47 protein-coding genes and 2 pseudogenes (1 of these 49 running past the window's edge) are annotated in these 57671 nt (G+C 70.0%); 27 read left to right on the forward strand and 22 right to left on the reverse strand.

Annotated features, from left to right (window positions below):
- The first annotated feature begins 385 nt into the window (after positions 1-385).
- Together ACZ4Z5_RS30645 and ACZ4Z5_RS30650 are read left to right on the forward strand one after the other, a co-directional pair.
- Positions 386-724 (forward strand): hypothetical protein, encoded by a 339-nt coding sequence (locus tag ACZ4Z5_RS30645; protein ID WP_468269004.1) that lies wholly within the window; start codon positions 386-388, stop codon positions 722-724.
- 188 nt (positions 725-912) lie between these two features.
- Entirely contained in the window at positions 913-1101 is a 189-nt protein-coding gene (locus ACZ4Z5_RS30650) for a DUF6233 domain-containing protein (RefSeq protein ID WP_468269007.1), read from the forward strand.
- Between the two features lie 55 nt (positions 1102-1156).
- On the opposite strand, the gene ACZ4Z5_RS30655 is transcribed toward ACZ4Z5_RS30650, so the two are convergent.
- From ACZ4Z5_RS30655 to ACZ4Z5_RS30685, 7 genes are all read right to left on the reverse strand, one after another.
- Positions 1157-1462, reverse strand: a complete 306-nt coding sequence (locus ACZ4Z5_RS30655) for a DUF1877 family protein (RefSeq protein WP_468269010.1) — start codon at positions 1460-1462, stop codon at positions 1157-1159.
- Positions 1434-1643, reverse strand: a complete 210-nt coding sequence (locus ACZ4Z5_RS30660; RefSeq protein ID WP_468269013.1) for a DUF1877 family protein — start codon at positions 1641-1643, stop codon at positions 1434-1436. Before ACZ4Z5_RS30660 ends, ACZ4Z5_RS30655 begins: the two co-directional genes overlap by 29 nt.
- Before the next feature lie 86 nt (positions 1644-1729).
- Complete coding sequence (locus tag ACZ4Z5_RS30665; protein ID WP_468269016.1) at positions 1730-17713, reverse strand: DEAD/DEAH box helicase family protein; 15984 nt, start codon at positions 17711-17713, stop codon at positions 1730-1732.
- A 113-nt stretch (positions 17714-17826) separates the two neighbouring features.
- On the reverse strand, positions 17827-17979 hold the full coding sequence (locus tag ACZ4Z5_RS30670) for a hypothetical protein (protein ID WP_468269019.1): 153 nt from the start codon (positions 17977-17979) through the stop codon (positions 17827-17829).
- On the reverse strand, positions 17976-18734 hold the full coding sequence (locus ACZ4Z5_RS30675) for an RNA polymerase sigma factor (RefSeq protein ID WP_468269022.1): 759 nt from the start codon (positions 18732-18734) through the stop codon (positions 17976-17978). Before ACZ4Z5_RS30675 ends, ACZ4Z5_RS30670 begins: the two co-directional genes overlap by 4 nt.
- A gap of 528 nt (positions 18735-19262) precedes the next feature.
- Positions 19263-20165, reverse strand: a complete 903-nt coding sequence (locus ACZ4Z5_RS30680; protein WP_468269025.1) for a hypothetical protein — start codon at positions 20163-20165, stop codon at positions 19263-19265.
- Positions 20162-20974: a ParA family protein gene (locus ACZ4Z5_RS30685; protein ID WP_468269028.1), complete on the reverse strand. Its 813-nt coding sequence runs from the start codon at positions 20972-20974 to the stop codon at positions 20162-20164. The genes ACZ4Z5_RS30680 and ACZ4Z5_RS30685 overlap by 4 nt, the downstream gene beginning before the upstream one ends.
- Positions 20975-21333: 359 nt before the next feature.
- Between ACZ4Z5_RS30685 and ACZ4Z5_RS30690 the strand changes: the two genes are divergently transcribed.
- Positions 21334-21558, forward strand: a complete 225-nt coding sequence (locus ACZ4Z5_RS30690; RefSeq protein WP_468269031.1) for a hypothetical protein — start codon at positions 21334-21336, stop codon at positions 21556-21558.
- A 179-nt stretch (positions 21559-21737) separates the two neighbouring features.
- Positions 21738-23003 carry a tyrosine-type recombinase/integrase gene (locus ACZ4Z5_RS30695; RefSeq protein ID WP_468269034.1) on the forward strand — a complete coding sequence of 422 codons (1266 nt, stop codon included), beginning with the start codon at positions 21738-21740 and terminating at the stop codon, positions 23001-23003.
- A gap of 90 nt (positions 23004-23093) precedes the next feature.
- Here ACZ4Z5_RS30695 and ACZ4Z5_RS30700 read toward each other — a convergent pair whose 3' ends face one another.
- Both ACZ4Z5_RS30700 and ACZ4Z5_RS30705 read right to left on the reverse strand, forming a co-directional pair.
- Complete coding sequence (locus ACZ4Z5_RS30700) at positions 23094-23423, reverse strand: PCC domain-containing protein (RefSeq protein ID WP_468269037.1); 330 nt, start codon at positions 23421-23423, stop codon at positions 23094-23096.
- Positions 23420-24181, reverse strand: a complete 762-nt coding sequence (locus ACZ4Z5_RS30705) for a helix-turn-helix domain-containing protein (protein ID WP_468269040.1) — start codon at positions 24179-24181, stop codon at positions 23420-23422. The genes ACZ4Z5_RS30700 and ACZ4Z5_RS30705 overlap by 4 nt, the downstream gene beginning before the upstream one ends.
- Before the next feature lie 86 nt (positions 24182-24267).
- On the opposite strand from ACZ4Z5_RS30705, the gene ACZ4Z5_RS30710 reads away from it, so the two are divergent.
- From ACZ4Z5_RS30710 to ACZ4Z5_RS30740, 7 genes are all read left to right on the forward strand, one after another.
- The gene (locus ACZ4Z5_RS30710) at positions 24268-24477 is read left to right on the forward strand and encodes a hypothetical protein (protein ID WP_468269043.1); all 210 of its coding nucleotides are present in this window, start codon (positions 24268-24270) and stop codon (positions 24475-24477) included.
- Between the two features lie 353 nt (positions 24478-24830).
- On the forward strand, positions 24831-26090 hold the full coding sequence (locus tag ACZ4Z5_RS30715; protein WP_468269046.1) for a TfuA-like protein: 1260 nt from the start codon (positions 24831-24833) through the stop codon (positions 26088-26090).
- Positions 26077-27225 (forward strand): YcaO-like family protein, encoded by a 1149-nt coding sequence (locus ACZ4Z5_RS30720; RefSeq protein ID WP_468269049.1) that lies wholly within the window; start codon positions 26077-26079, stop codon positions 27223-27225. The genes ACZ4Z5_RS30715 and ACZ4Z5_RS30720 overlap by 14 nt, the downstream gene beginning before the upstream one ends.
- A complete protein-coding gene (locus ACZ4Z5_RS30725; RefSeq protein ID WP_468269052.1) occupies positions 27222-28097 on the forward strand; it encodes a class I SAM-dependent methyltransferase in 876 nt (291 codons plus the stop codon). Before ACZ4Z5_RS30720 ends, ACZ4Z5_RS30725 begins: the two co-directional genes overlap by 4 nt.
- Positions 28094-29104 carry an NAD(P)H-dependent glycerol-3-phosphate dehydrogenase gene (locus tag ACZ4Z5_RS30730; protein WP_468269055.1) on the forward strand — a complete coding sequence of 337 codons (1011 nt, stop codon included), beginning with the start codon at positions 28094-28096 and terminating at the stop codon, positions 29102-29104. Before ACZ4Z5_RS30725 ends, ACZ4Z5_RS30730 begins: the two co-directional genes overlap by 4 nt.
- A gap of 63 nt (positions 29105-29167) precedes the next feature.
- Positions 29168-29524 (forward strand): hypothetical protein, encoded by a 357-nt coding sequence (locus ACZ4Z5_RS30735; RefSeq protein WP_468269057.1) that lies wholly within the window; start codon positions 29168-29170, stop codon positions 29522-29524.
- The gene (locus ACZ4Z5_RS30740) at positions 29511-30371 is read left to right on the forward strand and encodes a hypothetical protein (RefSeq protein ID WP_468269060.1); all 861 of its coding nucleotides are present in this window, start codon (positions 29511-29513) and stop codon (positions 30369-30371) included. The genes ACZ4Z5_RS30735 and ACZ4Z5_RS30740 overlap by 14 nt, the downstream gene beginning before the upstream one ends.
- Positions 30372-30473: 102 nt before the next feature.
- Here the strand turns inward: ACZ4Z5_RS30740 and ACZ4Z5_RS30745 are convergent, their stop codons facing one another.
- The gene (locus ACZ4Z5_RS30745) at positions 30474-31139 is read right to left on the reverse strand and encodes a hypothetical protein (RefSeq protein WP_468269062.1); all 666 of its coding nucleotides are present in this window, start codon (positions 31137-31139) and stop codon (positions 30474-30476) included.
- 462 nt (positions 31140-31601) lie between these two features.
- Here ACZ4Z5_RS30745 and ACZ4Z5_RS30750 point away from each other — a divergent pair, with 462 nt between their 5' ends.
- The 4 genes from ACZ4Z5_RS30750 (at position 31602) to ACZ4Z5_RS30765 (ending at position 34213) form a co-directional block, all read left to right on the forward strand.
- Positions 31602-31910, forward strand: a complete 309-nt coding sequence (locus ACZ4Z5_RS30750; protein WP_468269065.1) for a hypothetical protein — start codon at positions 31602-31604, stop codon at positions 31908-31910.
- A 251-nt stretch (positions 31911-32161) separates the two neighbouring features.
- Positions 32162-33100, forward strand: coding sequence for a DUF6192 family protein (locus ACZ4Z5_RS30755; RefSeq protein ID WP_468269068.1), 939 nt, complete (start codon positions 32162-32164; stop codon positions 33098-33100).
- 2 nt (positions 33101-33102) lie between these two features.
- Positions 33103-33639, forward strand: a complete 537-nt coding sequence (locus tag ACZ4Z5_RS30760) for a hypothetical protein (protein WP_468269071.1) — start codon at positions 33103-33105, stop codon at positions 33637-33639.
- Between the two features lie 40 nt (positions 33640-33679).
- Complete coding sequence (locus ACZ4Z5_RS30765; RefSeq protein WP_468269074.1) at positions 33680-34213, forward strand: hypothetical protein; 534 nt, start codon at positions 33680-33682, stop codon at positions 34211-34213.
- 89 nt (positions 34214-34302) lie between these two features.
- Here the strand turns inward: ACZ4Z5_RS30765 and ACZ4Z5_RS30770 are convergent, their stop codons facing one another.
- Positions 34303-34431, reverse strand: a complete 129-nt coding sequence (locus ACZ4Z5_RS30770) for a hypothetical protein (RefSeq protein ID WP_468269077.1) — start codon at positions 34429-34431, stop codon at positions 34303-34305.
- A gap of 221 nt (positions 34432-34652) precedes the next feature.
- Positions 34653-36212 carry a hypothetical protein gene (locus ACZ4Z5_RS30775; RefSeq protein WP_468269080.1) on the reverse strand — a complete coding sequence of 520 codons (1560 nt, stop codon included), beginning with the start codon at positions 36210-36212 and terminating at the stop codon, positions 34653-34655.
- 444 nt (positions 36213-36656) lie between these two features.
- On the opposite strand from ACZ4Z5_RS30775, the gene ACZ4Z5_RS30780 reads away from it, so the two are divergent.
- From ACZ4Z5_RS30780 to ACZ4Z5_RS30795, 4 genes are all read left to right on the forward strand, one after another.
- Positions 36657-36995, forward strand: a complete 339-nt coding sequence (locus ACZ4Z5_RS30780) for a hypothetical protein (RefSeq protein WP_468269083.1) — start codon at positions 36657-36659, stop codon at positions 36993-36995.
- Positions 36996-37461: 466 nt separating this feature from the next.
- On the forward strand, positions 37462-37686 hold the full coding sequence (locus tag ACZ4Z5_RS30785) for a hypothetical protein (protein ID WP_468269086.1): 225 nt from the start codon (positions 37462-37464) through the stop codon (positions 37684-37686).
- 234 nt (positions 37687-37920) lie between these two features.
- Positions 37921-38688, forward strand: a complete 768-nt coding sequence (locus ACZ4Z5_RS30790) for a hypothetical protein (protein ID WP_468269089.1) — start codon at positions 37921-37923, stop codon at positions 38686-38688.
- A gap of 393 nt (positions 38689-39081) precedes the next feature.
- Entirely contained in the window at positions 39082-39825 is a 744-nt protein-coding gene (locus tag ACZ4Z5_RS30795; protein WP_468269091.1) for a hypothetical protein, read from the forward strand.
- Between the two features lie 8 nt (positions 39826-39833).
- Here the strand turns inward: ACZ4Z5_RS30795 and ACZ4Z5_RS30800 are convergent, their stop codons facing one another.
- Positions 39834-40895 carry a site-specific integrase gene (locus ACZ4Z5_RS30800; protein WP_468269093.1) on the reverse strand — a complete coding sequence of 354 codons (1062 nt, stop codon included), beginning with the start codon at positions 40893-40895 and terminating at the stop codon, positions 39834-39836.
- A gap of 510 nt (positions 40896-41405) precedes the next feature.
- On the opposite strand from ACZ4Z5_RS30800, the pseudogene ACZ4Z5_RS30805 reads away from it, so the two are divergent.
- The 4 genes and pseudogenes from ACZ4Z5_RS30805 to ACZ4Z5_RS30820 all read left to right on the forward strand — a co-directional run.
- Positions 41406-41618 (forward strand): annotated as a pseudogene (locus ACZ4Z5_RS30805) (transposase family protein); the annotation flags it as partial.
- Between the two features lie 289 nt (positions 41619-41907).
- A complete protein-coding gene (locus ACZ4Z5_RS30810; RefSeq protein ID WP_468269095.1) occupies positions 41908-42162 on the forward strand; it encodes a hypothetical protein in 255 nt (84 codons plus the stop codon).
- A 712-nt stretch (positions 42163-42874) separates the two neighbouring features.
- Entirely contained in the window at positions 42875-43333 is a 459-nt protein-coding gene (locus ACZ4Z5_RS30815; RefSeq protein WP_468269097.1) for a hypothetical protein, read from the forward strand.
- A 365-nt stretch (positions 43334-43698) separates the two neighbouring features.
- The gene (locus ACZ4Z5_RS30820) at positions 43699-44253 is read left to right on the forward strand and encodes a hypothetical protein (protein ID WP_468269099.1); all 555 of its coding nucleotides are present in this window, start codon (positions 43699-43701) and stop codon (positions 44251-44253) included.
- A gap of 86 nt (positions 44254-44339) precedes the next feature.
- On the opposite strand, the gene ACZ4Z5_RS30825 is transcribed toward ACZ4Z5_RS30820, so the two are convergent.
- Complete coding sequence (locus ACZ4Z5_RS30825; RefSeq protein WP_468269101.1) at positions 44340-45254, reverse strand: hypothetical protein; 915 nt, start codon at positions 45252-45254, stop codon at positions 44340-44342.
- 735 nt (positions 45255-45989) lie between these two features.
- Between ACZ4Z5_RS30825 and ACZ4Z5_RS30830 the strand changes: the two genes are divergently transcribed.
- Positions 45990-46409 (forward strand): hypothetical protein, encoded by a 420-nt coding sequence (locus tag ACZ4Z5_RS30830; protein ID WP_468269103.1) that lies wholly within the window; start codon positions 45990-45992, stop codon positions 46407-46409.
- Between the two features lie 61 nt (positions 46410-46470).
- Here the strand turns inward: ACZ4Z5_RS30830 and ACZ4Z5_RS30835 are convergent, their stop codons facing one another.
- From ACZ4Z5_RS30835 to ACZ4Z5_RS30855, 5 genes and pseudogenes are all read right to left on the reverse strand, one after another.
- Positions 46471-47676, reverse strand: a complete 1206-nt coding sequence (locus ACZ4Z5_RS30835) for a hypothetical protein (RefSeq protein WP_468269172.1) — start codon at positions 47674-47676, stop codon at positions 46471-46473.
- Positions 47673-47810 carry a hypothetical protein gene (locus tag ACZ4Z5_RS30840; protein ID WP_468269174.1) on the reverse strand — a complete coding sequence of 46 codons (138 nt, stop codon included), beginning with the start codon at positions 47808-47810 and terminating at the stop codon, positions 47673-47675. The genes ACZ4Z5_RS30835 and ACZ4Z5_RS30840 overlap by 4 nt, the downstream gene beginning before the upstream one ends.
- A gap of 133 nt (positions 47811-47943) precedes the next feature.
- Positions 47944-48315: pseudogene (locus ACZ4Z5_RS30845) on the reverse strand (hypothetical protein); the annotation flags it as partial.
- 157 nt (positions 48316-48472) lie between these two features.
- A complete protein-coding gene (locus ACZ4Z5_RS30850; RefSeq protein WP_468269105.1) occupies positions 48473-48883 on the reverse strand; it encodes an Imm10 family immunity protein in 411 nt (136 codons plus the stop codon).
- Positions 48884-49269: 386 nt separating this feature from the next.
- Positions 49270-49833, reverse strand: coding sequence for a Uma2 family endonuclease (locus ACZ4Z5_RS30855; protein ID WP_468269107.1), 564 nt, complete (start codon positions 49831-49833; stop codon positions 49270-49272).
- A gap of 2492 nt (positions 49834-52325) precedes the next feature.
- Between ACZ4Z5_RS30855 and ACZ4Z5_RS30860 the strand changes: the two genes are divergently transcribed.
- A complete protein-coding gene (locus ACZ4Z5_RS30860) occupies positions 52326-52868 on the forward strand; it encodes a helix-turn-helix domain-containing protein (protein ID WP_468269109.1) in 543 nt (180 codons plus the stop codon).
- Complete coding sequence (locus ACZ4Z5_RS30865; protein ID WP_468269111.1) at positions 52868-53245, forward strand: MarR family transcriptional regulator; 378 nt, start codon at positions 52868-52870, stop codon at positions 53243-53245. Before ACZ4Z5_RS30860 ends, ACZ4Z5_RS30865 begins: the two co-directional genes overlap by 1 nt.
- A gap of 133 nt (positions 53246-53378) precedes the next feature.
- Here ACZ4Z5_RS30865 and ACZ4Z5_RS30870 read toward each other — a convergent pair whose 3' ends face one another.
- The 3 genes from ACZ4Z5_RS30870 to ACZ4Z5_RS30880 form a co-directional block, all read right to left on the reverse strand.
- Complete coding sequence (locus ACZ4Z5_RS30870) at positions 53379-54758, reverse strand: helix-turn-helix domain-containing protein (protein ID WP_468269113.1); 1380 nt, start codon at positions 54756-54758, stop codon at positions 53379-53381.
- An 867-nt stretch (positions 54759-55625) separates the two neighbouring features.
- Positions 55626-56297, reverse strand: a complete 672-nt coding sequence (locus ACZ4Z5_RS30875; protein WP_468269115.1) for a P-loop nucleotide/nucleoside kinase family protein — start codon at positions 56295-56297, stop codon at positions 55626-55628.
- Positions 56294-57028 carry a GntR family transcriptional regulator gene (locus ACZ4Z5_RS30880; RefSeq protein ID WP_468269117.1) on the reverse strand — a complete coding sequence of 245 codons (735 nt, stop codon included), beginning with the start codon at positions 57026-57028 and terminating at the stop codon, positions 56294-56296. The genes ACZ4Z5_RS30875 and ACZ4Z5_RS30880 overlap by 4 nt, the downstream gene beginning before the upstream one ends.
- A gap of 532 nt (positions 57029-57560) precedes the next feature.
- Between ACZ4Z5_RS30880 and ACZ4Z5_RS30885 the strand changes: the two genes are divergently transcribed.
- Positions 57561-57671, forward strand: partial view of a hypothetical protein gene (locus ACZ4Z5_RS30885; RefSeq protein ID WP_468269119.1) — the 5' portion only. Its footprint extends 189 nt past the window's final position; 111 of the gene's 300 nt are visible here — the first part of the coding sequence; its start codon is at positions 57561-57563; the stop codon falls past the right edge of the window.

The raw sequence follows: 57671 nt of genomic DNA on the forward strand, positions 1-57671 counted from the left end.
GGACCGGCCAACGTGTTTCTCATCCGCTGCGCGAGGCCGTGCACCGCCACGGTGTGCAACGTCACCGTTCGAATCCTCGATGTGCGGGGTGCCTCGAAGCGGTGAACATCTGCTGCTGCCCGTTCTGGTGGACAAAGCCATACGCTCACGTTGCTGTCCACGGACGTGCTGCCGGGCGATCCGCCGCGGAGCTGGCCCCGTCTGGTGCTTCCGGTGATGCAGGGTGCCGGGCTCGTCGCGGGACTCGGGCTGCGCGCGGGTGGCGGATGGCCGACTGGACCAGGCCCGCCCGGCCTCCCGCACCACGCGGGGGCTGGCCGGGTGGCCCCCGGTTGCTCGCTGTGCCCGACCCCCTCAGCTATTCGAACAGGTTTACGATACGCGGGTGAGTGAGTACGACTGCCCCGATGATCTGCGCCGCGCCCAAGAAGAGCTCCACGACACCCGCCGCCGTTTCCAGGCTTTGTGCCGTGAGCTGCCGTGGTCGGCTGTGCCGCTCGACGGCTACGAGGACACTGATGGGTGGCGGCGGCAGTCCCGGCCGGCGTCGCCCGGCTACACCCGGGAGCAGGCTGCCGAGGAGAAGCGGCTGCGCGAGCGGCTCACCGAGCTGTCGATCGCTGTGGCGCAGCATCCGTACTGGTCGACGCTCACAGGTGAGGACCGGGTAGCGGCACGGATGGCGCTGAAGCAGGACACCGGCCTGGACGCCGGGGAGGCGTAGCTGTGCGGCGGGCATCCCGGCCTGGGCCTGGCGAGCACAGCGACGGGCCGGAGGCCGATGACCTCCCTCCGGACCTCGAACGGCTGCGGACCCTGGAGACCTGGTTGGTCCTGTACTTGGACAGGGTCCGGCGGCGGATATCAGCAGAGGAGAGGCGTCAGGCGCGGCGCCCGGCGGAGCCGCAGCACGTGCCGGACTGGATCATCGAGTACGGGCTCGGGCGGCCGTCGGCGGTGCACACCGGGAGTTGCGAGTGGCTCGGCAAGCACGCGCGCGCGGCATCCCAGGAGCAGGCGAGGCGGGCCCTCGTGGAGGGCGTACCAGGGTGCAGTTTCTGCCGGCCGGACTCCGCGCTGGGCCTGCTCTACGTGGGATGAGCAGCCCCAGGTTGCTCAGCTTGGCGTTCAACGTCCGGGCAGGTGGGACGGGTCCTCAGTCGAGCCAGATCACAATGGCGTGGCCATCAGAGGCTGCGGCTTGGAAGAACTCCGTCAGAGGGATGAACAGGTCTCGGGCCCACTCCAGCGACGTCGGCGAGTCCCAGATCTGTGCGTAGATCTCGGCTGCGGCGAGTTCGGAGTGGTCGACGCCTTGGATCAGCTGGTCATAGGTCATCTGTGTCAGTGTGTCGGCGGCCAGCCGTACACGGTCGGCAGTCACGTATCGCGGTGGCCCGCAGCCCCAGTCATCGGCCTCGGCGAAGCGTTCTTCACCATGCACGATGTCCACCAGGAACACCGAGCAGGAAATCCAGCAGGTTCCAGGTCTGGTGCGTGGAGAAGTGACGAGCCTCGGCCGGTGTCGTCTCGTTGTCTTCCTGGGCGTCCTGGATCTCATCAGCGAGGTCCAGAGCCCACCCGGGATCCTTCAGGGCCCGGGTCAGTTCGTCGGGTGTGACGCGCAGGTACTCGCTGCTCATGCTCAAGGGAGGCAGCTTACGGAGCGGCTCCCGGCAGCACGAGGGCCCGGACCGCCGACTCGGCAGTCCGGGCCCTCGTTCGTGTCCTACCGCTGGGACGGCTTGGGGTTCTGCTGCTGCGGGTCGGCACCGCCACGGCGCAGGTGCCCCGCCTGCTCCGCAGAGCTGCCCGTCTTCTTCTTCCCGGAGCCGCCCGGCTTCTTCGCCGTGCCGCGCGTGGTCGACTTGCCCCGCGCGGCCGCCGTGGAGACGCGCGTGCCGCGCCCGTCCCTGGCGCCAGGGAGAGGCCGGGACAACGCCTCCCCGAGCTTCCGCATCTCCGGGATGTCCACCGTGGTGGACGCGGCGCCCCGCGACGCCGGCGGCGGACCGCTGCGGCCGCCGCCGGGGGAGCTGTAGGCGGAGGCGGCACCGGCGACGTCCCGCAGCGCATCGACGGCCGGAGCTTTCTCCTCGCCCCGGCGCCGGAGCCGGTCGGCTCCCGCCTGCGCCCACCCGGCGATCCTCTCGCAGGCGTTGATCGAGACCTTGCGGAAGAACTCGCCGACGCGGTTGTCCCCCATCAGGCGCTCGAAGTGCTCCCCGGCCCGCTCCCGCATGACGCGGAACAGGTGACCGACCGCACCGCGCACCGTCTGAATCTTCTGCCACTCCGGGAGATCCTGGAGTGCGGCGACGTGCGTATCGGCCTGCTGGAGGGCGGAGTTGACGGCGTCGGCCTGCTGCGGGACGGGCGCGGTCGCCGCCCCTTCCGTGGTGCTGTCCGCCGGGATCGCGGCGGTGGACGGTTCCGCCGGCGCGGCCGAGGTGACCGCCTCAGCGAACGCCCGCTGCAACGTGGCGAGGTCGGCGTCGAGGTCGGCGACCAGGTCCTGAGCTGTGCCGTTCACCGAAGGCACGTGTTCGTCCCAGGCGTCCAGTACCGGCTGGAACTCGGCGCGGACGTCCATTGGCCCGGCCGGAGGCTCCGTCGCCGTGGTGTCCGCAGGCGAGGCCTCCGGGCCGGTCCACAGCGGCAGCTCACCGGGCTCCGGCGCGGCAGGCTCCGGTTGATCGGCGGCCCGCAGAGCATCTTCCAGCGCCTGGCGGACGGCGTCGACGGCGGCGTCGGGAGCCGGACCGCCGTCCTCGGGAGCTGCGGCACCCTCGGCATCCTCCGGGGCCGGTGCGTCCGCAGTCCCTGCTGGGGCCGCTGGGGCTTCCTCGCGGGCGGTGTCCGTGCTCTGTGAGTCCGGGACTTCGGGACTCTGGGACTCTGTGCCTTCCTGCCGGGGCCCGGTGTCCGTCGCCGCGGCGGTCCCCTCGTCGGCGTCGGCCGACCGGTGCTCGTCCTCCTGGCCCCGCGCGTCGAGGGCCGCTTGCCGGTCCTCCGCGTCCAGCTGCTGCCACTCGCGGTAGGCCGCGGCGGCCGCCTCGTCGCGGGGCGGGCGCCCGGCCCGGTAGTCGGCGAGATAGCTCTCGTTGAGCGCGACGGCGGCCGCGGCCTCTTCGGCCCTGGCGGCCTCCCGTTCTGCCTGCATCGCGGCGAGCGTGGCCTGCACCTGGTCCTGCATGCGCCGGGCGTCGTACAGCAGATGGGCCAGCGGGAAGGCCAGCTGACGGCGCTCCGGGTGCCCGGGGTCGTTCGGCAGTGTGCCGCCCCAGGCGTTGACGGCCCCCTGGACATCGTCGAGGTACTGCGTCATCTGCTGCGATCCGTGGGCGTCGGAGACTGCGGCCGCCAGGCCGTCGAGGTGGCCGACCAGCGCCTGGAAGTGCTCGTTCTGCCCGAGGTCGGGGTAGGCCCGGGCGGTCGCGTCAGCCACCGCGTGGCGATGCTGTACGGCCGCGTCGCGCAGGTCGGCCCGCAGCACGTCCACCCGCTGCCGGGTCTCGTCGCCGACGGCCGCCCCGGGCGCCGGACCGTACGGGGCGCCGGTGAACGCGGAGTGCATGACCGCCGCTTGGGCCGCTGCGTCCTGCGGTGCGTCGACCAGGTACGTGACGTCATTGGGCAGCCGTTCGGCGGCCAGTCGCGCGAACCACCCGCCCTCGGGGCCCGGGTGGAGGGTGGCGATGACGAGGTCACCCCGAAGTACGTCTCCGGAGTCGACCGGCTGACCGTCCAGCCCGGACAGGCGCAGCCGATAGCCCTGGTCCCCGGCGAGCGTGATGGTGTCGACGTAGCGCTGGGGTGCGGGCGGCTCCTCGGTGATCTGCTCGTCCGGCGCCGGCGCGTCGGTCTGCGGGGTCGGCGGGGTGGTCATGGTCGGTTCCTCCGAAGCGTCTCGCGCCGTCTCGTCACCGGGGGCGGCCTCGCTGGCCGGGGTCGGGTCCGGGGCCGGGTCCGGCGGTGCGGCCGCCGTGCCGGGCTCCGGCGTCTGCTGATCGCCATCCGTCGGCCGGGGGCGGTCCTGCTCGAGGAACGACGCTTCGCGCCGTGCCTCGTGCATCCCCTCATCCGGGACCGCGACTGCGGGTTCCTGGGGGTCCGGCGCGCGATCCGGCTCCGGGTCGCTGTCCGCCGCGGTGTTCTCCGGGGCGTCGGCGGCGGCCGGCGGCTCCGGGGGTTCCTGGGGGTCCGGCGCCGGATCGTCGTCCGTGACGCCGTCTGTCTCGGGGGCAGCCGTGGTCTGCGCGGCCGCAGGCGGCTCCGCAGGACCGGTGTCGGCGGCCACGGGGGCCTGTTCGGCAGGCGCCGTATCGGCGGCCGTCTCCTCTGCGGGGTTCGTGGAGAGGGCGGCCAGCTCCGCCTCGAAGGCCTCAACCGTCGCTTGCGAACGGGAGGCCAAGAGGGTGGCGGCCTCCCGCACCTCCCCCAGCGGACCGCGCAGGTCCTCGTCGACCACGGGCTCCAGGGCGCCGCTCCAGGCCGCCACCGTGTGGACCTGACGCACCAGGTCGTCCGGCGAGCCCGCCGGGCCGTCGCGAAGGGACTGTTCGGCGTCCCGGTACGCCGCCGCCAGCTGCGCGACGGGGTTGGTCGGGTTCCCGGTGCCGTCGGGGCGCTGCTGCCGGTCGGCTTCGTAGTAGCGCTGGACCGTGGGCAGGGCGTCCCACCGCGCGAACGCCTCGCCCAGTCGGCCGATGTCCGCCTGCGCCTCCTCGTCGGTGTCGTACGGCTCGGCGGGGTCGAGCGGCGGCACGTCCAGGTCCAGGAGCACCACGTCCAGCTCCGGCAGTTCAGCGGCGGCCGGTGCCTCAGCCGCTGGCGACGTCTCCTGGCGGTGCGCCAGAGCCGTTGCCTCACCGGCGGGGACGCGGTCGGCGTACTTGGCGACATCGGCGCGCTCGGTCCAGCTGCACACACACCACGCCTCGACCCAGTCCCGGCCCGGGCCGCCGAGGGTGACGGCCGTCGCGTGCGGCACCCCGTCAGCAACCGCCGTGGCGTGGAGGCGGAGTCGGTCGAGCATCGGCGTCCATGCGGACATGTAGCTGTCGACGGCGGTGCAGGATGCGATCAAGGTCCCCGCCTGGTCCTCGATCAGGAGCGGCGCCAGGTCACCGGAGGCGGTGCGGCCTCGCCACTCCCGGCGGACCGTGTACGGGACGCCGGTCTCGGCGGTGATCGTCCACGAGCCGTCAGGGTGGTACTGGATCGCCTCCGACTCCCCGACCTCCGGCAGCATCCACAGCCCGGCGTCATAGTGCATGCGGCGGGCGACGGTGAACCCGTCGGCCAAGTCCCCGTCAGCCTTGGCCGCATGCTCAGCGACGGCCGCCAGGGCCGCGCTCTCGCCCTCGCCGGAACCAATGCTGATCACGTCCCACCGGCCCGACGGCTCTACACCGTGCCAGGTCGCCCGCCACATGATCCCCCGCGCACCCTTGCCCTGGGCATCGTGGGAGATCTCGTACTCGCCGACGGCCAGCCCGGGGCCGGTGACGGTGAACTCATACGAGGACGGCTCGCCATTGCGTTCCCGCGGGCTGACGGTCAGCGTATTGACGTTGACGATCTCGGGCGCCGCCTCCTCAGCAGGCTCCGGCATCGCGTCGATACCCTCCACCCCCCAGCCGACGAGTCCGAGGATCGCGACGGCCACGCGGTCGGCCTCGTTCGCCGCATCCATGTGGGTCGCGCCACGCCGGGCGACCAGCGCGGCCCGGTCCTGGCGGGCTGCGAACGCCTCATCAGCCGCCCGCTTCTGTGCCTTCGCGTCCCCGCCCGCAGTCTTCACCTCCGCCCGTGCTTCGCGCATGGCGCGGTCGTCACCGGCTTCGCACGCCTCGGTGAGGATCTGACTCGTCAGAGCCTGGGCAGGCCACGGGGCGGTCTCTCCGGTATCCAGCGCGGACGACAGCATCTGTCCGGCAAGCTCAGCGATTCGGTCGGGCCACTGCTTCCAGTGCAGGTCGACCACCTTCGGATCACCCTTGGCCAGGGCCCCCACAAGGCTCTGAACGTCGCGGTGACCGAAGTGCCTGTCCTCGTCGTTCAGGAGGCGGTGAGACAGGCACCGCGCGCACACGGTGTAGCAGCCAAGTTCGCTGCCCTGGTCGGTGTCGACGGCGACCGTGTACCGGGCACCCGAGCGCTTCGCGCTGCACTTACCGACGTACGGCGCCGACGCATCGCAGTACGCGTCCGGCGTGTCGGCCATGTCGTCCGTGAGCTGGGCCACGACGCGTAGCCGCGCGTTCGGAATGGCGTCCTGGGCTGAGTTCCAGATCTTCCACTCAGCGACGTACTGCCGGTTATCCGGGCCCTTCCGGGACCAGTCCTCACCGGTGCGGCCCTGCGCGCCGTCCGGGTCGGTCAGGTGCTCCCAGCCCCACCGGCACGACGCGATAAGACCGATGCGGCCGAACCGGCGGACCAGGTACACGCCCTCTTCGAGCTGGACGCGGTCCGTGGTCGTCTCGAACCGGGGGGCCTGCGCCGTCAGGTGCCCGTACCGGGCCCACAGGAAAGCGAACCGGGTACGGGTCGCCGAGTCCTCACGGATCCGCGCCAGCACGGCGGCAAGGGGCCGGTCCTCCACGTTCGCGGCCCACCAGTACGAGCCGTCAGCGTCGTGACCGGCCTCCCACTGGTCCTCATCCGGACGGGAGTACGTCACAGGGCGTAGCCGGAACGTGTGCCCGCCCGCCGTTGTCAGAATCCAGCCCGCCGCCGGTTCGCGCCGGTCGGTGAACGACACGGGGGCGATCGTCTCGCCCTCGATGAGCGCCGCCTGAAGCTGCGCCCCTCGCCCGTCCTCGGTCATCACCGACTGGGCAAGCAGTTCATCAGCAGGAACGGCCCCGCTGCCCGTGGCCGTCTCCGGCTCCGCCGGGGCCTCTGCCGGGTCCTGTGCCGGATCGCCGAACAACCCGAGCTGTTCCATCTCGCCCGTGCCCTGGGAGGCCACGTTTTCTCCTTCCGGGGTGCGTTCGACTGGCTGGTCCTGTGCGCTCTGTTCCTCGGGGGCGGGCGGGGTGGGCTCGTCGGCGGTGCTCGGGTTCGCCGCCGGCGCGGCGGCCGCGCGCTCTTCGAGGTGTGCGGCGGACGCGTGCAGCCGATGGGCCTGGACGTCCAGGTGCTGACGCAGCTGGTGCAGCGGGCGGCCGACGTAGCGGTTGAGCATGTCGTCGTCGGTGGCGGCGAACAGTGCTGCGGCGGCGGCCGCCGCGGTCTCCATCGCCGCGGCGTTGGCCCGGTAGGCGTCCGCGTCCCTCGCGGTGGAGTCGATCGCCCCGATCGCTCCGCTCAGTGCCTGGACCTCGTTCTGGGGGCCGCTGCCGTCCGGCCAGACGCGTGAGGTGACCTCCGTGACGGCGGCGTGCAGGTCGTAGGTCCGCTGGGTCTCGGACGCGACCTGGTCGTGGCTGCCGTGGCGGCCGAACACCGCGGCGACGTCCTGCGGGGCCCGCCGCTCGCGGGGAACGATCCGAACCTCATCCGTGAGGTTCAGGGCGAAGCCGTTGCCGCTGCCCGTGGCTACGTCGCGGGTGGAGAACGCCATGACGCTGCCCCGGCGATTGCCGTCCGCGAACCGCAGTTCGGTGACGGTCTCGCCGCGCGTGCCGCCCTCTGCGATGAGGTCACCCAGGCGGACCTGTGCCACGGCGCGGGTCTCCGGCCGCAGGTCCTCGCGGTGTTCGGCCGGGATGAGCCGCGCCTGCGCAGGCAGGTGCCGGAGGAAGACGCTGTTTGCGGCGGTCACCTCCTGCCCGGTCTGGTCGTGGATCACGGCGTCGAGCAGCGTGGTGTTCTGGTGGTAGTCCCGGTACCCGGGATAGACGGTGCCGGTGACGGTGGCCGTCTCCGGCACGGGCAGCCCCCAGGCCTCCCCGTCCCATTCGATGCTCCTGCCGTTCACGACGACCGTGATCCGGTCGCCGCCCTGCAGCGCCTCGCGGGTGACCTCGTGCGGGTCCTGCGACGCCGCGGCGGCCGCCGTCTCCGGCTCGGCGAGCTGCTCGGCGTCGGCCGGCGACACCGCGTCGGTGGTTCCGGGCTCGGGGGCCGTGCGGACCGCCCAGATACGACGGGCCCGCGCCAGCACGGCGACGTCGGCCTCAGCCGCCCTGAAACGGAGAAAGAGGTGGGCGATGCAGTCAGGATCACCACCGTCTACCCGGTACAGCTCCTTCACGTCGTTGTCGTCGAGATGGAGACTGCACCGGCCGCAGACTCCCTCGCCCGCCAGGGTGAGGTCGTAGTTGCGGTTCTGCGCGTACAGCGGCTTGTCGGCCTTCTCCCGCGCCTCGCGGGCCACGCCCACGCAGAAGTCCACCGCCTCCGCCCGGGTGTCCAGGGGGCCGAACTCGGCGATGACCTTGCCGTCGGACTCGACGCGCGGCACGAAGGTCGAGGTCAGTGTCTCGTCGTTCTGGCTCAGCCTGACCACGAAGGGGATGCCGTCGGCGACGACGTCGAAGGCCACTTCCCCCCGGTCGAAGCGGGGACCCATCTCCCCGACCGTCACCGGGATCGGCTCGCGCACCGAGGCCAGCCCGTTCGTCGGCAGCCAGTCGGCGTACGACGTGACCGGCCGGGCGGGCACCGCATCCACTTCCGGGAGTGCCTCCAGCGGCAGTTGCTGCCCGGGCCCGTCGGCGGGCCGGAGATCCGTGGCCGCGCCGTTGAGGGAGTAGGTGTAGCCGGTGGCCTTCTTCCCGCTGCGGGACAGTACGTGGTACTCGCCGGTGTGGCCGGTCCGGTCCGTGCTGACGAACCAGGTGTCACCGGCCGGTCCCGGCCCCATCACCTGACCGGTCACCTGCTCGCCGCTCTGCCCGTCCTGCCAGGTCAGCCACGAGCCGATGCCGTACTCCGCAGGGGTCAGGCCGGGGGCGTCCGCCCGCGGGGTCAACCGCAGGGAGGGCAGCGGCCGGAACGGCTCCAGGCGGTTGTCCCCCTTGTACGTGCGGCGCCACCGGGTCAGCTGTTCGGCCTGCTCGGCGGGGGTCTGCGTCGCCTGCTCGTTCTTGGTCTCGACGACCGCCGTGAATTCGCTGAGCCGCCGCTGGTACCCCTCCACCGCCTCCTGGTGGAAACCCGCGTCCGCGGGGACTTCGAGCAGGGTGAACGTCAGCCGTCCGTCCGCGCTGGTGAGACGGACCCGCCCGTCGTCCCGTGCAGCGGCGGCGTCCTGCCCGTCCGGTGCGGCTCCGGGCTGCACCTCCTCCACGGTCATCTGCCCGTCCGAGACGCCGGCGGGCTCCTCCGCCTCCGGCTCCGCCTCGGGTTCGGACTCGGGAACCGGCACGCGTTCGGGCTGCGCGAGGCCGAACGTCTCGTACAGGTCGGCCGTCCCGTACCCGTCACCGTCCGGCGCCGGAGCGTCGGCCTCCTCGTCGTCCAGGACCTCGTCGACGGGCGGTACGGGTGCCGTCTCCGGCGGCGCGGCCGCTGTCTCCGCGGGCTCCTCCGGCTGCTCCGCTGGCTGTTCGGTCGGCTGCTCGTTGCTCTCGCCGGGAGGTTCGGGCGCCGGTCGCTGACCGCCGATGTGCCCGACCATCACCCGGTCACCGAAGCCGTCGATCAGCTCCTGCAGAGTGCCTCCGGAACCGGCGGACCCGGTCTCCGTGCTCTCCGCGGTCTCCGTGCTCTCCACCTCCCCCTCGGCGGGAGGCTCGGGTGCCGGTCGCTGGCCGTCGGCGCCCTCGTTCGCCGCAGGGTTTACGAACCCGTCCATCCACTGGTTCAGGGACTCCGCGACCAGGGCCATCCCGAGTTCTTCGAGGCGGGCGGCCGCCGTACCGTCGGGATCGCCGTGGACGGCGATGTGGGCGCGCAGGATCGCCGCCTCGCTCTCCACCTGCTGAGGGGAGAGCAGGACCGGGTCCCGCGGCCGCAGTTCGTCCAGGTCGAGCAGGGCCTCGCCCGCCTCCGGCGAGGCCTCCGCCGGGGGAGTGGCGTCGAAACGCTCCAGCTGCCGCTGGAGCGCGTCACGCCGCTCGATGGCCTGCTTGCGCTTCTCCGTCTCCGCGGCCGACTCGTCCTTGCTGGGCTCGCCCGCCTTGTTCACCGCGATCTGCGCGGCGACCAGGCCGTCGACCAGGCTCAGGCGCTCACGGGCCCGGCCCAGGCCGGGCACCTGTCCGCGCAGCTGCTCGGAGTACACCAGCAGCTCGTCACGGGTGGCCCGCTTGGCCGTCAGGTTGCCCTCATCCTCGGTCTGCCGCTCGGGTGCCTCCGCGATGGTCTTCGTCAGCCGCCGCAGCAGCGTCTCGCCCTTGAGGATGCTCAACTCGACCGTGTCGAAGCGCTGGAGGGAACCCGGCAGGCCGTCCAGGTGGACGCGGACGAAGGGCACCTCCTGGCCGTCCTCACGGAAGGCCACAGCGACGAGGTCGCGGCCCCCGAGCTGCCCGAGGACGGTGTCCGGGTTGAAGGCGCGCTTCTCCGGCAGGGCCGCAAGGACGCCGGCGAGCGCGTCGGTGAGAGGTACGGCGGCGTCCTTGTGCTTGGTGTAGGTGGCGCCGCCCAAGGTGATCTCGAAGTCGTCGCCCATGACCGGGCGAAGAGACGGCAGGACGGCGCCGCGCCGGTTGATGTCCCGGGTCAGGGCGTCGATGTCCTTGTTGAGCTGCTGGACCTTCTTGTGGACGATGGCGCGCTGGGTGGCCCGGTTGTTCTGGTCCAGGGTGAGGGTGCGCAGCTGCTTGCGCAGTTCCTCCTGGGCGATCAGGTACGGGTTGCCGGAGATGATCGCCATCGCTTCCTCGTAAGGAACGATCGCCTCGTCGACTTCCTGGATCTCGTCCGACCCGGCGTCCAGCCGGGCCTTGTAGAGCTGGTCGAAGCCCTTGGCCTTCGTGGCGAGGATGCCGTACATCCGCGAGTCGAAGGTGTTCTCCGTGGCCGCCCAGACGATCTCGACGACCTTGTTCTGGTTACCCTGCCGCAGGGCCCGGCCGTCCTTCTGCTTCATGTCGGCGGGCCGGAAGTCCGGGTCGACGTGGTACAGGGCGACGGCGCGGTTCTGCGCGTTCAGGCCCTTGCCCATGCGCTGGGTGGAGCCGATCAGGACGTTGCTGCCGCCGTGGTTGGCGCGTGTGGTCAGCTTGCGCCGCTGGTCGGCGCGGGACGCGTCATGGATGAAATCGATCTTGTCGGCGGGTACGTCACGCGCTACCAGGAGGTCCTTCAACTCCTGGTAGGCGTTGAAGTTGCCGCGGTTCTTGCCGCCCGGGGTGCCCTGGTTGAGGAAGACCATCTGGAGGGCCCCGGGCACGGGGTGGGGCCGGAGGTCCTTGGTGCTGTAGGTGTAGCGGTTGTCCTTCGTCTCGTGGTACTTCGCGGCGATGCGGTCGGCGAGCATCCGGAGCTTGTTGCCGGGCTCCGCCTGCGAGTCGATCAGCCGTGGGTCGAGGGCGATGACCCGGGCGTCGGTGTTGATCGAGAGCGGGTTGTCCTCGCTCTTGTCGACCTCGCCCAGGTGGTAGGCCTCGTACCGTTCGCCCAGCTCCTGCATGAGCGCCTGCTGCTCGGCGGTGGCCGGCACGAGCATCAGCTCGGGCTCACCGCCCTTGATGCTCGGCAGTGGCAGCCCGAGGTCTTCTTCGTCCTTGTAGTCGACCACCGGCAGCCACAGCTGCCGCAGCAGCGAGTTGACGCTGTGGAAGGACGCGAACCGTTCGACGGACTTGAAGCCCTTGCCGTCGACGGTCATCTCCAGCCGCTCCACCATCTTCCCGTACATGGTGGCGAAGGCGTCGAACTCCTCGATGCCGAGGTTGCGCAGCAGGTCCGGGTTGGCCATCAGCAGCAGGGTGTGCAGTTCGCCGATGGCGTTCGACAGCGGGGTGCCGGTGGCCAGGCACCCAATCGGGCCGGTGGGCTTGTTGCGGCGGGCCCACTCCAGGACCGCGTGCAGGTGCTGTGCCTTGGCGGACCCGGCGACGCGGGCACCAGGGATTTTCGAGCGGACGGCGAGGTTCTTGTACTCGTGGAACTCGTCGACCGCGAAGAAGCCGAAGCCGAGGTCGTCGATGTAGACCTGCCCCGGGGTGCGGACGGCGGCCGCCTTCTCCTTGAGGCTTTGCTCGTGCTGCTGGCGCCGCTCCTGGAGCTGCTTGAGGCTGATCGACTTTCCCTCACGCCGCCGCTCGTGAAGGATCTGCGCGTCCAGCTTGCGCAGTTCTTCGTCGTTGTAGAACTCGTAGAACTCCGGGCTCAGCGGGATCGAGTCGAACAGCGAGTGCGACATGATGATCAGGTCGAAGCTGTTCGCGCGGACGTACTGGAGCATCCGGTCGCGTTTGCCGTCGGCGAGGTCGGCGCTGGTCAGCGTCAGGATGCGGGCCGTCGGGAAGAGGCGGCGGACTTCCCCCTCCCACTGCTCGACCAGGTAGTTCGGGACCACCACCAGCGGCTTTTCGATCTGGCCGGTGTTCTTCATGGCCATCATGCCGATGGCCAAGGTCGCCGTCTTGCCGGCGCCGACCACGTGGGAGAGCACGAGGCAGCGTTCGTGCGCCATCCGGGCGGCGGCCGCCAGCTGGTGGTCGTACGGCGTGAAGTCGGGGTCGAGTCCGGTCAGGGAGGGGCGGGTGCCGGTGAAGTCCCGGACCACCCGGTTGTTCATCTGCCGGTTGTAGACGTCCGCGGCCCGGGCGGCCCGTACGGAGTCGTCGAGCACCCACGCCTCGAAGGCGTCGCGCCACTCCTCAGCCTTGACCCGTACGGCGCGGGCGGCTTCCTCGTCGTCGGAAGGCCGCCCGGTCATCGAGCCGCCGTTGAGGACCCGGTTCAGCAGGGCGAGCGGGTGCAGGCCGCCCGCGCTGTGCTTGACCTCGTCCTCTTCGCTCAGGCCGCGGCCCTTGAGGATGTGCCAGTTGCCGTTGCCGGAGTGCTGGATGGTCAGGTGCGCGTCGCCCAGGTACTCCCGGAAGAACTGCTGCACCAGGTCGTCGGGGAGCCAGGCGGCGCCCAGGCGGATGGCGAACTGGCCGGGCAGCATCTCGCGCGGCTGGACGCGTTCGAGTTCGGCGACGTTGACCTTGAAGGCCGCATCGCGCTGGGCGGCCTGCCGGGCGATCTCCAGCTTGGTGCGGACGTCTCCGGAGAGGTAGTCGGCGCTGTAGAGCAGATCCCCGGTGAGCGGGTCGGTGAACACCGAGCGGGCCAGCCGCCGGCGGGCCTCGTCCTCGTCGACCTGGAGCATCCAGGCGATGTGGGCGAGGTCGACGTGGCCGCGCTCGGCGACCACCGCGTCCAGCGCCTGCTGCGGGTCGTCGGTGTGCTGCCCGAGGACGCTGCGGCGGGCGGCCGGGGCGTGGTCGAGGATCTCCGAGACGTGCACCGTCTCGGTGTCCGCCTCCCACATCTCCAGCGCCAGGACCTCGTAGGCCTGCGGGTCGTTGAGGAAGTAGCCCCAGGCGGTCAGCCCGGTGACGCTCTCGCCGTCGTCCGTCTGCGTCGTGACGTTCTGCTGCTGCCGAGGCCGGGACAGCGGCCCGTGCGCGGCGACGTACCGCTCGTAGGTCTCCCTGGTCAGGCGGCGGTGGGCGTCGGCCAGGGCGAGGTCGGAGCCGGAGCGGTCCAGCTCGTTCAGCCCGCGCACCAGGTCCTTGAGTTCGATCAGCGCGGCGAGCTGGGCGTGCTGCTTGGCGGGCAGCTCGACGGCCACCAGCTCGCCGTCGCCGGAGGTCTGCCACAGCTTGCCCTCCACGTCGGCGGACAGGCGGCCGGTGAAGTCCTGCAGATCGGCCGCGGGCTTGAGCCGCAAGGGCGGCCGGTACGGCCCCTCGGGGTGCGGCGCGTACCAGCGCCGCGCGAGGACCGCGCTGTCGGTGACCTGCCGCAGAGCGGTGCGCAGCGCCTCCCCGACGTCCGGGTCGCCGTCGACGGCGACCTCCGGCCCGTGCGCGCCCATGCGGCTGGTCAGGGTGCCCAGCACGTGCTCGGGGTGGGCGGCGAAGTAGTCGTTGACCGGCAGTTGGTGTTCGCCGACCGCCCGCTTGCTGGAGGTCAGCCAGGACTGGTCAAGGGGTTCCTCGCCGTCCATGCGGCGGCGCAGGACGACGATGTCGGTGACCACGTCGGTGCCGGCGGAGCGGGCGAAGGCCTTGTTCGGCAGGCGTACGGCGCCCAGCAGGTCGGCCATCTCGCACAGCTCGTTGCGGGCCGCGGCGCTCTCGGCGTCCAGGGTGTGCCGGGAGGTGATCAGGGCGACCACGCCGCCCGGCCGGGTCAGCGCCACCGACTTGATCAGGAAGTGATTGTGCAGGCGGTGGCGGCCGCGGTTGTGCTTCGGGTCGTACAGCGAGACCCGGGCGAAGGGCACGTTGCCCACCACGCCGTCGAACGAGCCGTCCGGCGCCACGGTGTCGGCGAACGACTCGTTCAGGACCGTCACGCCGGGCGCCAGCAGCCGGGAGATGGCCGCGGACGTCGGGTCGATCTCGACACCGGTCAGCCGGGCCGACTCCGGCGCGGTGCCGAAGGTGACGCCCGCGCCGCTGCCGGGCTCCAGCACCTCACCGCCGTCGAACCCGAGGTCGGCCAGCGCCTGCCACAGGGCGGAGGTGATCTCCGGCGGGGTGTAGTGGGCGCTGAGGGTCGAGGCGGCCGCCGCCCGCCACTCGTCATCGTCCAGCAGCACACGCAGCGGGTCACGGACGTCCGTGAAGGACTCCCAGCGGGCCGCAGCGGCCGCGTAGCCGCCCTCCCGCTCACCGCCCGGCCCGAAGACCGGATCGTCCTCACGGGGGCGGGCGGCGAAGATCTCGGGGACCGAGCCCCAGCCCGACCAGCGGGCCAACACCTGCTGCTCGGCGGCGGTGGCCGCCCGCTTCTCCTCCTGCACCCGCTTGAGGATGCGGACCGCCTCCAGGTTGGCGGCGGCCTTGGCCCGCTCGCCCGCCGGGGCCAGGTCCTCCTGGGAGGCGGGCCGGAAGACTAGCGGGGCAGCTCCGCGTCCCGGCTGTCCTCCTCCGGCTCCAGGAACACGATCTCCCTCAGCGCCTGCTCCCGGGCCATCTGCTGGGCCGCCTTCAGCTTGCCCGCCCGCCGCTGGTGGTCCGTCTCCCGCATCGCTTCGCCCATCTTCTCCCCGGTCAGCTCCGCGATCCGTTCCTGCACGTCCATCGCCAGCCCCTGGAAGAACGCCTCCGGGTCCTCCATCTGCGACAGCTCCCGCGGCCGGAACGTCTCCCAGTGCCGGCGGGCCGTCTTCGCGTACTCGCTCACTGTCTGCCTCTCCGTCCTGCGGTGCCCCTGCACTCGCATTATCCGGCCCCAGCGGCTCCAGGCCGCGGTCCTCCATCAGCGCCACGAGGTCGTCCAGGGCGCGCAGCACGTTCGGGCGGGCCCGCTTGGCCCGCTCCCGGGTCTTCCTGTCGTCGGAGTCCAGATCGTCGTCGAGCCGGTCGACCAGGCGCCGCCCCATCCGCTCCAGCACCGGCAGCGCCCGCTCCGGCACGTCGAGGGCGTGCACCATGATCTTCTTGCCGGTCTCGTCCCACGACTGGGTCCGCGAGGAGTCGGCGACCTGCGTGATCAGGTACTTCTCCGCCTCACCCGACAGCGTCAGGTCGCTGAAGCGGGTGGTGAGGTGGTCGACGAACGCCGGGGGCAGCTCGACCGGCACGTAGGCGCCCCAGGTGCGGGTGTCGCGGGTCTCGGGGTCCTTCTCGTACTCCCCGATCAGCCAGCGCAGCGCATCGGTGCGCCACGCTTCCTCGCGGGTGATGTCCCGGCCACGCCACAGCCGCGCCCGCCAGCTTGAGTAGTTGTCGGTGAGTTCGCCGTAGTAGCGGTTGTCGATCCGGATCTTGATGCTGCTGCTGTGGCTGTAGGTCTCCAGGCGAATCCGGCCGTCCGTCTCCAGCAGCGTCCTGAACGCCTTCTCGTCACGCTGCTTGACCTCCTCCTGCAGAACGTGACGGCGGGCCGTGAACACCTTCTCCACGCGGTCCTTGGCCTGGATCGAGCCCGCGAACTCGGTGTCGGACAGACGCAGCCCGCGCAGCGCCTCCAAGGCCTCCGTCAGCTCGACGTCGTCGAGGCCTTCCGCCGGCGGCTGCTCCCCCCAGGCCAGCAGCCTGCGGTCGGCGATCTCCGCCCCGACCGCCGCCACCCGGTCACCGAAGGCGTCCGCGGCCTCCGGCGGCCGCTGGTGACGGTCCTTGACCAGCTGGGCGCCCTCCGCCTGGAGATCCTCGTCCGACAGCTGCACGACCGGCGGGCGGGCCTCCAGCTCCGCCGCCGTACGCCGGGCCTGTTCGACGCGCAGCAGTTCGTCCCGCTCCCGGCGGGCCACCGCCAGGGGCGTGCGGTTCTCGTAGCCGAAGACGGGACGCCCCAGGGCGGCCGCCAGGGCCTCCCGCTCGGCGGCGATCTCGCCGTCCTCCATCCCGGCCGGATCGGGCCGGTTCTCCACCTGCGCCACCTGGCGCTGCTCGTTCTCCTGCTTCAGCGGGGCGATCTGCTCGTCGAGCTGCTTGCGCCGCGCGCTGCCGTACGCGGCGCCACGCCGTTCCTCCTCCAGCCGCTGGATTTCGGCGGCGAGCTGTTCGTCCGTCAGGTCCTGCGGAGTCAGCACCGGCACGGCCGCCGGTGCCGGGGCGGCCGGAGCCTCCGGCGCGGCGGCCGCAGGCGAGGCCTCTGCCGCGGCGGCCGGGACCAGGACGGCGGCGCGGGCCGCGGCCGGGGCCGGGGCGGCGGGCGCGAGGACACCGCGCAGCCGGTCCTCGTCCGCCCGGATCTCCACCATGCGCCCCTGCGCGTACAGGGCCCGGGCCAGCCGGTCGACGCTCTGCGCCCGGGCGATGGCCCGGGTGGTGCCCGCAGTGACGTAGGCCTTCGCGAAGCCGCTCCAGGTGAACCCCGCCGACCGCAGCAGGGTCTTCATGTCGGGCCAGTCGTCGGCGTACCTGTCGGTGCCGTGCACGATCGGCCGGTGGTCCAGATAGTAGATCCACAGCCCGTCCCGGGCGCCGGGCTCCAACCGGGCGATGCGGTGCTGCCACACCGCGTTCTGGACGAAGTGGTTCGAGCGCTGCCCCGAGATGCGCCGCCCGTCGCGCATCTCGCCGAGGAACGCACTCTTCCGCGTCTTCGGGTCGAGCTTGCGCTCCCCCCGCGCGATCAGCAGCCCGTCAGGGTCGTAGACCGTGACCTTGTCCAGGGAGCTGTCGTAGGCGTACTCCTGCCCGTCGTCGGTCTGCCAGGCCATCACGTCCGCCGGCGCCGTGCCCGCCCAGCGGGCCTCCGGGTCCCGGCCGCGGGCCTGGTCGAGCATGCCGTACCCGTACGGCGAGCGGAGCCGGTCGATCAGGCCCTGGCTGGTCCAGTCGAAAGGCTCCCCGGTCGCCGCGTCCCGCCACTGGTCGAGTGCCTCCGCCAGGGCCCGGGCGCGCGCTCCGTCGTCTTCGGGCTTGCGGTCCTCGTACTCCAGCATCAGCACCGGCTGTGCGGTGCCCGCGTGGAAGACGCCCCACCGGTACCGGCCCGAGTCGTTGTAGTTCATCCGGGCGATGACCAGGTGCTCGCCGACCAGTTCGACTTCGCTCGCGCGTTCCTCGCGGCGCCAGACGGTGGCCCGGCGGTTGGCCGCCTCGTCCTTCGTCTCGGAGATCCGGCAGGGGTCGCCTTCTTCAAGACGCCAGTGGCGCCGCACGTCTTCCGCTGTTGCGAACCGTTCCCCCATGCGACTTCTCCCCGTGCCGTACTCCCGTGGCACGTCAGCAAGCACATGCCACGTCATCCCCTCTGGACCCTACCGACCAAGGTCAAAATCCTCGAAGGAGATACACCGGGGCACTACTTGAGCAGCAGGTGTAGAAGGGTCATCACGCCGATGCCGACCAGGAGGGCGACGCCGACGGCCGGGTGCAGGAACGCGATGTAGGTTCCGAATCCGCCGGCGAACAGCAGCATCGCCGTACGCAGGTCGAGCCCGTTTCGGTTGTTCACAGGACACCCGCCTCCGGCGTGGAGATCCGGCCGTAGAGCGCTTCGATCTCGCCCTTGGCGACCAGGAGTTTGGCGCGGGCACGCAGCCGACGCATGTGTCCTTCGACGGCCCGGGAGGCCATCCCCAGCTCGTCGCCGATCTCCTTCTGGGACATCTTGGTCTCCCAGATGCACCCGCAGATCGCACGCACCTCCGGTCCGGCGTTCTCCATGATCCGTTGGATGGCCTCCTGGAACACCGTGGTGTCCTCGTACGAGCCGTAAGGGGAGTACAGGTCGGCGTGGACCAGGGGGTCGGCTGCGGCGAAGAGGTTCCGGCGGTAGCTGTAGGACCAGTTCTTGAACGCATCCCGGAAGCAGTACATGCAGGTCCCGAGGAAGTAGGTGCGCATCGTGGCGCCCTTGTCCGGGTCCCAGCGGCCGCCCGGGAGGTACTCCTCGGTGAAGGTCCTCACCGCGCGCTCGACAGAGTCGTGGGCCACCTCGTCGCGGAGGTCGCCGCGCCGGGTCAGCGTCTCGGTTTCGAACCAGCGGGCGGGGACGGTGATGCCGCGCTCACCGCACTTCTCGATGATCGTGCCGTCCTTCATCCAGGCGTTCAGGCACTTCCAGCCGTAGAGCCACAGGTCCTCGCGCAGCAGGTCCATCTCCCAGCCGGTGAAGTCACACCGCTGGAGCCGTTCGTACAGGGCGCGGTCCGCCTCCAGCTTCTCGGGGTTGCCCTGCTTGCGGCGCTTGGTGGCGGTCTGCTGCACGGCGGGGACCTCCCGGGACCCGTCCGACTCACAAATTTGATCTTGCATATTGACGCATACCTCATCTCGTACATGAAGTTCTACTGGCAGCGCCTTATGGAAAGTTCAGGATTCTTCCCACGAACTTTTTGATAATCACGCGATGTGAATCTGTTCTCGCTGGTCAGAGCGTTTCGCGGGAGTCTGGTCCGCTGAGGCCCCACCGTGCCGGCACGGGCATGCGAACGGCGGTGACCCCGGCGTACTCGCCGGGGGTCACCGCCGTCCTGGGGGTGGGGGGTCAGGCCGGGGTTAGGCCAGGGACGCCGTTGGTGTCCGCGGTGGGGGTGAGGTACTCCTGCAGCGCCCGCCTGCGCCACCGCCTCGCGCCCGCGGTGTAGTGCCCGTCACGGGGGTGCTGCCCACCAGTTCCGAACGCACGGAGGCCCGACCACTAGAACGGAAGGTCTGGGTCGGGCCTTCGTGCTTCATGCGTCGGGCGTTCTCTCCTTGACCGCCCGCCCCATACGGGCGAGCACCTTCCGCGGTCTACGCCCGGGTGCCCGCAGATGCTTCAGTGTCGGGATCGCCGGATTCGGTCCGAGGGGCAGGGAGCGTTCTCTTGGCGGCGATCTTGCGGGCCTGCTCAACGCGGCGCTGAACCCTCTTGAGCTGCTCCTCGACGGCGTCGAGCTGTTCCACGGCCTTGGCCGGGTCCTGCTCGACGAGACGCTCGACGTTCTTCGGCGCGAGTGCCCTGTAGGCGTCGGCGAAGGCGAGACGTTCGTAGGCGGAGGATGGCAGCGCGCGGGCTGCCCTGGTCTCCTCGGAGGCAGGGAGGAACCCAAGCGCTTGTGCCGCGGCCTTGAGGGACTCTGCGGTGAGCTTGCCGGACTCTTTGGCCTTGTCGAGCACCATCATCGCCTCGTTGGGCCCCTTGTCTTCGTAGACCGGCCGGAGCACCGCGGCGTGCGTGGCGACGAGGGGGTGCCCGGCTGATTCGATGAGGGGGCGGATGGTGAGGAGGTTTGCGGCGTCCTTGATCAGGTCGTAGATGTACTGGCGGTTGATGCCGAGGTGCTTCGCGTACGCATTGATGTTCTTGAAGCCGCCAGCCTCGAAGAGGTCCCGCTGCAGGAGGATCTTCAGGGCGGTGCCGCGTTCGATGGTGCCGCGCATCTTGGCCGCAGCGATCGACTCGAACTCCCGAGCTTCGGACCTGCCGCATGCTTCCGCGAGCACCCTGAACTGCTCTGCCTCATCCAGGCCGTCGAGGACGGTCTCGTCGAAGCCCGTCGGGAAGAGCGGACCGGCCTCCGCTGCTGTGCCCTTCTGGCGCTCGGCGGGCACGGCAGGGTCGACCTGTGCGTCTGCAGCTTTCTGGAGTTTCGTCCTCTTCTCCTCAGCGACGCGCTTGTTGCCGTCCGCGATGAGACTTCTGACGCTGCTCACTTAGTTTCTCCTGCGGCGGTGAGGATGTTGTCGTATGCGGAGGCGAGGGCGAGAGCCTCTTTGTTGGTCTGGCTGGTGACGGGCACACACGCGTAGCGGCAGACCTTGCGGAACTCGTGCCGGGGGATGGCGAGGTCGTCGCGGTAGAGGTCGCCGTACGTGTCAGCGAGGTGCTTCCCTATGGCATTGCCGAGCGTGGTCGACATGCCGTTCTTGCCGGGCACGACGATGGAAGGAACGATTGCGACGATCTTGAGATCGTGGCCGTAACTGTCGCGGATGATGCTGATGGTCTCCATAGCCTCAGCCGCCCCCACCTTGCCGTCCTCGTCGAGGGTGGCCGGGATGATCACATGGGTCGCGGCCAGCAGTGACGCTGTCACCAGCTTCCCGCCGGCGCGCGGGGGAAGGTCCAGAACGAGCTCATCGTCCTTGCCCAGTACGCCGTCAAGAGCATGACGGAGACGGAATTCCAGGCCGACTGCCTGGTCGGTCTCACGGTTTGCCAGTGCGCGTTCGGCGGCGATGACGCGGACGCCGGACCACGGTTCGGAGGCGTCGGTGAGGGCCTCAGCGGCAAGGCCGCGTTCTCCCTTGGGGTCCATGGCCAGGAGATCGTTCATGGTGAACGCGGTCTCAGTGACGCCCAGCTCGGCTGTGAAAGTTCCGCGCGGGTCGAGGTCTCCGGTGTAGACCGTGCCTGGCTTGCCGTCCAGCCTGCGCTTGCGCGCCGCTGCCGTCAGGCCTCCCGCGAGGGCGCTCTTCCCGACGCCTCCCTTCTCGCTGTAGATGGCGTAGCGCCGTGCCATGTTCGTTCCTTCCGCTGGCGGAGATCTACCGCGGAAGCGTACCGAGAGGCGAGGGTTCCGGAACCGACCGCACGTGGTTGTCGGAAAAAAACGACAACCACCCTCCGGAAGCCGCGTCCGCTGTGCTGCAGCACTTCAAGGGCTCTCCGGCGCGTGACCTCAGGTGATCCGTCAGGCTCCTGCGCTTCCCACCGTCTCGGACTGCCGGACCTCCCAAGTCCCGCAGGGAGACATCAGTGAGACCCGACGTCGGGTCGAGGGGATCGCTGCCTGGCTGCCCCGAGGTTGCGGCAGGGAAGTTCAAAGGAGGTTGTGTAGAAGGGGGTAGGGCGACAGGAGCCGCCCGTACGATGATCAGCGTGACCGTACGCCGCGCCCTCGGCACCGGCCCCGAGGCCCCCGCGCACAGCATCCGCGCTGCCCAGGCCGACCTTCTCGACGCGCTGCCCGGCGTCCGCCTGCCGGACCTCAGCGAGCTGCGTGACCGCGGAGTTCTCGGAGTCCAGCCCGCACCGCCGCCGAGCCCGCGACGGGTCCTCGGACCGGGCTGCACGGACGACGCAGCGCCGGAGCCCTCCGGCTGACGCAGCACCCCCAGGGCCTCGCCAGTCGTACGACGCCGTTGGTTAATTTGGGGCCTGCTGCTTCGCCCCGTCGAGCTGTTGCCGGACGGGGCGAAGTTCCGGCACTGCGGTTGGGCCTGATGTTTCTGACACCATCCGGGCCGCGCGGCTCTCCGGGCGTGGCTACCGTGCAGTCCGTGATGAAGAAGCCCGACATTCTGGAGGAGCTGCCCGAGCTCCAAGAGGCCGTGGACGCCGTGTGCGAGCAGGCGCCCTCCGAGGCCCGCCGGCGGCAGATCCGCGCCCACGCCCGAGAGCTGGTCCGCGCGCTCAAGCACCCTGAGCACCCCCTGACACTCGCCGACGACCTGGCCGACGTCCTCGCCTCCGACTCGCTCAAGGAGTACGAGCGCCTGGCCCTGATCGGCGAGCTGCGCGACCGGGGCGCCAAGCGGCCGACATCGGAGGCGACCGCGATGGTGCGGTCCGGGGTGATGGTGCTCCTGCAGCGCGAGCTCGGCCTGGAGGTCGTCCACCTGCGCCAGCTGCAGGAGCTGCCCGGCAAGGAGCCGGTCGACGTCGTACGACGCGAGCGGCTGCGCGCCAGCCTGCAGACCCTCGCCGACGTCGTCGGCCGACGCACCCGCTGGACCGTCGAGGGCGGCCTGCTCGCCGGGCCGTACCCCCTGTGGGTGCGGATGCTCGCCATGGCGTCCGTGGTCCTGGACACCGGGTGCCGGGTCGGCGAGCTGTGCGCGCTGCGCCTGGAAGACCTCTCCCCCGCGCTGGAAGAGGTGCGCATCACCCGGCGGCCGCAGAACGCCCGCCGGGACACCCCGGTGTCCGTCGAGGTCTACCCGCTGCGCCGGGCGACCCGGGCCGCCCTGCAGCGGTGGCTCCAGGTCCGCCGTCTGCTGATGGCCGAGGTGACCGGCGGCGCCGACTGGCTGTGGGTGTCGGTGCGCGGCAACCACGGCGGCGTGGTCGCCGAAGGCGTCGAGCCGGAGTACCGGCCCGCCGGCACCGCCCTGCAGCCACGCGGGGTGGCCCGCAGCTACACCCGCACCGTGGCGACGGTGAACGTCGACCTCGCCGGGACCGCGGGCTGGCAGCCGTTGCCGGTACGGATGGAACAGCTGCGCCGCGGCGTCGCCGAGCCGCAGCTGCAGATGGTGCCCCCCGCCCCCGACGCCGAGCGCGCCGCCCGCTGCATGGCCGACCTGGAGGAGGCCGGGAGGCAGCTGGCCGCGCTCCCTGACGAGGAGACCGTCGCGACCGCCGGCCGCAAGGCCCACCGACTGGCCCGCCAGACCCTGCGCGAGGCGTGGCGGGAGGGAATCGGGCACCGCGCACAGCTCGCCGTCCTCGGCTCCTGTGGCCTGTCCGCACTCGACGTCCCGCGTACCGGATGGGAACCGGAGCTGCTGCGGGCCCTGGACCGAGCCGCGCACTTCACGCCGCTATAGACCTGTTGGACCCGACACCCTCGACCATTGCCGCCGGTCGCGGGTGACACGCGACGAGTGGGCGTGGACGGCGATCGGGCAGAGCGACGACTAGATGGGGATGACGTAGGCGCGGGCGAAGTGGGTGCCGATGTGCGCTTCGTGGAGGTGCCCGGCGATGGCGCGGTCGCCTTCGACGCCCATGACGACGTGGAGGTGGACGAAGCCGTTGCGGATCTCACCGGTGCCGGTCATCTCGCCGGGCAGGTCGTACGTGGTGATGGTGTCCTTGAGCGCGTCGCCCTCGGGCATAGTCGAGACGGTGAAGGAGTCCGCGGCCCCGATCAGAGAGACGATCGCGGCGTCGGTGATGCCGGCGTCGGCGGCTTGGCGGTTCAGCTCGTTGACGAGCTCACCGGCGGGGACTTCAAAGACGATCATGCGGGACTCCGTCCGATCATGGGGCTCAGCTCCCGCAGCATGACCGAGGAACACCAGCGAGCGCCAGAATCCCGGGGGTTGAGGGCCTCTCTGGCGAAGCGGGTGGCGAGAAAGTCCGCGCGGTGGGCGTAGGCGGTGGGCCGGGAGGCGATCCGGCCGGCGGTCGTCCAGTCCACGGCGCAGACGCGGGAGGTCACGGCCGTCAGGTAGAGGTGGCGGACCTCCTCGTCGTGGGCCAGGACGCGGGCGACCTGGTCGGCCTGGCCCTGGCCGGGGAGCTTGGCGAGGATGCCCGCGGCGTTGACACGCAGGATTGGTACGTCGCCGTCCAGCATCCACCGGCGCAGGTGGACGGTGGACGCCTTGTCCGTCAGCGACGCGGTGACGATGTCCGTGCCGTGCGTGGTCTGGAGGCGGGCCAGGGGGCCCGGGTCGCGGCCGGCGATGCTGGCCGCCATCTCGGTGGCGAGCGCGCCGTGCGTGACGGCCAGGGCGGACAGTCCCAGGAAGGCTCGTCGGTTCACGCGGTCGAGCCTAGCCTCCGCCTCCAATTGCTCGACAGAGGCGCCCAGTACGCGGGACAGGTGCCCGATCCAGTGCCCGCCGGGGATGACCTTGCCCGTCTCCCACCGCTTGACTGCGTCCCGCCCCGGTGCTCCGGTGGGGTCACCTGCGGAAACGGCCAACTGTTCGGCGAGCCTGGCCTGGCTCCAGTGTTTGAGGGTGCGCAGATCACGGATCAACTGTCCGATCGGCATGGGCACATGATGCCCCTCATGGTGCCCCTCCGAGGCAGGTTGGGCACGGTTCATCCTTGCGGGAGCCCGATCACGGAGGTTGCGTCATGAACACCGCCCACCGCTTCTTGCCCGACTGGCTGACCGAGGGCGCCTCGGCCGTCGACGGTCAGGGACGGCGGGGCGTCGTGCAGTTCATTGGCGAGTGGGAAGACCCCGCCACCCGGCGCGTCACCGACTGCGCGATCTTCCTGCGCCCGGAGGGCGGCGGCACAGAGTGGATCGTCGCCGACCACCGGACCCTCACCCAGGGTTGAACCACAGGCTTCCCGCCCCGGCCAGGGGCGGGAAGGCGGGCACGCAGGGGGCGAGATGCCCCTGCGGACCCGCGGCACCACCGGCATGCGGGCGGCAGGCGCCCGCACTGTCCGCAACCACAGCACACGCACTGAAGGAGAAGGCCCGTGGAGTCCAAGTCCGGTATCGCCGTCGCCAGCGCCTCGGTGGGGGAGAACGAGCAGGTCACCGGTCCCGTGGTGGTCGCCGTCGACGTCGAGGACGAGGAGTAGTCCCCGTCTCGCGCGTCCTGACCTGGGCGCCCCTCCCCGGCCCTGCCCGGGCCCGGGGAGGGGTGCCCCTCGGTTCGACCGTGGAGGTCACAGTGATTCACGTGTTCGTCGGGCCGACGCTGCCCGGCTCCGAGCCGCAGCTTGCTGCCCAGGGCATACGGGTGTGGCCGCCGGCCCGGCACGGCGACCTGTTCGATCCCGCGATCCGCAGCGGAGACACGGCGCTGGTCATCGACGGGGTGTATCACCAGGCGCCGGCGCTGCGTCACAAGGAGATCCTGGCCGCGATGGGCCGGGGAGTGACGGTGATCGGGGCGGCGAGCATCGGCGCGCTGCGGGCCGCCGAACTGGCCCGGTTCGGGATGCTCGGCGTCGGCCACATCTACAACGCCTACGCCCGGGGAGAGATCGACGGCGACGACGAGGTGGCCGTCGGACAGGCCCCGGACGGGGAGTTCGGCGCGCTGACCTTGCCGGTGGTGAACCTCCGGCACGTCCTTCAGCTTGCCCAGTCGGCCGGGGTCCTCGACGGCGAACGCGCCGCCAGGCTCCTGGCGGCGCTGCGCGCGGTCTACTACCCGCACCGCACGCGGGCTGCCGTACGGGCCGTGTGCCGTCGCCAGGGCGAGACGGAGTTCGCCGCATGGCTGGCCGCACGGCTTGAGCAGGACCGGCACTTCGGCGACCTCAAGCGCGCCGACGCCCTCGCGGCCGTACGCGTCGCGCTGGACAGCGGCGGAGCGCCGCAGACCGACGCCCGGCGGGCGCCTGCGGTGTGGGAGACGACGTACTTCCGTCGCTGGTCCAATGCCTTCGCCCGCACCTGTGCGGACGGGCTGGAGCTGTCCACCGAGGACCGCCTCGTCTACCAGCAGGTGTTCGACCCGGCGTTCGCCACGACGTGGGCCGCCTACCTCGAACACCGCTCCCTCCACCCAGCTGACGAAGGGCCAGGCCTGCCGCTTGAGGTGCGGCTGGCCCAGGTCACCGGCGGCGACCTGCCCGCCGACCGCGTGTTTCACCCGGCGGTCGACCTGCGGGATGAGCAGACCGTGGCCCTGCTGCTGGCCGGCGAGACCGAGCAGGACCGTCAGGCGGTCGCCCGGTACGCCGACGCTCTCGCGCAGGAGCGTCGCACCCGGCCGGGGTTCACGGTCGCGGCGGTGCGCGACGACCTCACCCGCCGGCTTCTTCAGCGGGTGTGGCAGTGCCCTGAGCGGGAGTTCAACGACGAGGCATCCGCGCGCGGGCTGGTCTGCGGGGCGCACGCCGTCCAGGCGGCCAAGCGGCTCGTCCCCGGGCTGCTCCAGGAGATGAGAGAGACGACCGAGCGGACGGAGACGGCCTGTGTTACGCGGTGACGGCCCGGTGGCGCTGCCGGGCACGGTACGGGCCCGGCAGCCGGAGGAGACGTGGGAGGCGGTGGCCGGGTTCCTGCCGGAATACGGCATCACCCGCCTCGCGGACCTGACCGGGCTGGACTGCATCGGGCTGCCGGTGTGGACGGCGATCCGGCCCGCCTCGCGGACCCTGAGCACCTCCCAGGGCAAGGGCGCCACCGCCCTGTTGGCGAAGCTGTCGGCGGTCATGGAAGCGATCGAGCTGTGGCACGTCGAGCAGCCGCTGCCCGTCCCCGCGTACGGTCCGGCCGCCGAGGTCGCCCCCGACTGCCCCGTGACGGCGCTGCCGCTGACCATCCCGCATCCCGAGGACACCCTGACCCGGATGGTGTGGGAGTGGACCCCCGGCACCGGCCTGGTCAGCGGCGAGAAGCGGCTGCTGCCGGTCGACCTGGTCCGCCGCCGGGTGCAGCGGCCAGAGTGGAGCCCGGACCTGCTGCGTGCAACCAGCACCGGTCTGGCGTGCGGCAACAGCCGCGACGAGGCGCTGCTGCACGGCCTGTTCGAGGTGGTGGAGCGCGATGTGCTGTACCGGGACGGGCAGGCGGGCGGACAGCGGCGCACCCTGATCGACCCCCGGACGGTCGACGACCCGCACGGCATGGACGTGATCGCCCGGCTGACGGCCGCGGGCATGGCGCTGGAGATCGCGCTGGTGGACGGCCCATACGGGCTGCCGGTGTGTGTGGCCTACCTGTGGTCGGAGGACTACCCGGTCGTCTTCGCCGGCGGCGGCTGCCACAGCGTCCCGGGGATCGCGCTGACGCGGGCGATGACCGAGGCCGCCCAGTCCCGGCTCGCCGCCATCGCCGGGACCCGGGACGACCTTCCCAGCGACCCGGGCAGCTTCGACACCCCGCCCTTCCACCCGCCGCGGACCGCCGGGCTCGCGCCGTGGCCGGACGCGACGGCCCGCTTCACCCCGGCCGGCGGAGGCTTCGCCGACCAGGCCCGGACCGTGGCCCGGCAGGTCGCGCACGTCACCGGGTACGAACCGGCGGCCCTGGACCTGTCCGCCCCGGACGACCCTGTCCACGCCGTACAGGTCGTCTGCCCCGGAACCCGCTCACGGATCAGAAGGTCGATGCCCCGATGAACACCACCACCCCGACCGTGAGGTTGGCCGAGTACGACGCCTTCCACACCGCCCGCACCCGCACCGATCTGGTCGCCCGCCTGTATGCCGAGGCGATGGGCGAGGACTACCCGGCCGAGGTAGCCGCCTCCAGCTCCTGCGACTGGCCCTTACTCGGCCTATTGGCCGCGCGGCTGCGGATGCGCCCGGGCCAGGTCCTCGTGGACGCCGGATGCGGCGCCGGCGGCATCGGCCTGTGGCTGACCCGCGCCCTCGCCGTCCGCCTGGACGCCTTCGACCTCTCCCCGGTAGCCGTCGCACAGGCCACTGCCCGCCGCGCTCACTTCCTCGGCTCCGCCGCCGACCGCGCCGTCTTCCGCATCGCCGAGCTGGAGAACACCGGCCTGCCCGACGGCCACGCCCACGGCATCGTGTGCGTGGACACTCTCAGCCGTGCCGCCGACCGCGGGGCAGCGCTGCGTGAGCTCGGCCGCGTCCTGGCCCCCGGCAGCCGTCTGATCGTGACCCGCGCCCTTAGGCGCGGTGCGGACCCGGCGTGGCACGAGGCGGTCGCCACCGCCGGGCTGACGCAGGAGCACGTGGACGAGCGGCCCGGAGAACCCGCGATGTGGGAGCGGCTCTACCGGCTGTGGATCGCCCACGCCGATCAGCTGCGGCGCGAGCTGGGCCAGGTCCCTGCCGAGAACATGCTCCGCGAGGCACATCAGGTGCTCCCCACCCTGCGCGGCCGGCGGGCTGTCCTGCTGACGCTGCGGCGCCCGCCTGCCACCACCCCGGTCGTCCCGGCGGGAGTGGGGGCGGTCGATACGATGGCCCGGCCCGGCCGCCAGACCGGCGACAGGCCCGCCTCCGGCGAGAGGACCCCGCAGTGAACCAGCACCACGTCCGTGCGGCGGTGTTCTCCGCCGGGTCCTGGGGCACCGCCGTGGGCAAGATCATGGCGGACGCCGGCACGAGCGTGATCATGCACGCCCGGCGCAGTGAGATCGCCGACGCGATCAACGCCACCCACCGCAACCCGGGGTACTTCCCGGACGTCGAGCTTCCCCACACCCTGACGGCCACTACGGATCCGGCCGCCGCGCTGGACGGCGCGGACTTCCTCGTGCTGTCCATCCCCGCACAGTCCCTGCGGGCGAGCCTCGCCGCCTGGGCCCCGCACATCGGCCCGGACACCGTGATCGTGTCGCTGATGAAAGGCATCGAGATCGGCTCCGGGCTGCGGGCGAGCCAGGTCATCACCGAGGTGACCGGCATCGGCGCCGACCGCGTCGCTGTGCTCTCCGGCCCGAACCTGGCCCGCGAGATCATGGACGGACAGCCCGCCGCCGCCACCGTCGCCTGCCCCGACGAGGCCGCCGCCCACCGCGTCCAGCACGCGTGCCACACCCCGTACTTCCGGCCCTACACGTCCGCCGACGTGACCGGCTGCGAGCTGGGCGGCGCCGTGAAGAACGTCATCGCCCTCGCCGTCGGCATCGCCTCCGGCATGGGCACGGGCCACAACGCGCAGGCCATGCTCATCACCCGCGGCCTGGCGGAGACCACCCGCCTTGCCACCGCCATGGGCGCCCACCCGGCCACCCTCGCCGGGCTCGCAGGCCTGGGCGACCTGGTGGCGACCTGCTCCTCCCCGCTCTCCCGCAACCGCACCTTCGGCACCCACCTCGGCCACGGCCTGAGCGTCGACGAGGCGACGGCCGCCACCCGGCAGACCACCGAGGGCGTCAAGAGCGCGGAGGCGATCCTCGCCCTGGCCCACGCCCACGACGTCGAGATGCCGATCACGGAAGTCGTCTCCGCCCTGCTCCACGAGAAGTTCACTCTCGACCAGGCCGCGGCCGCGCTGATGCAGCGGCCCCCCAAGCCCGAGCGCTGACCCCCGCAGAGCCCCGGACACAGGACTCACCGCCTTCACCCTCCCGACACGGAGGTCTCACCCATGCACGGATCCGTGCTGACCGCTGTCCAGATCACCGTCACCTGCGCACTCGTGACATGGATGATCACCGGCTTCACGCCCCTGCCCGGCCGCTGGCTGCGCTGGAAGATGTTCTGCCGGGCCACCTTCACGATCGTCCACCTCACCGGCACCACCAAGGACGGCCGCGCCGAGCCGGTGAACGTCTACGACCACCTCTCGCCCGGCTCGTTCATCCTCGGACCACCACAGCTCCAGGCGATCCTCGACCACCTCACCCGCAGCGGCCGGTACGAACGGATCGACGGCGACGGCCGCGTCCTGTCCGCCCGTGGCGAGCAGCAAGTGGCAGTGAGGGACAGCCGTGTGGTTCTTTGACGCGCTCGCCTCGGGCTTCCAGCACCCCACCGACCCTGGCCGGCTCCAGTGGTTCCGCATCCTCTTCGGCACCGTCCTCACCGCCCGGTTCGCCCTCTCCCTCGGCCAGGGCGGATGGGACCGCTTCGCCCCCGGCTCCCTCAGCCTCCACCTCGCCGAACAACGCTTCGGCCCCCGACGGGCCCGGCTCCTCTCGAGCGTGTACCGGCCCGTACTGATCATCCGCACGATCGCCGCCCTCGCCCTGGCCGCCGGGCTCGCACCCCGCCCGGCACTGCTGATGGTCCTGGCCGGCGCCGCCATGGAGCTGCTGTTCCTCAAGAGCCCCAACGCCGTCCGCTACACCCTCCTGACCGGCGCCTGCCTTCTGGCCGCCGGAGACCTCGGCCACGGCCTGACCATCGAGCACGGCCCGAATACGGCCAACACCTGGGCTCTGTGCCTCCTCGTGCTGATCACCACCGACATCTACTGGAACAGCGCCTGGCACAAGCTCTGCTCCCCCCAGTTCCGCAGCGGCCTCTACCTCGCTCAGTGGATCCACACCTACATCCAGGTCAAGGACCAGCTCCCCCACCGGCGCTTCCAGTACGCCATCCCCGGCCTCGTCCGCCGCCACATGGGCAACCTCGCCGACCGGGACGTCCGCCTCTGGCGCGCGGGCGCGGCGACCGTCATCACGGCAGAGATTGCGCTGCCGCCCGCGCTCCTCATCCCGCAGACGATGCCGTACGCGGCCGTCGCCGGCATCACGATGCACGCGGCCTTCACCTGCCTCAAGCCCCGCCAGCTCATCACCTTCTCCGGCCTCACCCTCGGCACCTACGTCGCCTTCGCGGCCGCCTGACCGCTCCCGCCCCGGCCCAACCGGTCAGGCGCCGAGGAAGAGCTGAGGGAGTTCGGGCAGCCTCGGATGACGACCGAGGGCAGGTCTGGTCCGGGCAGACTGCTACGGCTGGGCCGGGAGCAGGGTCAGGCGGACACTCCGGCCCTCCAGATGGAAGCTGAACGGCGCCACGACTTCCTCACCGACGGTCTCGACCAGCCATGTGTCGTCGCCGTCCTGGCCGCAGCGCACGTACAGGTGGCCGTCGATCTCCAGAAGCAGAGCAGCTCGTTCCAGGCGCTCGCGGACGTGGTCGGCGAATGCGAGCTTCCCCTTCTCCCAGGCGTCGCGCACCTTCTTGTGCACGGTGGGCAGCTTGTGCGGAACCAGCGGCCAGGCGTAGCCGGGGCCGGGAAGCCGCGCGACACGGAAGCCCTCCCAGACCAGGGAGCCGCTGCTGCCCTCCAAGTAGCCGCACTCGCGGGCAAGGTCGGCCCACTTGTCGGCCTTGATGTGCCGGCGGCAGCGTTCGCACGCCTTCCAGAGCATCGCGGCGATGGGCATGCCGATCCTGATGCCCGAGCCTGGGACAAGCTCGGCGGACTGCTCGGCCTGCCCGGCCGGGAAGGCCCACACCACTGGTGGCGACTTGATCCTGACCATTGGCCCGTTCGGGCAGAAGTCGCACGCGGCCCCCGCGTTCTCCATGGTCATCGGCTCGGCGACGACAGCCTCGTCCCGGGGAGCCGGGACACCAGTGATCGCTTCGAAGACCGTGTTGGGTTCCATGTCCTCCATAACTACCGGGACTCCGGGAGGGTGATGGCCTTCAGCCGGAGTTCTCAGGCCGCCCGCCGGATCGCGATGCCGCCCGGAGGGGAATGCCGTCATGGCATCTACCTCTCCCGCGTCGCGGCTGGTGGCTGCGGCCGCCGGGAGCCGGCTCCGGCCCCTCGGCCTTCGTCGGCGTGGCCGGTCCCGCCTCTGGCTGGACGACCACGGGTGGTGGCTGGGGCTTGTCGATTTCCCTTCGCCCGGGTGGAGCCAGGGCAGCGGCCTGCACGTTGGGGCGATGTGGCTGTGGCAGGACCTTGACCATTTCGCGTACAACGTCAGTGAACGGCTGAGCGGAACCGGGGACTACCGCAGTGACGAGCAGTTCTCGCCGGTGGCGGAGGAGCTCGCCACTCGTGCGGGAACGCAGGTGGAGAAGCTCCGGCGCCAGTTCCCCGACGTCGGCTCGGCGGCGAGGTGGCTGCTCAGCCGGTCAGGCGCAGGTGGCTCTGGGAGCCGTGGAACGCCGGCGTCGCCGCGGCGCTCGTCGGTGACGTCCCACTGGCGAGGGAGCGGTTCGCGGCCGTCCTCGACGAGGAGTCCGTCGCCCCCTGGATGAACGATGCGCAGCGGACCGCGCGAGAACTGATGGGCATGGCGGGCGACCGCGACGCCGTCAGGTCCTGGCCGATGAGCAGCATCACCTCGTGCCGGCGGCGACTGGGCCTGAGCTCGCCCGACGCGCTTGCGGAGACGCTCGGTGGAACCGCGGGCCGTCCACGGTGACGCGGACCCCCGCCGGTCCCGCCCGGGAGGCGTCACGCCACCCGACCTCGACATCGTCGAACGACCGGGTCCTGGCAGTCACCCGACCGGGCCGAATCGTGCGTGTTGAGGGGACTGCGAGACCGGTGCACACTGAAAATGAGTCGGTTCACACTGCAACTATCGGTAAGTGTAGATCCGCAGGCCGGAAGGTGAACGCCCTCATCTCTCCGGCCCCACCACCTGGAGTTTCGCGTCTGGTGGGAGGTCCCATGGCCAGCAAGATCACCAGCCCTTTCCCGCAACGGTTCACCGACCGCCAGTGGGCCCGCTACGTCAAGGAGGGCCGGAACCTGGTCGAGGAAGAGTCCCGGGCTCAGTTCCGGCTCGGCGACCTGACCCTGAAGATGGTCCCGGTCCAGCGCCCAGGCACCGACAACCACCAGCAGCGTGGTGTCTTCCCAGTGCTCGATCGGTATGCCGACGAGATCGGAATCAACGTCCACACCCTGATCAACTACCGGCACGTGTCCATCGCCTGGCCGCCCGACAAGCGAGCCGACGGAGTGTCCTGGTCGATCCATAAGGCCCTGGACGCCCTGGACGACCGCTTCGAGGTGATCCACAACCCCCCGCACGGCGGCCACTGGACGGAAGACAGCGCTCTGCGCCACGCGGGACGGCTCCCGCACCGGCCGCTGACCAAGGCCGAGAAGCTCGACCGGGTCCGGGTGCTGCTGGACCAGGACGAGAACGCCGCCGAGGCTGTCAGCGAGCTCATCCGTCGGCCGGACGTCGCGCACCGGGTGATGAGCAACACCTCCAACCAGCGCATCCTCTACCGGGCCCACCATGAGCAGCGTCTACAGGCTGCTGAGGCCCGCTTCGCCGCTGCCCACGAAGAGGAAGCGGAGGAAGAGACAGCCGAGGCCACACAGCGGGTGCGGCGCCGCGAGCCGGCCGTGGACTACACCCGGGCATCGAGCGAGGTACTTGAGCTGATCGGGGTAGGCACGAGCTTCCTGGTGGAGATGCAGCGCCTGATTCCCGGTCTGCACGTCGCGGAGTTCACCGACCGCGAGGTTCGAGCGATCTTGGACAACCACCGTCGCATCCGTGCCGCCTTGGACTGGTGCGACACCGTCGTGACGACCGGCGAGAAGACCATGGACGAGGAGCTGGCACGCATCCTCGACGAAGGCGATGAATAGAGATGCCAACCCGTACGAGCACCGCTGAACGCAAGCCGAAGGAGGACACCCGGGCACGGCGTACGCCGCCCGTTGCCACCCAGCACCTCGCGGAACTGGCCTGGAACATCTTCGAAGACGCGGGCGAAGACGTCCTCATCCACAAAGACACGGTCACCACCCGCATCCACGCGACAGAAAGCCAGTTCACACGCCTCAAGGGCTACATCCGCGACCGCATCACCATGGAGAAGGGCAAAGCGTTCTTGTCCTTCCGCGACGGCTACCTGATCACCACCGACCCCCTGAAGATCGCCGAGTCCGTCGGCTGGCGACTGCGTCGCATCAACACCGAACTGCGCCGACTGCTGTCCGGCTGGATCGACCCCCTGGGTGAGGACGTCGCCCTCTACGAAGTCCTCAAGATGTACCAAGAGGAGATCGGCCACATGCTGCGCCTGTCCGAACGAATGGAGAACCTTAGCCACTCGATGCCCAAGCCCGTCAGGGCCACGAAGGGCAAGCGGCGCCGACACACAACGGCGGCCCGCTCCACCTGACAGTGGCGCGGAGAACTTCGAGTAGGCGGGCGCCGGCATCATGACGCGATCGTCGGGCTCCCGGCCGGCTAGCGCTGCTGCCCTGCACCGTGCGCTGGCCGAGCTGGGTGCTGCCCCCACGCTCGACCGCACCCACCGCCCGCACGGGCCCCGACCGGAAGACGCGCCGCTGCTGCTCGGCATCCTCCTAGCCAAAGCCGAACTCGATGCGGCCGTGCGCGCCGACCCCGGTGCAGAACCGCCCGAGGGCCTTACCGAACTGATCCGCGGCTACAACACTCTCACCCGGTCCGAGGAGACACGGCTACGGCTGCTCGCCCTACGGCTGGTGAGAACCGCATTCGACGTAACCCTCTACGAAGACGTCGAGGACCCGTGCATCCCAGCAGCGGAAAACGCGGCGATGACGGCAGCCAACATGATCAATGCCTTCCGCATCACCCGGCACGGTGCCAGCCCAGACGACAAACGGGCTCTCGCCATGGCCCTCCAGTCCGCCGAGCGGTTCAACCGTAGTACCACTGAGGACCTTGAGTGCGCCCGCCACCAACTCACACGAGGCCGTAGGCAATGAGCGGGGACTCACCTCCCGCATCACTCCGGCAGGGAATGGCCATTGCGGCCACCGCTTCTTCAGCGCGTCGGCGGCGGTTACCCGGTTGGTCACGGCGTCGTTCCCAGGGCATGGGTGATTCCGCCACTGCCGTCGACGAGCTGCTCGACGAGTCCGACGACCGGCTGCGGCTGCTGTCCGTCGGTGAAGCGCGAGCAGTGATCACTCTGTTGGGTCACCTATGTACCCATCAACAGCCGGTAGGGGTGCGGGACGCAGCGGAGGAGCTACGGGACCGGCTCGCGCGCCGAATCCCTACCTGACCGAGGCGCCCCAGCTGGCATCGCAGTCAGGCCCTTCACCTTGGTGCTCTCCCAGACGCTGGCGCCGGAGCTGCCGTGCATCTGCCGAAGCCAGCGACGTGGGCGTAGGGCGGGGGTGGCGTCATGGCCTCACGACGTCATGACGGCTGTACGAGCCAGTTGCCCTGGATGCCGGCGGCGGCCGGGTCGGGTGCGGGGCGTACGTACTCCTCGACGGCCTTGCGGCACCAGGCGGTCACCTCCGGCGAACGCTGAGCCTCGATCTCGGTGTCGAGCTGCGCGCCCGCGATCCGGGCGGCGTCGGCGGGCAGCAGGTGGCGGTCCATGAGGTCGTCCAGGGCGTGGCGGACGGCGGTACGGGCTTCGCCTTCGGGCAGGGCGCGGCGGGCGGTGTGCAGGGCGCGGGAGATGACGGCCTGGCCGATGTCGAGGACTTCGCGGTAGGCCTCGCCGCCGTCGGCGAGGCGGGCCAGGGCCTGCTCGCGGGTCAGGCCGCCGCGGTCGGCGAGCGCGGAGACGAGGGCTTCCTGCCGCTGGCTGCGGGCGGCGTTGTTGATGACGCTCCGCTCGGCGTACTCCGGTTCCGGGTACAGGCCCCACTGGCTGCGGCCTTCCTGCGTCCAGTCGTGCAGGTCCCGGTCGGGGTGACGCGGTCCCCAGGACTCGGCCCAGGTGTAGGGGCCGCCGTCACCGACGCCCAGGAGGTCGGCGATCAGGCCGCTTTGGTGGCCGCACCAGATGAGCGTGCGCCAGCCCTCGCCGGTCCACACGTGCAGAGAGACGTTCGGCGGGTGGCTTTCGCCCTGGTGCCAGGCGGGCTCGGGAATCTGGTCGCGGGCCGGCGAGGCCGGGCGCGGGCCGGCCGCACGGCTGGGGGCAGGCCGCTTGGGGGCGTTGGGCTCCTGCAGGAAGGTGTCGGTGACCTCCGAGACGACACCGAGGTCGGGCCCGTGGGCGAGGACGTCGGCGCGGGTGTAGGAGCCGTGGTGCGCGGTGTAGGCGCGGGCGACCTCGGCGGCGTCGCGTCGGCTCGTGCACCAGCCGATGGTCTCCCAGCCGGAGGCGCTGCCGCCGTAGTCCTCGCCCAGCACCTGCCCGTCGCGGCTGAGGTCGTGCCAGGCCGCCACCTCACACACCAGGTCCGGCGCCGGCGCGAATTTCTGCGGCGGGTCGACGACGGCGCCCGGCGCATCCACGGGCCAGCCGGTGTGGTTCCAGATCCAGCGGCCCTGGTGCAGGCGTGCCCACTCGGGCATCGCGAACACCCGCACCGTGCCGTCGCCCATGCGCACCGGGACGGGAATACGGGGACCGCGGCGGTCCTTGGTGTACCCCGACCGGTTCGGCCCGTACGGGACCTCGCGCACCGCGTAGCCGTCGACGGCGGCCTGGACCGACGCCCACCTCGTCCACAACGGCTGGACGCCCTTGGCCGTGGCGCTGGCCAGCGCCTGCACGGCTTCCGGATCGGGCTCGACGATGCGTACCGGCAGCGGGCCGCCCTCGGCCGCAAGGGCCCGCAGGGACTCGACGACCAGGCGCTCGCCCTCGGGCAGCGCGTCCTCGTCGACCAGCTGGAGGTGGGACGGAAGATGAGGGCCGCCGGCTCCCTCGCGCAGGGCGGTCGTGTACTTCGCGCCGGATGACCTGACGGCGGCTCGGGCCCTCTTCGCGGCGGTGGACTGCTTCTTCGGCATGACGTCTCCCAGGCCGGATCTCCCACGCTCCTCCGGCCGTACGTCAGGGGCCTGGTGGAGAACATTCACGGTGCCGCGCTAGGGGCGGCGGAACGTGTGACGAGGTGTTGCTGCGCGGGCCCCAGGAGACCTTGGCCGCCCCCGTCTCGGGGCTGCCCGCGGCGTGGGCGCAGGCTGAGCGGCGACCGGCGGTACGCGGCTGGCCGGGTGGTGCACCACCAGCTTAGGGGGTGGCACGGACAAGGACCGGAGCTTCGGCCCGCCGCGGCTGGCTGTGTGGACGCCAGCGGCGGCCGCCCGGCCGGGAGCGCGCCTCTGTGCAGTTCTCCCGAAGCGGCCGCGAAGTAACAAGTAGCCGAGAGTGGTGCTTTGGGTTCTGCTTCCTTGGGTGAGGCTGACGCCGATAGCTTGCCGCCGGAAAGACCTGGCAGGAGGGCGGAGCTGGTGGCGAAGCGGTGGGTCCGGTACGTGGTGCCGGTGATGGTCGAGGTCGATGTCGACGACGACAAGGTGACCCGTGTGGTCACTCTGCCGGAGGAGGTCCGTGAAGACCGCGACGACATGGGCCACTTCCTGATCTACGACGAGCAGTTCGTCCGCCGAAGCGGCGACGACCAACCCCAGGTGCATGCCTTCTGCGTGGGCGAACCCCGCTGGGCTGACGAGCGGTTCCGGGTTGGGGGCCCGGCGAACTGGCCGGAACGCTGGGAAGAGAGCTTCGGCCGGGACGAGTCCGACGATCGGTACGAGGAGATCAACCCGTACGGCCTACGTGAGCGGTAGATACCCGCTGGGACCGGGAGGGAGCACGGCGTGCACCGACCACAGACGACACGCTGCTCCGCCACGACGAGACCCGGGCCGACGCGGAGCGACCACACTGGTCCTCGCGTGACGCGCGGCAACAGCTGCTCCCGCTCAGCCACGGCCCGGCGGTGCGGTCGCCTCACGCTCGTGCATCCGTGACGGCGGGGGCACGGTCCGGGCCACAGCGAACGGTGGCGGCCGCCGACCGGGCACGCGCCCCCCTCCTTCCGCAGCCAGCTGCTCCTTCAGCTCAAAACACCTGCAGCCGCGCACGCCCCAGGCCGCGGAGGATCACGGACCCTGGGCGCCCCACCCGTGGCGTCACGGCCGCGCTGAACGGACAGCTCAGCACCTGCTCGGCGGGGGTAACAACAGGCTGGTAGAAGCCTTGGCCGACGGTTCCCGGCGTGCCTGGTATGCCGGGTCGTCGCAGGCTGGAGATGTGACGTCTGACCTGCAAGTGATCGTGTATCCGCCAGATGATGAGGGCGGCCGCCGCGTGCGGGTCGGCGAGGAGATCCTCGGGCGAGCGTTCGGCCCCGGGGACATCTTGGAGTTCCTGCGCCGGGCCGGCCTCGACCCGGACGACGTCGTCCTCGACGAACAGGAACCGGGCTTGATCGAGTGGCGCGGCGGCGGGCCGGCTGTATGGCGCAGGAACGGGTAGGTGCGAGCTCACCAGTGCGGCTTCGGAATCCCAGCTCGGACACCACCGGCGTCGGGGTTGCCACCTGCGCGGCTCGGTGGCCAGTCCCCGGCGCGGGCTGTGGCCCCGTGGTCTGGATGCCGCGGCCGGCGCGGATGCCCTGGGCAGGGGCCTCGGGGCCGGTACCAACGGGTGCTACGACTGGTGACGGCGATCATCGTACGGGCGGGTCTCGTGGGGGCCAGAATCTTCGCCATGTCAGAAACCTTCTGGGGCGCCGTCGGCTCGATCGGCACCACGTTGGCCTTCGGCGGCGTCGTGTGGCAGGGATACCTCACACGTGCAGCACTGAAGGTCAGCCAGCTCATGACCGCCGACGCGATCCGCAGCCGCCTTGACTCCCAGGCCCCGGGAGTCACCCTCAAGCTCAGCCCCCCGCAGTGGGAGCCGCTGGCGTGGACCAACATGGGGATGCCGTGCAACCCCTGGCCGCAGGGGCACACCTGGCACTTCCCCGCGGAGCAGGAGGGCGCCAACCGTCTCGTGCTTCAGCAAATCCTGGTACTGGAGAACCTCAGCAATCGGCGAGTGCAAGCCCGGTTCGACGGCGACCTGGTCGTGGCCGATGAGGATAGGCGGCCCAGTGCCGCCAGCGTCATCGTCCTGGAGCCCGGCGAGAAAAGCCGGGATATCTACCTGCAGCGCGACTTCACCATCAAGGAACTCTCGCAGAACTTCACGGCGAAGCAGGCCAGGCAGGAGCTGCCGCACAAGGTACTCGGCACGGTGACGGCGGAGGACGACCGCGACAACGGGAGCACGGATCGCTGGGACCTGGTCCTGACCGGCTGCCCGGTCCAACCGGTCCCCGGCCGTGAGGGGCTGTGGATGATCGCGCCGTGGCACATAACCGAAGGCTCGGGGCTGCGCACCCTGGACTACAGCCTGCTGCCGCCGCGCCAGCGCATCCACTGGGTCTCGCGCGCCAGAAGGATCCAGCTTCCTGCTCTGGACGGCGCATAACGGCGCCTGACGTGCCTGTCCATCAACCGATCGGTTGCTGGACATAGGGCTCTAGTCGATTACAGAAGGGGCCCTGCCCGTCCAACACGGCCGACGGAGCCCGGGGTACCTGCGCGTGTCTGGGTTCGAAAGGCCGATTTGCCAGATGCAAGTGACGAGAGAAGTATGGGTCGGGGGAGCGTGGTGCCGTGGACTCATGTCCAAAGCGGTCGCCCACAAGTCATCACCGCTTCAGCAGAGTGAGGCCCCTGAGGGGCAAAGAACACCTTTACAGGCGCACCCGTTAGGTGCTGTTTCCTTATGACTACCTCTGCCCGACGGAGACTTCTCCGCCCTATCTGCGCATGCTGCATCAGCACTGGGCTCCTCTTCTCTGCAGGAGCCACCACGGCCATGGCAACCTCTCAGTCACCCGTCGAGGTATCGGCCAGAGCAACAGCCCAGAATCCGGAGCCAGATCCTGCAGATGGCGAGGGTACCGACGAGACGGAACCCAAGCACGAGGGTACCGACGAGACGGAACCCAAGCACGAGGGTACCGACGAGACGGAACCCAAGCACGAGGGCACCGACGAGCCAGGCGCCAAGGAGAAAGATCCCCGTCAGCAGAAGGGCACCGGGAAGAAGGACTCGCAGCGCGAATGCGAGAAGGCGGGACGGCCTTGGGTCGAGACTCCGGGCGGTGGCTACTGTGGCAAGTTCTACAAGATTCAAGGATCTCGAGAGGATCCCCCGACCGAAACACCGGCGAACGCGGTGGCAGTCGGAACTAAAGCGATCTGGCAACTCGTTGACGCTGGAAACAAGATTTGCCGGGTCGTTCCCTGCTCGGACACGTGGTCAGCTTCGGATGCGAGCAGGGCCATTACTGTGATTTCTCGGGCCAAGACGGTGAGCAGCCTGGGTGCACTTCCAGGCCTGACGGTCAAATATGGCGATGCTCTGAAGCACTACAACGACACTGTTGCTCATTATGGGAACGATCTAAAGACTCCTCAGGTCCGACAGGTGGCGATTGACCTCATCCAGGCTACTCGCAGGCTGCACCAAGGGTTCCTCGACGCCTTCCCTGTTCTTGGACCTATCCTTCCCGTCCCGAAATTCAACCCACCGTCCACGGCGGACGGTGGAGGCTGAAGCATGGCCTACAGCACCCCCAGCAGGGCGTTGTCCTCCCACTGGTCCACGACTTCGAGGTAGCCGGCCAGGACCTTGGAGTGGGGGGCCCAGCCGCCTTGCTTGGCGATGACGATCTGGTCGTGGCCTTTGAGGCGGGAGGAGGTGGCCAGGCCGCGGCGGGGGCTGTGGCCGGTGAAGCGGATCTCGATGCCGGCGCGGGCGCCGGCCCGGGTGATGACGTCGCCGACGGATTCGGGCTGCAGTCCGCCGTTCATGAGGGTGTGCCAGCGGGAGTGCAGGCGGCGCCAGGCGGGGCCGTCCGGGTCGCGGTCGAGGTCGGCGGCTTCCTTCCAGGCGGTCCAGGCGCGGACGGGGCAGATGGAGGGGCGGGTGCCGTACGGGACCGGGACCATGCGGGGGCGGACCTTGGAGACGCGGAGGTCGGCTTGGATGCCGTCGGGGGTGACGGCGTAGTCGCGCACCCGGGTGGCGGCCAGTTCGTGCTCGCGGCCGGCGACGGCGAAGTGCATGAGGACCAGGGCGCGGTCGCGGATGCCCATGAGGGTGTCCGGGCAGGCGGCGCTGATCGCGATCAGGTGGTCCACGAGGAGCGGGGCGGCCTGCCCGCGGCCGCGCTTCTCGCCGGTCTTCTCCATCTCCTTGACCAGCTGCCTGAGCCGGTTCCGGGCCAGACGGGCCACTCCGTCCTCCAGCTTCACGCCGTGCTCGTCGCGGGCGGAGACGACGGTGCCGGACAGGCGCCGGTCGATGGTGGAGGGCGCGAGGCTGGTGCCGGCCTTCCATCCGGGCCGGGTCCACAGCCATTCCACGTACGCGGTCAGGGTGCCCGGGGTGAGCGCGAGCAGGGGCATGCCGCTCTGTTCGCAGAACATGCTCCAGCTCGCCCAGTCCTGCGCGTAGCCGGTGCGGGTGCGCTCCGGCCGGCCGTCGGCGACGACCCGCACGGCCCGGCGGTCGATGTGGTCGAGCGCGGCCCGGGTCTGCTCGTCGTACTCCTCCGGCCGGGCCGGCGCGGCGGGCGCGGGTGTGATGCTGCTCAGACCGGGCGACAGATCCGTGTTCGTCACGCCATCTCCTGAATGCCTGTCATGCCGCTTTCTGGATTCCGGATATGGGGAGCTTATCCGGAGCCCAGGGAGGACCGGGGGGAAAGTCGTGCCGGACGGCCGGGTGCGGCCGAACAGCCAGAGCGGCGCCGGGCCACGACGGCGGCGCACGGCGCGCTCCTCACCCGTCGGCCGGACGGCCACCGGCGGGGCCGCCCCGGCTCACTCCTCCTGCGCGCGCTTCTTGGGGGTGCGCTCGTATTGCTACGGCAGACGGACATGTAGTGCTCCGTGAGCAAGGACGAACGACGGGAGTAGAAGCGGGAGGGGGGCGTTGGCCTGCTCGGCCGCGACGACCGATCCGCCCTCGGCCCTGTGCTCGTGAAGCTACGGCACACCCAGCATCACGCAGGGCCGCCAGCGATGTACTTCGAGCAGATCCAACCCTTCTGCCCTGGGCTCCGGACTTCACCACGCCATACGTCTAAGGGCTGTCCCGTAACTGCTGGTCACGGGTGAGATGATCTTGGTGTGGCTGGTGTGATCACGGCGTCGGAGCTGTCTTGGATAGCCCCGTTCACGGGGCTGAGCCCGCGCAACTTCGGCAAGCTGGTGACAGTGCTGCGGCGCGAGGGTGCGGACGCGGTCCGCAAGGGCCGGCCGTGGAGCCTGCCGCTGGAGGACCGGGCCCTGCTGGTCGCGGCGTACTGGCGCACGAACCTGACGATGCGACAGCTCGCCCCAGCGTGCATATTAAGATCGTCTCCACGGGGAACGTTGGAAGCTTCCAACGGGAAAACACGTGCGCGCAGCGAGTCACCGCCGGGCGGACCCAAGGGTGTGCCCGGCGTTCGTTAGTCGCACGGACAGAGAGAACGGGTGAATCGTGCGAATAGCAGCTCGAATGATGGTCGCGGGCGTTGCTGCGACAGCGCTCATGGGGACGTCCGTGACGGTCGCTGAAGCTCAGGCATCCCGTGCCACGGCCGATGGCGTGTGGCGCTGTGAGGGTAAGAAGGTGATGCGGTGCATCATGCGCGTCAGTGCGAACAAGGTGCAGCTGAACTTCACCAATAAGACGTACGGGACGATCCACTCGGAGTTCTTCCTGAACTGCGCGGGGCCGTCAGGTCAGAAGGTCTACGACTTGACGAAGGGCCTCAAGCCGCGGGGCGGGTACCTCTCCAGTGTGATCACCTGCCCCAGGGGGCTTCAGGACTCGGCCATAGGGATCCAGAGGACGCCGTCCGGCTCCGACGCCTGGTTTACCCCCAGGATCGCCATCTGATCCGCTCTGGTCAGTGAGGGAGTGGATCGGCCGCCTCCTTCGAGGTGGAAGTGATCCGGCACCGGCGGGAGCCGCGGACCGGACCCGGCCCACCTGGGCCCTGTACTCGTGAAGCTACGGCCGGGAGACATGTCTCCCGGCCGTAGCTTCACGAGTACAGGGCCTTCTTAGCGGCAGTGTCGAGCTTCTGTTGCCGAAGGATGAGTTCCCGGACCGGCACCCGACATCTGGGAAGCGGGGAGTGGCTACCCCGGTCTGTTACGTGACGGTCCCGGGGTGGGCGCGGTAGTGTCGTGCTGGATCGTTACGTTACGAACGGGTGGGGTGTCCGATGGTGAAGTGCGAGGTGTGCGGGGCCGGGGTGGTCCAGGGGCGCGGCCCTGCGCGGCGGACGTGCTCGGCGGCTTGCCGCCAGAAGGCCCACCGCCGACGGCAGGCCGCTGAGATGGAGCGGCTGAGAGATCTGGCCGCACGGCCGGTGCCCGCCCCGGCTCCGGTGCGGGCACCCGCGACAGTCCCGGCCTCAACGTCACGTAACGAACCGGCGCCCCTGGGGCAAGGCGTGGGGGCGGGTCTCCCGGACTCTCTTCGCCCCCTGTGGCTGGACTTGGCCGAGGCGGTCGGCGTCGCCGCGAGCCGGGCGGCGTCCTGCTGGGACGGCTCGGAGGTCCTTCCGGGTGTGCCCCGGGCGAGCGCCGAGGATGTCGCCTTCATGATCCGGTACCGGGCGGACAGGCTCGCCGAGGCCGTCCTCGCCGACGCGCGGCTGTCACGTGACGAACCGGCTGTGCCTGCCGAACCGGAGGCCGCACCGAAGGCCGTGCCTGCCACGGGTTCGTCACGTCACGATTCTGCGGAGCCTTCCGCCTCCTCGCCGGCGGCCGTGCTGCCGCGCCGCATGTCGGTGAAGCAGGCCGACGCCGTGGCGGCGGGGGCCACGCTGGTCAGCCGGGACCGGGAGACCCACAGCTGGGACGTGGTGGCCGCTGACGGCAGCGTTCTCGGGCATGTCGAGCCCGCGTACAGGGCCGGTCGGCGCAGCGGCTGGCAGGGCTGGGCCGCCCAGCTGACCCGTTCCACCGGCGCGCACCGGCATTCCACCCGGGACGCTGCCGGGGCTGATGCACTTGGGCAGTGGGTCCGTATCGTCACGGCCAAGCCCCGCCGCTGATCGCCGCAGTTCGGATTGGTATCACATCGGTTGACACCCAGGGCTGAACTGGCCTTCTCCTCCCCGCTTGCCCGGCGTGAACCGGCACGGATTCCACCGAGGGGTGGAATGGGGAGGCGAAGCCGCGGGGTGGACCCGATCGGACCGGGATGCCGATACACCCCGGTTTCGCCATCTCTGGTCATTGGATCGGCGTGCGGGGGCGTAAACGACCGTTTCCGCCCCCCGCTCACCATTCAACCGAACACTCCGGGCGAACATCGACTTTCCGCCAATCAGCAGAACGCACTTAACTTTGCCTCGCCGCCCAGCCATAGTTACTTCCGTCAGAAGTTGCAGCAGTGAGGGAAGTTGGAGGGGTAGAAATGGCGATCCGGATCAGGCTCGGTGACTACGAACGAGTGGTCGGCGACGTGCTCGGCCGAGCCGCGATCGGCTACTTCCCGCGCATGACCGAAGCCGAGGCGCTGGAAGCCGGCCGTGGCGTGTGGCGGCTCGACATGAAGATCGTGAGCCGCGAGCGGTTCCTCCTCATCACCGACGCTGGCCAGGGCCTGGTCCGCGCCGTCGCCGAGATCACCGCCGTCACCGAGCACGACACCGACCGCGGACGCAAGAAGGCCCTGGAAGCAAACCTCCTCGGCCCCGGGCACCCGATGTACGACACGTACATCAACCAGCCCGACCCGCTCGCCAACGACTCACGCAACAGCGTCAAGTACGGCGACCTGCCCGAGGAACTGCCCTTCCGCACCCGAGACTGTGCGTGCGGCTGCGGCGAGACCACCACCCACGACTTCGTCCCCGGCCACGAACTGCGCGCCATCCAGGCCCGCGTACGCGAGCACTTCGGGGGCTCGGTCCTGTCCTTCATCACCTGGCTCGACGCCGAACTTCCGCCCGCGGCACCGGCCTCGTGACCTGACGGACCGCAGAACACGAGGACCCCGGCGATCACACCGCCGGGGTCCTGCCATCCCTTTCGGTCGTATCTCGGCTGACGCCTCTACGGGCGCGGCCACGCGGCCGGGGTGGTTGGCGGCAGCGGGATTTCGTCCAGGCGCAGCCACCGCTCCCGGCCGGCCTCATCGGGCAGGCAGAACCGCACATCCCCGGCCTCGTCAGCCTCGTACGGGGCATCACCCACCGCCCGCAGCAAGGCCCGCAGCCTCGGATAGGGGGCCTGCATCGCCCGCCCGCGCACCCCCTCACCGCGCAAGGCGACCAGGGTGAAGGAGGCGACGTTCACCCCGGTGCGCCGGTGACCGTCGGCGTGGGCCACCGCCTCGGGGTGCTCCACGATGGAAGCAAGCGCCTGTGAGCCGGCGACCGTGTACGTCAGCAGCAGGTCCCCGCGCCGGAGCACGACCTGCGCCCCCGGCTCCATCGCCGAGTCCTGTGTACCGTCGATCGTCAAGGCCACCTTGCCGATCATCGGGCCCATTCCGATCTCACGGACCTCGTCGAACTGTTCCACGGTGGCGTCCACGAACCGCTCGGAGTCGGGCAGGACGAGCACGCAGTGCCCGTTCCACGAGGTCCCGGTCCAGCTCGGGGTGAGCGAGCCGTAGCGGGTGCCGCCTCCGTCCTTGTGTTGAACGGTCAGGTCGACCGGCAGCAGTTCGGCCCGCACGCCGAGCTGGCCGTAGGCGTTGCGCAGCGTCATGCAGGCGTCCACGCACACGTTCGCCGGGACGCGGCCGTCGGCGAGGGCCACCCACAGGTACGGCAGCACCAGTTCCACCAGCTGGTCCGGCTTCGCGTGTTCCAGCATCCGCGCCGTATGGTCCATGCTCCCCCGCAGCGGCAACCCGCCGCCCGGCAGCACCGCGACCGCCTCGCGCGGACGCGGCACCGGGGAGCGGCCTGGGACCCGCTTCTGCGGCGTTCGGTGCTTCCTGCCCCGCTTCTGCTTCGACATGAGCAGAGCCTAAAGATCACTCTCACTCCGCAACAGACCGCATTCACGCCGAGTCGAGTCAGAGCCCAAAGCAGTTACTCAGAGCTACACGCCACCTGGCCGTAGCTATACGAGAACAGGGCCGACAGGGCCGTCCCTGCGGTCATCCCCCGTGCTGCTGGGCGGCTTCGACGCGATCGGCGTACACCCGGTAGGCCTTCCGCCCGGCCGGGGAAGCCCCGTCGGCCGGAGTAGTTATCTAGGGCTACAGGAACTTTGCGCAGGTCAGACTGGGCGGTCCGACGTCAGGCAGATTAGGCAAGTAGGGCTTCGGAAACGGTTCGGTCGAACCGTTTCCTGGACTCCCGTTCGGGCGGACCGGGGCCTGCGTCGAGACGCCGCCGCTGCCGGGCGCGGCGGCTCGGTGGTCGGCCTGGAGCCAGCAGCGACAGGTAGGCCCGGGGAGTGGTGCCGCCGTGCTGCTGTCTGCAGCTGAACGATGGCGCCCGATTTGCGACCTTGTTTCGGTCGAAACAAGGTCGCTCAACTTTGGTTCGACCGAACCAAAGTTGCAGGCGGGCGCGTACGTCGCGAGCATGCCGCACGTGCCTGAATTTCCCCACCCGGTGCTCACGGGTTCCTCAGATCTGCTCTCCTTGATTCCCCCACCGGTGGGGCATCGACTTGAGGGCGTATGCCGCACCGTTCTGGCGACTCAGCCTTGGCCGGCCGCACCTTGGGGTGCCAGACTGCGGTGTGGATGCCCTAGAGAAGATCGTCATTCCGGTGGTTGCCGTGCTGGTCGCCGGCCTTCTGGCTTACCTCTCGGCGTTGAAAGCGGCTGAGGCGCAGGCGCGTCGCGAGCAGCGCCTGACCTACCTGCTCGGTGCCTACCGTGCGCTCGTCAGCTCGGCTGGTCGACCACTGTCTCCGGAGCGCGCCGAGGCATTCGAGCAGGCCCTTGACGATGTTCTGTTGTTGGGGACTACCGAGCACATCGCGCTCGTGGAGTCGTTCCGCAACGAGATGGCCCGGGGGCAGGGTGCCACCGTGGACAGACTGCTCATCTCTCTGCGGCGGGACCTCCGGGCCGAGCTGCGGCTCGCTGCTTCCGACCTGCACGGTGTGCCCATCCTTCGCATGTCCGCATCCGGGCCGGACTCTGAGCAAGGCTGACTACCACTGAACGGGTAATGGCCCCGGCGTCCTATCTCTGACCCAGGGTGCAAAGTAGCCGTCAGTGGTCTTCTGGCTGGTGGTCCCAGAGGTGGACGGTCTCGCCGACCTTGAGCGGCTTGTCGGCGGGGCCCTTGATGTGGGCGGGCACGATGCGGTCCTCGTGTTCGCACGCGTTGTCGGCGTGGGCGCGGGGGTTGAGGCAGGTGTTGCGCCGGTACGGGCGTACGGGCCAGCGGCAGGACCACTGCGGGGCCCGGCGCCCGGTGGAGGCGGTGGCGTCCTGCTCGGCGGCGGCCGGGCTGGGTCGGTGAGCGGTGTGGACGTTGACGATCCGGACGTCGGAGGGGCCGGTGATGCCGTCACGGCGGTCGCGCTTGCGGCCGGCGCGGTCGCGTGGGACCTCTTCGACCTCGGTGAGCTGGGTCTTGCCGGTCTGGCTCATCAGCTGCCAGGCGGTGTAGACGACCTGGGCCCATTCCTTGGTGGTGTCCGGCTCCCGTTCGCCGAAGGGCACCCCGAACGCCAAGACGGTCTCGTTGTCCCAGTTCAGCGGGGCGCTGTGGGGGTGGGACTGGATGTCGCCCGCGGTCATGGCGGTGCCGTCCGGCGCGGTGCCGATGACGATGTCCGGCGCCAGGGCGTCGAAGGCGCTCCCGGTCGGGGCGTAGAAGGTGAGCCACACTCCGTCGAAGTGCTGGGGGATGGGCTCCAGCTGGCCGAGTTCGCGCTGGTTCAGCCAGCGCACGGTGGGGCCGTCGGTCACGTCGACGTCGTTCGGTGTCCACACGCCCCAGCTGACCGCGACGATGGGCGTGGTGACGGTGGCGTGTGCCCCGTCGCGGGCCATGGGGCTGTCGGCCAGGACGTCGGCGATGTCCTGGGTGTAGCCGCCGATCGGCTCGGCGAACACCATGAACCCGTACGGGGAGGGCAGGCGTGTCTCCTTGACCGGCTCGGTGGGCGGGGTGGAGGCGGCGGCCAGCGCGAGCGAGGTCATGTCGGCGGTCGCGTAGTACAGGTGGGCTTGGCGCAGGCGGCGTTCCTCGGAGCGGGCCAGCAGCACGGAGGCCACCGCGCCGGGTGAGGCGTCCATGCCGGGGACGGTGGGAAACACCGCGGTGTGCCCGGCGTTGGTGGCCTGGGTGAGCATCTGCATGCCGTCGTGGCCGCTGATGTACTCGCTCAGCTGCGCACGCCATTCGGGCAGCTCCCGGGGTTCCGGTGCCTTCCAGGGGCTGGCTGCGAGATCGGTCGGGGTGGTCACTTGCTGGCCTCCAGTTGGCGGGGGACGGCTCCGGAGCGCAGTTCGCGCAGGTCGGGGATGTGGTTGTAGAGGGTGCCCGGGGAGACGCCCAGCAGCTTGGCAATCGAGGTGATGGAACGGCCGGGGTCGGGCAACAGGTCGCGGGCGGCCTTGATGACTTCCTCGGTGGCGACAGTGGGGCGTCCGCCGACCCGGCCGCGGGCGCGGGCGGGCGGCCAGGCCCTCGCGGGTGCCCTCGACGCTGAGTTCGCGGATGAACTCAGCGAGGGCGGCGAAGACGTGGAAGACGAGCCGGCCGCCGGGGGTGGTGGTGTCCAGGTTCTCGTGCAGCGAGGTGAAGCCGATACCGCGCTCGCGCAGTGCGGCGACGATGGCCTGCGGCAGCAGCACCGGATCCGGCTGGCGGTCTCCACCAGTTTCCGTTTCGGGCCCGCCAGGCCCTCGTGACGCATCGCCGCGAGCAGTAGATCGCGTTCGAACGGCGGTCCACCCCCGCGACCCAAGTAGTCCCGCACTCGGGGCACTCGGCCCGACCGGCGCCACCCAGTTCCGCAGCCACCCGCTTGCGCAACCGCAGGTCACGACGCCACTGCCTGGCACGACACGCCGTAGAGCAGAACCTCGCCCAAGGCGGAGCACCCGGCCTCAGCCGACTCCCACACCCCTCGCACGCACGCTCCACAGCCTGCCCGGCGTCCTCGGACACCCAGCCACCCTAGGGCACAAAGCTACTCAAAACCCGGGATCGCAAACAGGCACTGCGACGGGACAGGCGGTCTGTCGACGGACAGGCTGGTCAGATTCCGACTCGGACCGGTCGGGCATCGGGGCGGCCGTATTCGAGGACCTGCGGGAGGATCTCGCGGAATCGGGCCATGTCCTCGGTCGGCGCTTCGAGCGTGGCCTCGATCTCCGCGTCCTGCAGTCCCAGGGCGTCCAGGGATGAGGGGTCCAAGGAGACCCGCAGGACGTTGCCGGTCAAGGACACTTCCCGCACACATCCGTATGCGGTTCCCTGGCCTGCGGTGACGAGGCAGTGCGTGTCGAAGCCAAGCGCGACCTCTTGCTCGTCCGGCTCGTCCTCGCCGCGCTGGAACAGCAGCACGAAACCGCTGCCGTTCCCGCCCTCGGCAACACCAGCTTCGACGAAGTAACCGTCAGGGTCGATCTCGGCACCGGCTGCACGGGCAACGAACCGAAAAGTCATACCTGAGTTCTATCAGCGTGCCCACAGACTCCAGCGGCTGGCCACGTCGAAACAGGGCCGGGCCCTTCCACCGCGCCTGTCAGAGACACGGACCGGCAGGGCCCGGAGACACCACGCTAGAGCCCCCACCACCAGCAGCCCCGAAAGACACTCACACCCTCGGAAACCATCATCAGAAGTCACCCGATCAGGGTGGCTCTCAAACTCACCGCCGATCATGAACCAGCGGCGTGGTCCATCCCCACCAGGAACGGCCCAAGGTGGCTCCCAAACTCACCGCCGCGGTGGCTCGTTCAACCCGCCAGAAACAGGCGCCTACACTCTGGATGCGCGAAGCGACCCCCGGCACTTTCCCTGCCCGGGGGTCGCTTTGGTGCGTGTGGTGGCTATTGCCGGGCGAGCCCGGCCGGGTCGATGTCGAGGGGCAACGGGTTCTCGATCCGGGTGGTCACGCCTGCGAGGGCGGTGGCCGTTTCGACGTATCTGCCGTTCTCCAGCTCGCTGACGATGAGCCGGGGCGCGGGGTCGAACTCAAGGCGCCAGAAGTACGGGATGGCGGCCTCGGCGTACAGCATCGGCTTGAATTTCCGGTCCATCGTCTTGTTGCCGGGCGACACGAGCTCGACCACGAGTTGCACCGCGTCGGCGTCGATGCTGACGGTGTCTTCGGCGGTCGCGCCGGCGTCGGTGACCACCAGGTCGGGCACCACCAGGCCGGACGGGAGGATGACGTTGATGGCCTCCAGGACCTCGACCGGGGCGCCGGCCGCGCGGGCCGCCGCGTCCAGGGCGACGTGCAGCCGGAAGGACGCCCGCTGGTGGCGGACGCCGGGAGCGGGGGACATCACCAGAGACTCCCCCAGCAGTTCGTAGCGGGTGGTGCGGTCTTCGGGCAGCGCGAGGACGTCGGCGACGGTCCATGGCCCGGTGTGGTCGAGAGCAACGCTCATTCCCTTCACCTCCTCTGCGAGCGGCATTTGCCAGTGTGGCCCCGGCGGGTGGCCGGTGTCTCCTGGCGGGCCGCCCGGGTCAGTCCTGGTACGCGATGGGGCTCAGGCCAGAGTGGGCACGGTACAGGACGGCTTCCGGTGCCCGGCGGCGGCGAGAGCAGGCCCGAGGCGGGGCGTGAAGGGGGCACAGAGCGCCGAACTCGGTGTCGAGGCCGAGGAGGTGCGGATCGATGTGCCTGGGCCGCACAGGAGAGCTCAGGGGCGTGCTGACCCCCTCGTGTAGGTCGCCGCGCGGAGCGCGTCGCTTTTCCATCGGCTTGCCGATGGGTTGAGGAGGGGTGCCCGTAGGGCTCCGTTCTGGGTTCTGGCCTGTACGTGTGCTCTCACGGTCGTCCCGCAGCGAGGCCCGGGCACCCGGATGGGTGCCCGGGCCGAGCCTCTCTCCCTATGCACTATTAACAGGCCCCTGCGCCCACGGCCGGCCCGGCGCTGCCCTCCCCCCGACCGGCCGGTTCCCGTCTCTCCGCCGTCCCAGGCCGAGGTCACTGCACCGGCCTGCTGCACGGGGGGCTCAAGATCGTTTACGTCGGGACGGGCACGAATGGTGTCCTGACGTGGGGTGTTGGGTACGGCGTGGGCCGTACCCAACACCGTGGCTGGGGGGCGCAGGGGCCTGTTAATCACAATGCTGGGGCCTTCGAGGACGCGCTGCCAAGGACACCCAGTCTCGTTGGGACGGCGTGTCAAGCAGAGGCCCACCGACTTGTCACGTGGCTTCGAGGGGAGTGCGTGGAACCGGTGCGGCGCCGTGGCGCCGTCGGACGCGGCGGAGCCGCCTCATACGCGCTCGCGCGCTACTACCTGTACTTAGCCCTACGGGCGTCACCACGGCGCACGCGCCGAAGGCGCTTGGTGTTCTCTCGTCTTCTAACAAACCCCAGTCTTCTAAAGAGAGTGCGGGCCTGCCCGACAGTCGGGGAACCCGACACTCGGGGCTGACCTGCGAAAACGCTTCGTTTAACCAGGTCGTCCCCGAGTGCAGGAAATCCCGCACTCGGGGCTGACCTGCGAAAACGCTTCGGGACATCCGGGCGTCCTGCCCGCGAGGAGGATTGCGAAGCGTGGACTGTCTGCACCGGACTCCAGCGGCCCCACCCGAACGGATTCCGCTGGCCCCACCAGGTGCTCGACTAGAGGAGGCCCGGCGGGTGGCCGGTGCACAAGCGCAGCCAGCGAGAAGAGGCCGTCCGGGGGCGAGGTGAACGGTTGGCCGACCGTTCGAGGGGTGGGGCCAACTCTCGCCGGTCCCCTGGAGCCGACGAACGCCGTTCAAGACAGCCTCGGCAGGAAACACCCTCCAGGGTCCGGGCGGTGAGGGTCAGGTGGCCCGTTACGGGCGCGGACATGCCCAGGAGCCGCGCCCCTACTGGGGCGCGGCTAACAGACGCGCGGTGCGGAGGCCGACGGGCGTCTCAGCGCGTGGCTTGGCCTCCACTGCCGTCAAGTGACGACTGGTTCTCGGAGCACACTGGCCCCCAGCCCGGCGCGTCCTTTCGGGGCACGATTCGCCTTCTCCGGCGCCGTGCGCCGGCGGACGCGGCGAAGCCGCTCACGCGCGCGCTACTACCCGTACCTAGCCCTGCGGGCGTCACCCGCGGCTCGCGCCGCAGGCGCTTATGAGGGTTCTGAGGTGGGGGTTGTAACTGTTGGTTAAAGGGGTGACGTACACGTCACCGGGGGGGGTGACGTACACGTCACCGGGGGGGGTGACGTACACGTCACCGGGGGGGGTGACGTACACGTCACCCCATGCTGACCTGCGGAAACGATCGAGTTAATGAATCGGCCCGAACCGCGGGTGAGGGGCGTCGTACACGTCACCCCTGGACTGACCTGCGGAAACGATCGAGTTAACGCTCACGAGCCGTCGTTACTCCGACGCGGAGGAGCAGAGCGGATCCCGGCCCGGCCACATCTGACTTGCCTATAGGCAAGTGCAATCGCTGAAATCGTGATTCGAATCGCGCAACGGCAGATTGCACTTACGGTCTGACCTGCGAGTACGTCTATCCGCTCTAGATACATCAGTAGCGGCCGGTGGCGGAGTGCGGGCATCGGGGCCAGCAACCCAAGGAGCGCCGGTCGGCGCGTACCCCTGGTGGCGTCGCCGGGGCCAGCTACAGGTAGTGCGGTGGGAACGCTCGTGAGCGGCTTCGCCGCGTCCGCCGGCGCACGGCGCCGGGCCCTGGTTCAACAAGGCTCGTGCAAGGGCTCAGGTCTGTGGGCTGTCGCCTCCGTCATCGCTGCAGGGTGGGTTGCCAGTGGTCTCGACGACGGAGGGGTGCTGACTATCGGCAGTGGTCGATCGGGCCGGTCGACCTGCGGACAGAGCGATGACACGCCGATCTCTCTTTGGCTTGCCTATAGGCAAGCGCTATGTAAGGTGAACAGGGTTTGGGTTGCCTATAGGCAAGTGTGGTGGGAGGAGGAGCATGCAGCAGCGTCGCCCAGCTCAGGCCTCTTCTGAGGCGGTGAACCTGGAGACCGGCGAGATTGTGCAGCTCGCCCTGATGGGCGAGGACGCCCTCGCGCTCTTGCAGCAGCGACAGAAGAAGATCCCGCCCCGCTACGACTGGCGCCCCTACCCGGGCCGACACCTCAACGTCGGCAAGCGGCTGATGGCCGCAATCTGGGACAAGGACAGCGGGTACGACAAAAACGACCGGGACATCCTCGGCTTCTTCATCGCGAACCAACCGGAAGGCGGCGCACCCCTGCGCATGACCTACAAGGAGATCAGCGAGAAGCTGGGCACCGGCCAGACCATCGTGCAGAGGTCAGTCGAGAAGCTTCACGCGGGAGGCATCCTGTTGGAGAAGGAGAAGATCGGGCGAGTCCGATTCTTTTCCTTGAACCCGCGCACCGGGTTCGACGGCACCGCGGCTGAGCAGATCGCGGCGACCAAGGACGTACGCCATCCCGTGGTGCCGCCTCCGGCGGTGCAGAAGAAGCCGAGGGGGAAGAAAGCCTCGTGATGTCTCCGGCTGAAGAGCGGTCTGAGCTGCTGGTGACCGGATCGCTGACCATGCAGATTCTTGGCGCCACCGCCGGCCGCCCGGGAGCAGACTTCCGCGTGCTGATGTACTACGTCACTGCGGTGCCGCTCGGCGACACGATCCGGCAGACCGCACAGGAAGTCGCCTGCTACCTCGAACAACACCCGGGAACGGTCTCCAAAAGCATCAAGAAGCTCGTCGACGACGGGTGGCTGGAGCGTTCCTACTCGGTCGGCCGCGTGCCTTTCTACCGGGTTGGCCCCCGTGTGATGGAGCTGGCGCTGGAAGAGGCAGCCCAGCAGGAACAGCCCTTGGCCCAGGTACACCACCTCCCGGTCCGTCCCGAGGACGAGTAGAAGCACCCGACCCCCGACAACGCGGCGTGTGTCCATCAGGCGGCGGCAATCCCGCCTATGGAATGCCGAGCATCGTGCACCGGGCCCTCGCACGCCCCGGCGGCACGGCGGCCGCCAGGGTCCTGTGCGATGATCAGCGCTCAGCTTGGGCGTACTGCGCCAGCTCGGGGTTCTCCCGCAGGATCTGCTCCCGGAGCCGCGCCCGCTCCTCCGCGTCAGCACTCTGCTTACGCTCTGCCTCGGCGAGCGTGCGGGCATGGGCGGCGCGCTCCTCCCGTTCCCCATGCTCGGCATAGGCGTCTTCCAGGATCAACTCCATCACCTGGGCGTCAGCGATCCGCTGCCGCTCAGCTGCGGCGGCCTCAAGCTCCGCCCGCAGACGCTCGGCCGCCACCTGCATCTGCTCCCGGCAGTCGTCGCAAAGCCCATCCTCGGGAGCCGCGCCCTTCCCTGGCCTCGCGCACTCCGGGATCTCGCACTCCCACCACTCCTGAACCGGTCCCCGATCTTTGCGCTGTTCAGGCACCCGTCCTTGGCGTCGGTCGGCCTTGCGGTCCAGGCGCCGCTGCTCGCACTTCGGGCAGGCGTCGCCGATGTGGATGCTCACGCCGTCCTCGCACATCGGGTCCGGGCAGTCGGTCGACGCCCGGACCAAGCCCACGGCGACGCCGACCGGCGAGCCGATGCCCTTGCCACCCGGTAGCAGAGCCTCCGCATAGCCGTGCGATGTCCAGCGGCGCCGCACCCGCGCGGCAACCTGGTCGGCCGTGCGGCCGCCGTCCAGCGCCTGCAGGATGGCGTCGCGGATGACGTTCGGGCGGTACTTCGGCAGAAGCTCGGCGAGCTCGGCGGGCCAGGCCGCCTCCACCGTGGCCACAGCCGCGGCCTGCTCCCTGCTCATGCGCGACCCTTGCTGTCTCACCTTCCTTGCTGACGGCTTCCCCGTCTTCACTAGCTCCGACGCCGTTGAGGCCGGGGCCGGCCGGGCCAGCACATCCTCGTGCGCACGCGCCGACGCCGCGTCGTCTGCCGCCCTCTCGTGCTTGCGAGCCGGGGCTGCAGGCAGCTTCTCGGCAGTTTGAGCTGCGGGAGCGGGCGTCTTGCCCTTTTTTGCCAAGGCCACGGCGGCCGCCGTGCCCTCACGGAACGAGCCTTCTTGGGGCGCCTCCGCCCATCGTTCCTCGCGTCGCTGCTTCGGCGTGGTGATGGTTGGAAATGGCACGCCGGTGCCGCCGTAGTTGTCCCACGGTCCGTGTACGAAATACCGGCTGGACGCCGTCGAGCCGTCCGCCCGGGTCCGCTCCTTGTCGGAGATCAGCTTCATCTCGCGCAGCTTCGCCAGCGCCCGCTGGACGACCCGCTCCGACTTCTCCGCCTCCGCCGCCAGCAGCGACACCGAAGGGAAGCACGAGAACCGCTCGTCAGCCCGGTCCGCCAGACGGCCCAGGATGTACTTCGCTGTGAGGTTGCCAACTTTGACGGTGGCGACATACGCCTGAGCTTCGTTGCTCATCGAGCCACCGCCGCCAGTGCGGCGGACGTACGGGTGGTGATGCACTTGGCCGCGTTCGTGATCACACGGTCGTTGTATGCGCTAGACCGGACATCCCTATCGGGGCTGACCAGGGCGCGGTTCCCGGTGCAAGTTGTGGTCAATACGGCGCCTGCCGGGACGGTTGCCGTCGCGGGCTTCGCGGAGACGGTCCGAAGAGGGCGGTGCATGGGATGCGATCTCTCAATCGGGTAGAGAGCCGCACGTCGGAGCTTGACCAACAGGTGACCGGACGGATCCACGAGCGATGCTGCGTAGAACCAGGTCCGCCGGTTACCCTGGTCAGCGGTGACCGGGCCCGACAGGGTCGGCGCCCGGCGATACCGCCGACGTACGACTCAGGGACTGGAGGCTGCGGAGCCAAGGGACTGAGTCAACGGTTGAGATCGAGGGCCGCTCCTGTTGGCGCAGGGGCGGCCCTCGGCGTTACGGCGCGCGTGCGTGCATGGTGTCCATCGTGAAGTCCCTCATCTGGAGACCGGCGCTGAGCTGGTATGAGGCGTGATCCCATCCGGTGATCGTGCCGGACGGCGTCGTGGTGATGTACCGGGATTTCACCACGGACACTTCGTGGTCCCGTTCTCCGGGAGAGAACTTGTGAAGCCGTCCCGCGACACGGGAAGCACAGGTCGACGGCGGCGTGTCGCCGTGTCCCGCTGGCCCACTGTCGGTGGGTACGCGTAGCCTGCTGACCACCGCAGGCACCTCCTGTTCAGGTGCTTGATCGCGGGTCGGGCTCTCACACACCGACGTCGCGACCGGCAGGCCCCCGCGGGGGCCTGTTCGCGTTTCGCGGGCCATCATCCTCCTTCCGGCGGTTACGCGGGGTCAGCCAGGCGAATTCGGCGAGTCGTTACAGCCCAGCGCGGTGAGCACTGTCGCGGGGTGCCCGTCGTAGACCAGGTGCGGCTCGTCCGGCCCCGGCGCGACGAAACGACGAGCGTGGCGCCGCAGGTCGTCCTCGCTGAAGTACATGGCGTTCGGATCGTCGAAGGTCACTGCGTTGCGTTCCTTGATCCGTTCCCACAGGGAGTCATGGTCGCCGGGTAGGTACAGGAGGATGACTTCGGCGCTGGCCTGCTCACCCAGCGTGCGCCACTCCTCGCGCTCTTCGACCGTCCAGAACCCGTGATCCAGGATCACGTCATGGCCAGCGGCCAGGGCAGCGCGCAACTCAGTCGCGATCTGCGCGAGGACCGGACGTTCCCGGACCAGGTACTCCCCACGTGGGAAATCCCGCCCGTAGTGGCCGTGCTCCTGCCAGACCCGCTCGTCTGGGCACAGACGCAGAAAGCCCCGATGCTCCAGTCGGCGGGCGAGCGTCGTCTTCCCCGAACCGGGGAGACCAGCCATCAAGACGAGCCTGGCCGGACCGGGCCGCCCCGTCAGCGTTCGCATGATGCGGGTGATCTCTGCTCCGTCGCCAGGGGCCACGGTGCCGAGGCGCTGCTCCTGCAGAAGATTCTGAGTCAGGATGTCGGCCCGGGGCAGAGCGGTCATGCGCTGACCTCCATCTTGGTCCAGCGTCGCCCGGGGCCGCCGACGTCGACGCCGTACTCGATCGTCATGCCGCTGGTGTCGACGATCCGGACCGTCAGGACGATGACGGCGGCCCGGGTGTCCTCGGAGATTTCGAGCGGTCCGGCGTCGGCCGGGGTCGTGATCCGGGCCCACATGGAGCTGTACCGACGGGCGACCGGACGGCCGGTATGGCGCGTGATCATGTCGATGGAAGTGCCGTCACTCAGCCGTCGGCCCATGGCCAGTTCGGGCAGTTCCTCCGCAAAGACCGCCGGAATCCATGACGTGGAGTGGCTGATGACGCTGTTGTCGTGCTCGTCGCGGTAGGTGCGGGAGCGTCTGAGCACGAGGTCGCCTGGTCTGATGTCCAGGGCTTCGGCAACCTCCTCAGAAGCAGAGACGACCCCCGCCATGTGGGAGTCCGAGCGCTCCCCGGCTCGCCACGACGATCCGGTCGTCTTACTGCGCTGTTCTCGTTCTGCAGCGGTCGCCAAGGTAGTTCGTCCCCGCACCACCGTTCCGTGGCCACGGGAAGAGGCGACCAAGCCGGCGGCCTCCAGCGCCTTGTACGCGGCGTGGACGGTGGTCTTGGAGCCCTTCCCCGCACTGACCAGGTCTTGGATCTTGGGCAGGCGATCGCCGGGCGCATACTCGCCGCTGGTGATCTTCGCAGCGACCTCGTCGGCGAGTTCTTTCCACTTAGGCGGCATGTCCGGTGACCTCCTCCGTTCTCAGCGCGCCTAGTCAACCACAATCCCGGGATTAGTTCATAGCCCCTTCCAGTACCCCGTCAATCTCGGGACTGTGAGTCTGTGATTGATTGACAGGGCCTCGTAATCCTGGGAATGTCGTCACAGTAGGGAACGCCGAGCGAGGCCACCCTTGCGAAGCGTGACGGCATAGCCATGCCAAAAACACGCCCCTTCTGAACGACCAACGGGACCGCCGCGCAGGTTGCGGAAGGCCGGGGGAGGGAGCGCCAGCGGCTTTGAGAACTCCACAGAGTGCTTTGAGGACAGAGAGAACAGCCTTTGCGCTTGCTGTGGCCATGGGCCGCCCAGCCAGAGGTGAGTCCAGACAGATTCGGTCCGGCGCATCACCTCTATGGGATGCGCGCCGTGGCCGTGGCCGTCTGGCCGTGCACGACCACCCCGCCCGAATGGGCGCGGCCCCGGATCAGGCGCTGCAACGCCCCCGGGGCCACTTCGGAATCCACCACATCAATGCAAGGAGTGGACCCGCATGATCAGTATCCCTGACCGGGTCGGCGGCACCTTCGCCGAGGCCCTCAAGCACCGCGACGACGCGTCGCAGATCTTCAGCATCGACGTCGACCTGGTCCTCGGTCCTCCC

The sequence above is a fragment of the Streptomyces sp. NPDC030222 genome (genome assembly GCF_055573115.1).

Bases quoted from the DNA above. Each gene is read 5' to 3' on its own strand.
- ACZ4Z5_RS30855 (WP_468269107.1), bottom strand. From the start codon at position 49,833: ATGAGCGTTGCTCTCGACCACACCGGGCCATGGACCGTCGCCGACGTC.
- ACZ4Z5_RS30850 (WP_468269105.1), bottom strand. From the start codon at position 48,883: ATGACTTTTCGGTTCGTTGCCCGTGCAGCCGGTGCCGAGATCGACCCT.
- ACZ4Z5_RS30695 (WP_468269034.1), top strand. From the start codon at position 21,738: ATGAAGAAGCCCGACATTCTGGAGGAGCTGCCCGAGCTCCAAGAGGCC.
- ACZ4Z5_RS30760 (WP_468269071.1), top strand. From the start codon at position 33,103: ATGCCAACCCGTACGAGCACCGCTGAACGCAAGCCGAAGGAGGACACC.
- ACZ4Z5_RS30880 (WP_468269117.1), bottom strand. From the start codon at position 57,028: ATGCCGCCTAAGTGGAAAGAACTCGCCGACGAGGTCGCTGCGAAGATC.
- ACZ4Z5_RS30725 (WP_468269052.1), top strand. From the start codon at position 27,222: ATGAACACCACCACCCCGACCGTGAGGTTGGCCGAGTACGACGCCTTC.
- ACZ4Z5_RS30865 (WP_468269111.1), top strand. From the start codon at position 52,868: ATGTCTCCGGCTGAAGAGCGGTCTGAGCTGCTGGTGACCGGATCGCTG.
- ACZ4Z5_RS30815 (WP_468269097.1), top strand. From the start codon at position 42,875: ATGATCCGGTACCGGGCGGACAGGCTCGCCGAGGCCGTCCTCGCCGAC.
- ACZ4Z5_RS30765 (WP_468269074.1), top strand. From the start codon at position 33,680: ATGACGCGATCGTCGGGCTCCCGGCCGGCTAGCGCTGCTGCCCTGCAC.
- ACZ4Z5_RS30705 (WP_468269040.1), bottom strand. From the start codon at position 24,181: ATGCCGATCGGACAGTTGATCCGTGATCTGCGCACCCTCAAACACTGG.
- ACZ4Z5_RS30795 (WP_468269091.1), top strand. From the start codon at position 39,082: ATGGCAACCTCTCAGTCACCCGTCGAGGTATCGGCCAGAGCAACAGCC.
- ACZ4Z5_RS30665 (WP_468269016.1), bottom strand. From the start codon at position 17,713: ATGGGGGAACGGTTCGCAACAGCGGAAGACGTGCGGCGCCACTGGCGT.
- ACZ4Z5_RS30860 (WP_468269109.1), top strand. From the start codon at position 52,326: ATGCAGCAGCGTCGCCCAGCTCAGGCCTCTTCTGAGGCGGTGAACCTG.
- ACZ4Z5_RS30820 (WP_468269099.1), top strand. From the start codon at position 43,699: ATGGCGATCCGGATCAGGCTCGGTGACTACGAACGAGTGGTCGGCGAC.
- ACZ4Z5_RS30790 (WP_468269089.1), top strand. From the start codon at position 37,921: ATGTCAGAAACCTTCTGGGGCGCCGTCGGCTCGATCGGCACCACGTTG.
- ACZ4Z5_RS30810 (WP_468269095.1), top strand. From the start codon at position 41,908: ATGCGCGTCAGTGCGAACAAGGTGCAGCTGAACTTCACCAATAAGACG.
- ACZ4Z5_RS30775 (WP_468269080.1), bottom strand. From the start codon at position 36,212: ATGCCGAAGAAGCAGTCCACCGCCGCGAAGAGGGCCCGAGCCGCCGTC.
- ACZ4Z5_RS30735 (WP_468269057.1), top strand. From the start codon at position 29,168: ATGCACGGATCCGTGCTGACCGCTGTCCAGATCACCGTCACCTGCGCA.
- ACZ4Z5_RS30685 (WP_468269028.1), bottom strand. From the start codon at position 20,974: ATGGCACGGCGCTACGCCATCTACAGCGAGAAGGGAGGCGTCGGGAAG.
- ACZ4Z5_RS30710 (WP_468269043.1), top strand. From the start codon at position 24,268: ATGAACACCGCCCACCGCTTCTTGCCCGACTGGCTGACCGAGGGCGCC.
- ACZ4Z5_RS30745 (WP_468269062.1), bottom strand. From the start codon at position 31,139: ATGGAACCCAACACGGTCTTCGAAGCGATCACTGGTGTCCCGGCTCCC.
- ACZ4Z5_RS30870 (WP_468269113.1), bottom strand. From the start codon at position 54,758: ATGAGCAACGAAGCTCAGGCGTATGTCGCCACCGTCAAAGTTGGCAAC.
- ACZ4Z5_RS30660 (WP_468269013.1), bottom strand. From the start codon at position 1,643: ATGAGCAGCGAGTACCTGCGCGTCACACCCGACGAACTGACCCGGGCC.
- ACZ4Z5_RS30875 (WP_468269115.1), bottom strand. From the start codon at position 56,297: ATGACCGCTCTGCCCCGGGCCGACATCCTGACTCAGAATCTTCTGCAG.
- ACZ4Z5_RS30825 (WP_468269101.1), bottom strand. From the start codon at position 45,254: ATGTCGAAGCAGAAGCGGGGCAGGAAGCACCGAACGCCGCAGAAGCGG.
- ACZ4Z5_RS30700 (WP_468269037.1), bottom strand. From the start codon at position 23,423: ATGATCGTCTTTGAAGTCCCCGCCGGTGAGCTCGTCAACGAGCTGAAC.
- ACZ4Z5_RS30755 (WP_468269068.1), top strand. From the start codon at position 32,162: ATGGCCAGCAAGATCACCAGCCCTTTCCCGCAACGGTTCACCGACCGC.